This window comes from Caulobacter sp. 17J80-11 (genome assembly GCF_014349105.1).
Lineage (GTDB): Bacteria > Pseudomonadota > Alphaproteobacteria > Caulobacterales > Caulobacteraceae > 17J80-11.
This window is the reverse complement of the sequence record NZ_JACSJI010000016.1, coordinates 53,502-97,935: the sequence shown is the minus strand read 5'-3', so window position 1 is coordinate 97,935 and position 44,434 is coordinate 53,502. Positions and strand designations below refer to the sequence as shown.

43 protein-coding genes, 3 tRNA genes and 1 riboswitch (1 of these 47 running past the window's edge) are annotated in these 44,434 nt (G+C 70.3%); of the genes, 13 read left to right on the top strand and 33 right to left on the bottom strand.

Going from position 1 to position 44,434, the window contains the following annotated elements; translation table 11 throughout:
- Window positions 1–304: 304 nt before the first annotated feature.
- The 16 genes from H8B08_RS19635 to H8B08_RS15410 all read right to left on the bottom strand — a co-directional run bounded on the left by H8B08_RS19635 (window position 305) and on the right by H8B08_RS15410 (window position 9,761).
- Window positions 305–664: a hypothetical protein gene (locus H8B08_RS19635; protein ID WP_370545496.1), complete on the bottom strand. Its 360-nt coding sequence runs from the start codon at window positions 662–664 to the stop codon at window positions 305–307.
- A gap of 147 nt (window positions 665–811) precedes the next feature.
- Window positions 812–888: transfer RNA gene (locus H8B08_RS15480), tRNA-His, on the bottom strand.
- A gap of 67 nt (window positions 889–955) precedes the next feature.
- Window positions 956–1,732 (bottom strand): M48 family metallopeptidase, encoded by a 777-nt coding sequence (locus H8B08_RS15475; RefSeq protein ID WP_370545494.1) that lies wholly within the window; start codon window positions 1,730–1,732, stop codon window positions 956–958.
- Between the two features lie 179 nt (window positions 1,733–1,911).
- Window positions 1,912–2,640 carry an energy transducer TonB gene (locus H8B08_RS15470; RefSeq protein ID WP_187451089.1) on the bottom strand — a complete coding sequence of 243 codons (729 nt, stop codon included), beginning with the start codon at window positions 2,638–2,640 and terminating at the stop codon, window positions 1,912–1,914.
- Between the two features lie 14 nt (window positions 2,641–2,654).
- The gene (locus H8B08_RS15465) at window positions 2,655–3,089 is read right to left on the bottom strand and encodes a biopolymer transporter ExbD (protein WP_187451088.1); all 435 of its coding nucleotides are present in this window, start codon (window positions 3,087–3,089) and stop codon (window positions 2,655–2,657) included.
- Window positions 3,090–3,094: 5 nt separating this feature from the next.
- Window positions 3,095–3,994, bottom strand: a complete 900-nt coding sequence (locus H8B08_RS15460) for a MotA/TolQ/ExbB proton channel family protein (protein WP_187451087.1) — start codon at window positions 3,992–3,994, stop codon at window positions 3,095–3,097.
- A 479-nt stretch (window positions 3,995–4,473) separates the two neighbouring features.
- Window positions 4,474–4,549, bottom strand: a tRNA-Phe gene (locus H8B08_RS15455).
- A gap of 89 nt (window positions 4,550–4,638) precedes the next feature.
- Window positions 4,639–4,818 carry a DNA gyrase inhibitor YacG gene (locus H8B08_RS15450; RefSeq protein WP_187451086.1) on the bottom strand — a complete coding sequence of 60 codons (180 nt, stop codon included), beginning with the start codon at window positions 4,816–4,818 and terminating at the stop codon, window positions 4,639–4,641.
- Window positions 4,815–5,846 (bottom strand): ribonuclease E/G, encoded by a 1,032-nt coding sequence (locus tag H8B08_RS19630; protein WP_187451085.1) that lies wholly within the window; start codon window positions 5,844–5,846, stop codon window positions 4,815–4,817. The genes H8B08_RS15450 and H8B08_RS19630 overlap by 4 nt, the downstream gene beginning before the upstream one ends.
- Window positions 5,843–6,436, bottom strand: coding sequence for a Maf family nucleotide pyrophosphatase (locus H8B08_RS15440; protein ID WP_187451084.1), 594 nt, complete (start codon window positions 6,434–6,436; stop codon window positions 5,843–5,845). Before H8B08_RS15440 ends, H8B08_RS19630 begins: the two co-directional genes overlap by 4 nt.
- 47 nt (window positions 6,437–6,483) lie before the next feature.
- Window positions 6,484–6,702: a translation initiation factor IF-1 gene (infA, locus tag H8B08_RS15435; RefSeq protein ID WP_187451083.1), complete on the bottom strand. Its 219-nt coding sequence runs from the start codon at window positions 6,700–6,702 to the stop codon at window positions 6,484–6,486.
- Window positions 6,703–6,856: 154 nt separating this feature from the next.
- A complete protein-coding gene (locus tag H8B08_RS15430; protein WP_187451082.1) occupies window positions 6,857–7,321 on the bottom strand; it encodes a UPF0262 family protein in 465 nt (154 codons plus the stop codon).
- Window positions 7,322–7,329: 8 nt separating this feature from the next.
- Window positions 7,330–7,785 (bottom strand): DUF2948 family protein, encoded by a 456-nt coding sequence (locus tag H8B08_RS15425; protein WP_187451081.1) that lies wholly within the window; start codon window positions 7,783–7,785, stop codon window positions 7,330–7,332.
- Window positions 7,786–7,787: 2 nt separating this feature from the next.
- Window positions 7,788–9,074 carry a UDP-N-acetylglucosamine 1-carboxyvinyltransferase gene (gene murA, locus H8B08_RS15420; protein ID WP_187451080.1) on the bottom strand — a complete coding sequence of 429 codons (1,287 nt, stop codon included), beginning with the start codon at window positions 9,072–9,074 and terminating at the stop codon, window positions 7,788–7,790.
- Window positions 9,075–9,160: 86 nt separating this feature from the next.
- Window positions 9,161–9,322, bottom strand: a complete 162-nt coding sequence (locus H8B08_RS15415; RefSeq protein ID WP_187451079.1) for a hypothetical protein — start codon at window positions 9,320–9,322, stop codon at window positions 9,161–9,163.
- 4 nt (window positions 9,323–9,326) lie between these two features.
- Window positions 9,327–9,761: a hypothetical protein gene (locus H8B08_RS15410; protein ID WP_187451078.1), complete on the bottom strand. Its 435-nt coding sequence runs from the start codon at window positions 9,759–9,761 to the stop codon at window positions 9,327–9,329.
- A 72-nt stretch (window positions 9,762–9,833) separates the two neighbouring features.
- Between H8B08_RS15410 and H8B08_RS15405 the strand changes: the two genes are divergently transcribed.
- Window positions 9,834–9,908: transfer RNA gene (locus H8B08_RS15405), tRNA-Thr, on the top strand.
- Between the two features lie 131 nt (window positions 9,909–10,039).
- Window positions 10,040–10,861, top strand: a complete 822-nt coding sequence (locus tag H8B08_RS15400) for a UDP-2,3-diacylglucosamine diphosphatase (protein ID WP_187451077.1) — start codon at window positions 10,040–10,042, stop codon at window positions 10,859–10,861.
- A 13-nt stretch (window positions 10,862–10,874) separates the two neighbouring features.
- Here the strand turns inward: H8B08_RS15400 and H8B08_RS15395 are convergent, their stop codons facing one another.
- The 5 genes from H8B08_RS15395 to H8B08_RS15375 form a co-directional block, all read right to left on the bottom strand.
- Window positions 10,875–11,672 (bottom strand): MetQ/NlpA family ABC transporter substrate-binding protein, encoded by a 798-nt coding sequence (locus H8B08_RS15395; RefSeq protein ID WP_187451076.1) that lies wholly within the window; start codon window positions 11,670–11,672, stop codon window positions 10,875–10,877.
- A gap of 23 nt (window positions 11,673–11,695) precedes the next feature.
- On the bottom strand, window positions 11,696–12,361 hold the full coding sequence (locus tag H8B08_RS15390) for a methionine ABC transporter permease (protein WP_187451075.1): 666 nt from the start codon (window positions 12,359–12,361) through the stop codon (window positions 11,696–11,698).
- A complete protein-coding gene (locus tag H8B08_RS15385; protein WP_187451097.1) occupies window positions 12,358–13,356 on the bottom strand; it encodes a methionine ABC transporter ATP-binding protein in 999 nt (332 codons plus the stop codon). The genes H8B08_RS15390 and H8B08_RS15385 overlap by 4 nt, the downstream gene beginning before the upstream one ends.
- A 126-nt stretch (window positions 13,357–13,482) precedes the next feature.
- A riboswitch (SAM riboswitch) is annotated at window positions 13,483–13,590 on the bottom strand.
- A 113-nt stretch (window positions 13,591–13,703) separates the two neighbouring features.
- Window positions 13,704–16,475 (bottom strand): pitrilysin family protein, encoded by a 2,772-nt coding sequence (locus H8B08_RS15380; RefSeq protein ID WP_187451074.1) that lies wholly within the window; start codon window positions 16,473–16,475, stop codon window positions 13,704–13,706.
- Window positions 16,476–16,575: 100 nt separating this feature from the next.
- Window positions 16,576–16,779, bottom strand: a complete 204-nt coding sequence (locus tag H8B08_RS15375; protein WP_187451098.1) for a hypothetical protein — start codon at window positions 16,777–16,779, stop codon at window positions 16,576–16,578.
- Window positions 16,780–16,945: 166 nt separating this feature from the next.
- On the opposite strand from H8B08_RS15375, the gene H8B08_RS15370 reads away from it, so the two are divergent.
- The 5 genes from H8B08_RS15370 (at window position 16,946) to H8B08_RS15350 (ending at window position 22,439) form a co-directional block, all read left to right on the top strand.
- Window positions 16,946–18,793 (top strand): methylmalonyl-CoA mutase subunit beta, encoded by a 1,848-nt coding sequence (locus H8B08_RS15370; RefSeq protein WP_370545493.1) that lies wholly within the window; start codon window positions 16,946–16,948, stop codon window positions 18,791–18,793.
- The gene (locus H8B08_RS15365; protein WP_187451073.1) at window positions 18,783–19,229 is read left to right on the top strand and encodes a hypothetical protein; all 447 of its coding nucleotides are present in this window, start codon (window positions 18,783–18,785) and stop codon (window positions 19,227–19,229) included. The genes H8B08_RS15370 and H8B08_RS15365 overlap by 11 nt, the downstream gene beginning before the upstream one ends.
- Window positions 19,213–21,378, top strand: a complete 2,166-nt coding sequence (gene scpA, locus H8B08_RS15360; protein ID WP_187451072.1) for a methylmalonyl-CoA mutase — start codon at window positions 19,213–19,215, stop codon at window positions 21,376–21,378. The genes H8B08_RS15365 and scpA overlap by 17 nt, the downstream gene beginning before the upstream one ends.
- A complete protein-coding gene (locus tag H8B08_RS15355; protein WP_187451071.1) occupies window positions 21,378–21,896 on the top strand; it encodes an NADAR family protein in 519 nt (172 codons plus the stop codon). Before scpA ends, H8B08_RS15355 begins: the two co-directional genes overlap by 1 nt.
- 72 nt (window positions 21,897–21,968) lie before the next feature.
- Window positions 21,969–22,439, top strand: a complete 471-nt coding sequence (locus H8B08_RS15350) for a cytochrome c (RefSeq protein ID WP_187451070.1) — start codon at window positions 21,969–21,971, stop codon at window positions 22,437–22,439.
- A gap of 2 nt (window positions 22,440–22,441) precedes the next feature.
- On the opposite strand, the gene H8B08_RS15345 is transcribed toward H8B08_RS15350, so the two are convergent.
- From H8B08_RS15345 to H8B08_RS15325, 5 genes are all read right to left on the bottom strand, one after another.
- On the bottom strand, window positions 22,442–22,870 hold the full coding sequence (locus H8B08_RS15345) for a DUF488 family protein (protein ID WP_187451069.1): 429 nt from the start codon (window positions 22,868–22,870) through the stop codon (window positions 22,442–22,444).
- 73 nt (window positions 22,871–22,943) lie between these two features.
- Entirely contained in the window at window positions 22,944–25,820 is a 2,877-nt protein-coding gene (locus tag H8B08_RS15340; RefSeq protein ID WP_255500867.1) for a TonB-dependent receptor domain-containing protein, read from the bottom strand.
- Window positions 25,821–26,027: 207 nt separating this feature from the next.
- Complete coding sequence (locus H8B08_RS15335) at window positions 26,028–27,191, bottom strand: cystathionine gamma-synthase (protein ID WP_187451067.1); 1,164 nt, start codon at window positions 27,189–27,191, stop codon at window positions 26,028–26,030.
- A 96-nt stretch (window positions 27,192–27,287) separates the two neighbouring features.
- Window positions 27,288–28,694 (bottom strand): cystathionine beta-synthase, encoded by a 1,407-nt coding sequence (locus H8B08_RS15330; RefSeq protein WP_187451066.1) that lies wholly within the window; start codon window positions 28,692–28,694, stop codon window positions 27,288–27,290.
- Window positions 28,695–28,747: 53 nt separating this feature from the next.
- A complete protein-coding gene (locus tag H8B08_RS15325; protein ID WP_187451065.1) occupies window positions 28,748–29,212 on the bottom strand; it encodes an OsmC family protein in 465 nt (154 codons plus the stop codon).
- A gap of 117 nt (window positions 29,213–29,329) precedes the next feature.
- On the opposite strand from H8B08_RS15325, the gene H8B08_RS15320 reads away from it, so the two are divergent.
- The 3 genes from H8B08_RS15320 to pyk all read left to right on the top strand — a co-directional run bounded on the left by H8B08_RS15320 (window position 29,330) and on the right by pyk (window position 33,496).
- On the top strand, window positions 29,330–30,013 hold the full coding sequence (locus H8B08_RS15320; RefSeq protein WP_187451064.1) for an SDR family oxidoreductase: 684 nt from the start codon (window positions 29,330–29,332) through the stop codon (window positions 30,011–30,013).
- A 44-nt stretch (window positions 30,014–30,057) separates the two neighbouring features.
- Window positions 30,058–32,007 carry a M1 family metallopeptidase gene (locus tag H8B08_RS15315; protein WP_187451063.1) on the top strand — a complete coding sequence of 650 codons (1,950 nt, stop codon included), beginning with the start codon at window positions 30,058–30,060 and terminating at the stop codon, window positions 32,005–32,007.
- Window positions 32,008–32,071: 64 nt separating this feature from the next.
- Window positions 32,072–33,496, top strand: coding sequence for a pyruvate kinase (pyk, locus tag H8B08_RS15310; RefSeq protein ID WP_187451062.1), 1,425 nt, complete (start codon window positions 32,072–32,074; stop codon window positions 33,494–33,496).
- A 39-nt stretch (window positions 33,497–33,535) separates the two neighbouring features.
- Here pyk and H8B08_RS15305 read toward each other — a convergent pair whose 3' ends face one another.
- The 7 genes from H8B08_RS15305 to H8B08_RS15275 all read right to left on the bottom strand — a co-directional run bounded on the left by H8B08_RS15305 (window position 33,536) and on the right by H8B08_RS15275 (window position 43,338).
- Window positions 33,536–33,877, bottom strand: coding sequence for a DUF962 domain-containing protein (locus H8B08_RS15305; protein WP_187451061.1), 342 nt, complete (start codon window positions 33,875–33,877; stop codon window positions 33,536–33,538).
- A gap of 62 nt (window positions 33,878–33,939) precedes the next feature.
- A complete protein-coding gene (gene gltB / locus H8B08_RS15300) occupies window positions 33,940–38,436 on the bottom strand; it encodes a glutamate synthase large subunit (protein ID WP_187451060.1) in 4,497 nt (1,498 codons plus the stop codon).
- On the bottom strand, window positions 38,433–39,851 hold the full coding sequence (locus tag H8B08_RS15295) for an NAD(P)-dependent oxidoreductase (RefSeq protein WP_187451059.1): 1,419 nt from the start codon (window positions 39,849–39,851) through the stop codon (window positions 38,433–38,435). Before H8B08_RS15295 ends, gltB begins: the two co-directional genes overlap by 4 nt.
- Before the next feature lie 207 nt (window positions 39,852–40,058).
- The gene (glk, locus tag H8B08_RS15290; RefSeq protein ID WP_187451058.1) at window positions 40,059–41,054 is read right to left on the bottom strand and encodes a glucokinase; all 996 of its coding nucleotides are present in this window, start codon (window positions 41,052–41,054) and stop codon (window positions 40,059–40,061) included.
- Window positions 41,051–41,485 carry a host attachment protein gene (locus H8B08_RS15285; protein WP_187451057.1) on the bottom strand — a complete coding sequence of 145 codons (435 nt, stop codon included), beginning with the start codon at window positions 41,483–41,485 and terminating at the stop codon, window positions 41,051–41,053. Before H8B08_RS15285 ends, glk begins: the two co-directional genes overlap by 4 nt.
- An 81-nt stretch (window positions 41,486–41,566) precedes the next feature.
- Window positions 41,567–42,280: a hypothetical protein gene (locus H8B08_RS15280; protein WP_370545492.1), complete on the bottom strand. Its 714-nt coding sequence runs from the start codon at window positions 42,278–42,280 to the stop codon at window positions 41,567–41,569.
- Between the two features lie 56 nt (window positions 42,281–42,336).
- The gene (locus tag H8B08_RS15275) at window positions 42,337–43,338 is read right to left on the bottom strand and encodes a ligase-associated DNA damage response exonuclease (protein ID WP_187451055.1); all 1,002 of its coding nucleotides are present in this window, start codon (window positions 43,336–43,338) and stop codon (window positions 42,337–42,339) included.
- A 117-nt stretch (window positions 43,339–43,455) separates the two neighbouring features.
- On the opposite strand from H8B08_RS15275, the gene H8B08_RS15270 reads away from it, so the two are divergent.
- The 3 genes in view from H8B08_RS15270 to H8B08_RS15260 are tightly spaced (each overlapping or abutting the next) and all read left to right on the top strand, a layout consistent with a single transcriptional unit that may run on beyond the window.
- On the top strand, window positions 43,456–43,929 hold the full coding sequence (locus H8B08_RS15270) for a DUF2306 domain-containing protein (protein WP_187451054.1): 474 nt from the start codon (window positions 43,456–43,458) through the stop codon (window positions 43,927–43,929).
- Window positions 43,926–44,405: a PaaI family thioesterase gene (locus H8B08_RS15265; RefSeq protein ID WP_187451053.1), complete on the top strand. Its 480-nt coding sequence runs from the start codon at window positions 43,926–43,928 to the stop codon at window positions 44,403–44,405. The genes H8B08_RS15270 and H8B08_RS15265 overlap by 4 nt, the downstream gene beginning before the upstream one ends.
- Window positions 44,402–44,434 carry the 5' portion of a PaaI family thioesterase gene (locus H8B08_RS15260; protein WP_370545491.1) on the top strand. Its footprint extends 390 nt past the window's final position, so the window shows 33 of its 423 coding nt (coding positions 1–33); it begins with the start codon at window positions 44,402–44,404; its stop codon lies beyond the right edge, outside the window. The genes H8B08_RS15265 and H8B08_RS15260 overlap by 4 nt, the downstream gene beginning before the upstream one ends.

Here is a 44,434-nt window from a genome sequence, read left to right as displayed (position 1 = left end):
CCCGGTCGTAGACCTGCATCATGTACAGGGTCGGGGCCAGGTAGAGGATGTTGACCAGGGCGCTGAACCCGAAGGCGGAGGCCAGGTGCCGCCGCACCGCCCGCAGCGCCGCCTTCAACGGCTCAGGGACGGGCTTGTCGACGATGTCCAATTTACGACCCATGGAGCCCCCGCCCCGCACCGACGCGCTCCGCTTCCGGCTCAACCGGCGCGGGCGATTAAAATACGCCACTCGTCAGTAGCGGCTTACGGCCAAGCCCGCAAACGGTTGCGGAGCCCTCGCGAGCGTAGGCGTCGTTCTCCCTCACGAGGCGCTCGCCGCCCGTCGACCGTGAGGACGGCGGCCCCGTGCCCCCACCCAAGGCTCGGATCGATGGAAGTGCCTCTGGAGCGACAGGCGCTGGCAAGGCTCGACTGTAATTAGAACGGCCGCCCGTGTGCAGCTCCTCGGACCAACCCCGAGGGCGATCCACGCGCCGGGTCTGCACCGCGGCGGGGTGGTTCGAGCGTACAGGCGCTCGACCACGGTCTTAACAGCCTGGTCGGACGCCCTACGGGGACGCTCCTCCGCCCTGCCGCAACCAAGCCTCAAGCTCCAGAAAATCAGCAGGCGCCAGTACGGGAAATGAAGTGCGCGGAGACGCTCGCTCCGCGGAATGAACATGGCCGACGACGCCTCGGCGAAGATCGCGCAGCTACGCGAACACCACGCGAACGGCGTGGTGAAAACGAAGTGGAAAATCGGTGTAGAACGCCGAACCAGAACGAATAGGGAGCGCTCTGAAAGCGCAATCCGTTCAAAGGCTTGCGATGGTACCGCCTCCCCGGCTCGAACGGGGGACCTCTAGATCCACAATCTAGCGCTCTAACCAACTGAGCTAAGGCGGCACGCTTTCGCGAGGGGGGCGTAATAGCCTCCCCTCTTCGGCGGATCAAGCCAGCTTGAGGCGAAAGATCAGGACCAGCCGCGGCTCTTTATGTAGGCCTCGAGTTCGGCGATGCGCTGCGTGTCCGAGGGGTGGGTCGACATGAAGCTCGGCTGCGAGCCGCCGGTGCGCTGGGCGGCCATGTTGCGCCAGAGCGCGATCGCCTCGCTGGGCCGGTAGCCGGCCGCGTGCATGTAGTCGACGCCCAGCCGGTCGGCCTCCAGCTCGTGCTTGCGCGAGAACGGCAGCAGGACGCCCAGCTGCGCACCGACCCCGCCGTAGGCGCCGATGGCTTGACCCAGGTCGCCCTGCCCCGCGACGCCCTGGGCGACGCCGAGGCCGATCTGGGTCGCGGCGGTCTGCGAATAGCGCTCCGCCGCGTGGTTGGCGACGTTGTGGCCGATCTCATGGCCGATCACGGCGGCCAGCTGGTCGTCGTTCTTCACGACCTTGAACAGGCCGGTGTTGACCCCGACCTTGCCGCCCGGAAGCGCGAAGGCGTTCGGGGTCGGGTCTTCGAACACCACGTAGGTCCAGGTCTGATTGCCTAGCCCTGCGGCCTGCACCAGCCGCGAACTGACGCGCTGGACCCGCGCGTTCAGCTCGGGATCCTTGGAGACCTTTTCCTTGCGCAGCGTCTCCTGCCAAGCCTGGTCGGCGGCCTGGGCCAGGGCGGCGTTATCGACCAGCAGGAACTGGTTGCGGCCCAGCGCCTCGTTGTAGGCGCAGCCGGCGGTGGCGGCGGTCGCGGCCAGGGCCGCGGCGAGAAGGGCCGGTCTGATCAGGGCGCGCGAGCGCATACGCATTCCTCCGGAAACAGAACCGGCGCGGGGCCGGCGTTCGTGCCTAACGCCGCACTGTGACGATAGATGCGACGAGACAAGCGCGAAGCTCAAGTCCCCCCGCCGCCCCAGCCGCCCCGCACAAACAAAAACCGCCCCAGACGGAGGTCCGGGGCGGTTCTCGTTCTGTAGGCTCGTGGGCCTTAGCCGCCGAGGGTCCAGCGCAGGGTGATGTTCACCGTAGCGCCTTCCATCGGTTGGCCGTCGACCATCTGCGGCCGCATGCGGAACTTCGAGGAAGCCCGAATGGTGGCCTGGCCGAAGCCGGAGCCTTCCGGCTCTTCCGACACGACCGAGCAGTTGCTGACCGTGCCGTTGGCGTTGACCACGCAGCGGATCGTCGCCTTGCCCTCGATCTCCTGCTCCTGAGCACGCTGCGGGTAGAAGCGCAGCATGTCGTCGTTGTCCGGCTTACGAAGCCAATCCGGACGGGAGACCTGGCGGACCTTCGGCGCCGGCGGAGCCGGCGGCGGCGGCGGTCCGGGAACCACTTGCGGCGGCCCTTCGTATTCGACCCGATCCTCTTTCTTGGTCGGCTCGATCGGCAGGGTCACCGGCGGCGGCGGCGCGTTCGTCACCGGCACCGGCTCGCGCACCTGCAGCTTGGGCGGGGGCGGCTGATCCGGCGGCGGCGGCGGCGGCGGCGGCGGCGGCGGCGGGGGGATCGGGTTGACCAGATCCACCTTCACCGCCTCGTCCTCGTACTTGTACTCCTGAAGTTTGAACTTCGCGTAGTACAGGTAGGCGAACAGGCCGATGTGGAAGACCACCGAGACGACGATGCCGATCATGGCGCCGGTCGAAAGACCCTTCTTCTTCTTAGAAGGGCCCCAGTCCAGCAGCGGATCGCGGCGGTGAGTTTCTTCAGTCATTCGTCACCGCCCCCTTACGTACTCGTGTCCTGGCCGATGAGCGCGACGCTGTAGAACCCATTGTCCTGCAGCGTGTTCATCACCTCCATGAAGGCCCCGTAACGGGTCTTCTTGTCGGCGCGAATGAAGATGCGCTCGTTGGCCGGATCGCGGCGGCCGACTTGGGCCGTCAGGTTGGAACCGAGCTCGTCGATCCCGACCAGACGGTCACCGATGTAGACGTCGCCCGACTCCTGGATCGAAATGAAGATCGGCGTCGGCGGGTTCGGCGATGGCGGGGCCACCGCAGGCGGCAGATCGACCGGAACCGACACGGTGGCGAGCGGAGCCGCCACCATGAAGATAATCAGCAGGACCAGCATGACGTCCACGAAGGGCGTGACGTTGATCTCGGCATTTTGATCGGCCGCAAACTTCCCGCCGCTCGGGCCTGAAAGCTTGGCTCCCATCTAGATCAGGCCCCTTTGTCGAGCTGACGCGAGATGGCGTTCATCAGTTCCGCGACAAAGCCTTCCGAACGGGTGCCGTAGGAGGCGATCCGGGTCTGGAAGAAGTTGTAGAAGATAACCGCCGGGATAGCGGCGAACAGACCAATGCCGGTGGCGAGCAGCGCTTCGGCGATACCCGGGGCCACGACGGCCAGGTTGGTCGTGTTCGTGTTCGCGATGCCGATGAACGAGTTCATGATGCCGTAGACGGTGCCGAACAGGCCGATGAACGGGCCCGACGAACCGACCGAGGCCAGGAACTGCTGGCCGCCCGAGAGGCGCTTGGCCAGACCGGCTTGAACCGCGGCCACGGCCTGCGAGGCGCGGGCGACGGTCGAGTCGCGGTGGTCGCCGCCGACGGCCAGACCGGCCTGACGCGACAGTTCGACTTCTTCCGAAGCGGCGGCGGCCATGTCGGCCAGCGGGTTGCCGTCGAACTCTTCCGAGGTCGAGATGCGACGCATGTCGGCGACCGAGCGGGCGCCGCGGAAGGCTTCCAGGAAGCGGTCGGTGACGCGGTTCAGGCTGCTGAACTCGAAGATCTTGATGATCAGCAGGGTCCAGGTGAACACCGAGGCCAGCAGCAGGCCGATCATGACGACCTTCACGACCGGGGTGGCGCTCAGGAACATCTGAGCGACGGTCAGCTTGCCGGCGCCTTCCATTTCCAGCGGGGCGGCTTCAGCGGCCGGAGCGGCGGCCGGAGCGGCGGCGTCGCCAGCCGGAGCGGCGGCCGGAGCGGCGGCCGCTTCAGCGGCCGGAGCGGCCGTAGCGGCGGTGTCCTGCGCGAAGGCGGGGGCGGCGGTCAGGAGCGCAGCAGCGCCGACCATCGCGAGGAGAATGTTGGTCTTTTTCGTTTCGAGCATCGTTCGCCAGTTCCTGGTTGGTCTGACACGTTGGACCAAGGGTCGTCGCGCGGAAGCGTCTCCACCCTGAATAAATACGCTCGCCGCCTCCGCCGTTCCCTCGGAACAGCCTAGGCGACGCACGCTTTCGCTACGCCGACCCGGGGCTTCTGGCCGTCTTTCGACGGTCTCGGCCTCTTAGGCGCTGGGCGGCCCGCCCCGCCGGTGGCGATACGGACCCCCGCTTTTCTTGAAGAAGCGGTCACTCGCTCCTTTGTCGGACCCATAACAGAGCGTCAAGGGCCGAGGGCGGCATTTCCCCTTCGCGGGGAAACATAGGCGCCAAGTGTTATCGAATTACACCATGGCCTTGCGAGGGCATTGCGAGGAAATCGTCAAATCGTCGCAGGGGGCGTCCAGACCCCTGACTGTGCCGAAACGGCCGTCGTCCAGATCTGGCGACGAAGCTCTTTGCGAGGTTTCGGGACGTCTCGGGGGAATGGTGCCTGGGGCCGGAATCGAACCAGCGACACGCGGATTTTCAATCCGCTGCTCTACCAACTGAGCTACCCAGGCGCTCAAGGTCCCGCGAGGGAGCGAGGTCTATAGGCGAGCCGTTCGCGCCTGTCCAGCGGGGTTTTGAAGGAAACTTAGCCGCAGGTTTTTCAGGCCTCTGGAGGCGTTTCGTCATCCTCGCGGTCAGGCCCCTCGACGGCCGGCACGGCGTAGGATCCGGCGAACCAGCGCTGCAGGTCGACGTCGGCGCAGCGCTTGGAGCAGAACGGCCGGTAGCGGGCCTCTTCGGCCGCCTTGCGGCAGATCGGGCAGGTCTTCTTCGTGGTCATCGGGGGCGTATATCGGCCCGCGCCCGGTCCCGTCCAACCTCCGCCGCGACGGAAAATCGCGGCCCGAGCCGGGCGGCCAGGGGGCGCAGGCGCTCGGCCACGTCGGGCGGGCACACCGCCTCCAGCAGGACGCCGGGCTGCGCCGCGCCCTCGGCCTCGAACCGCCGCGCCAGACGGCAGGCGACGGTGAGGGCCGAAAGCCGGCCGTCGGGGTCGCAGAGCCGCTCGATCGTGGGCGTGCGCCGGTGCGGCTTGGCCAGCATCAGCACGCCCAGCCGATTCGGCGTCAGCACCGCCACGCCGGGTCCGTCGGGCGCGAAGGCGGCCTGGGCGGCCTCGGTCAGCACGGCGCGCGGCTCGGGAAAGCCCAGCAGGTCGATCGCCACCGTCCCGCCCAGCGACTTTAGGCGCAGCAGGCGCGCCGCCTGGCGCACGGCGGCCAGGTTGGCCTTCAGCCCCTTGCGGCCGGGCTCGGCCCCGCCGGCGGCGCGGTCGACGTCGACGGCCACGAGGGCGCGGGTGGGCTCGATGGTGACGGCGACGCCGTCCTTCAGGAGGCAGGTCGATTCGAGCGCGGCCTCCTCGGCCAGGTCGCACGCCTCGCGCGCGGCCTCGCCGGTCGTCACGGCGGCGTCCGGGGCGAAGGCGCGCAGCTGCTCGGCTACCGACGGCGCCGACTCGACCGGCCCCACGGCGTGACCGGCGGCGTCGGCCACGAACTCCACGACCGGCCCCTTGTCGGCGCGCGCCTCGGCGACGACCTCGACGCGCACGGCCGCGCCCTCCGCCAGGCCCGCGGCGGGGCCGGCGAGCTTCAGCACCGCCGGCGGGCCGACGCCGAGCTCGACGAAGGCCGAGCCGGCCCCGCGGGCGAGCGCGGTCACCCGTCCCACGAATCGTGCGCCGAGCTCGGCGCGCGGCTCGTCCGGCCGGTCGATCAGGAGGATTTCGGGCAGGCCGTCGAGCGTCACCAGGCCGCGGGTCTCGCCGGCCGAGACGTCGAGATAGAGGCGCCGGACCCCGGTCACGGCCGCCAGCCGAGGCCCTGCAGCAGGCACTGGGTCTCGTAAAGCGGCAGGCCCACCACGCCCGAATAGCTGCCGACCAGCTGGATGACGAAGCCGCCGGCTATGCCCTGCACGGCGTAGCCGCCCGCCTTGCCGCGCCACTCGCCTGAGGCGAGGTAGGCGGCCGTCTCCTGGTCGGTCAGGCGCTTGAAGGTGACTCGGGTCTCGGCCAGGCGAGAGGCTTCGCGGCCGTCGGGGCCGATCACCGCCACGGCGGTGCCGACCTTGTGGTTACGGCCCGACAGCAGGGCCAGGCAGGCGCGGGCCTCGGCCTCGGTTTCGGCCTTGGGCAGGACGCGCAGGCCCACGCTGACGACGGTGTCGGCGGCCAGGACGAAGCAGCCCGGCGCCGCGGCGGCGGCGGCCCTCGCCTTCTCGCGCGCCAGCCGCAGGGCCAGCAGGCGCGGCGTCTCCTTCTTCAGCGGCGTTTCGTCGAGGTCGGCCGGGGCGACCCGGTCGGGTTCGATCCCCACCTGGCGCAGCAGTTCGAGCCGGCGCGGGCTGGCGCTGGCGAGCACGAGCGGCGCGGAAGGCGAACCGGCTGGGGACATGGGCGACCTCGCGAACAGGCGCCGCGCGACGGCGCCGGCGCGAAAGCTTACTTGAAGCGGTAGGTGATGCGGCCCTTGGTCAGGTCGTAGGGCGTCATCTCGACCAGGACCTTGTCGCCGGCCAGCACGCGAATGCGGTGCTTGCGCATCTTGCCGGCGGCGTGGGCGATGATTTCGTGGGCGTTCTCGAGAGTCACGCGGAAGGTGGCGTTGGGCAGCAACTCGGAAATCGTGCCCGGAAACTCAAGCAGCTCTTCTTTCGGCATAAGGCCTCACGACTAATCGCAAAGCAGGCGCGCCGCGCCTCCCCTCTGCGTGCCGTCTAGCAGCCTTTTTTGTTTGGGGAAACTAGAGCGCGCGTTCCGCAAAAGCGGGTTCCGGTTTTGCGCTCAGAACGCGCTCAAGCTCTAAAGTCGGAGCTCAGCCGCGGCGCTGCAGGGCGCAGATCAGGGTGAACAGGCGCCGCGCCGTCTCGTGGTCCAGCTCGACCTTGCCGGCCAGCCGCTCGCGCAGGATGGCCGAGCCTTCGTTGTGCAGGCCGCGCCGGCCCATGTCGACGGCCTCGATCTGGGCCGGCGTCGCGTGGCGCACCGCCTCGTGGTAGCTCTCGCAGATCAGGAAGTAGTCCTTCATCACCCCCTTCAAGGGGGTGACGGACAGCAGGTGGCGCTTCTTGAAGTCCGGGCCCTCGATGTCGAGGACCAGGCGGTTCTCCTCGAAGGCCAGCTTCAGGTCGTAGGGGCCGCCTTCCGCGCCCTCGGGGCGGAAGCTGTTCTGCTCGATCAGGTCGAAGATGGCGACCTGGCGTTCGTGCTCGACGGCCGAGGACGCCGGCGCCACGGAGGCGGGGTCGAGCTCGACGCGGCGCAGGCGATGCTCCCCCATGATCGGCCTCAGGCGCTCAGGTCGTCGGCGTGGCGCGGCGTGCGCCGGGTCGGCCAGGGCTGGGACAGGTCGGCCAGGACCACGTCCAGGCACTCCACCTCGACGCGCAGGTCGGCGCCGCCGGCGAAGGCCAGGGTGACCACGCCGCCCGGCGGATCGCCCGGCGCGAAGTCGATGGCCAGAAGCTCGACCACCGCGCCCTTGGCGTCGCGGTTCATGCCCCGCGCCTTGACCGACTGGACGTCGCCCAGCTGCAGTCCGGCGCGCACCCGCTGGCAGGCGTCCGGTCCCTCCCGCTCCCAGCGGAAGCGGTTGAACTCCAGGGTCAGGCGGCGCGCCTTCCGCTCCCAGCGGATGTCGCCGACCTTGGCGACGGCGTCCTGCAGCGCCGCGGAGATGATGCGCAGGTCGTCGGCGTCCTCGGCCAGCAGCCGCAGGGGCGCGCCCGATTCCGCTTGGACCATGCTCACTCCTCCTCGGGGGCGCCTTTGATACGCCGGATCTGCGCGCCGCAGGCGCCGAGCTTTTCTTCCAAACGCTCGAACCCGCGATCCAGATGATAGACCCGATTCACCACCGTCTCGCCCTCGGCGACGAGGCCGGCGATCACCAGGCTGACCGAGGCCCGCAGGTCGGTGGCCATCACCTGGGCCCCGCGCAGGGTCGGCACGCCCTTCACCCGCGCCTCGCCGCCGTGGACGGTGATGTCCGCGCCCAGGCGCATCAGCTCCGGGGCGTGCATGAAGCGGTTCTCGAAGATGGTCTCGCGGATGACGCTCTCGCCCTCGGCGGTGGTCATCAGGGCCATGAACTGGGCCTGCAGGTCGGTGGCGAAGCCGGGATAGACCTCGGTGGTCACGTCCACCGCCTTCAGCCGCTTCACCGAGCGCTTGACGATCATGCCGTCGTCCGTCGGCGTCACCTCGGCCCCGGCCTCGACCAGCTTGTCCAGCAACGCCTGGACGAAGTCGGTGCGGGTCTTGGTCAGGCGCACCTCGCCGCCGGCCATGGCGGCGGCGACCGCGAAGGTGCCGGTCTCGATGCGGTCGGGAATCACCGACCAGGTCGCGCCGTTCAGGCGGGAGACGCCGGTGATGCGGATGGTGTCCGTGCCCGCGCCCGACACCTTGGCGCCCATGGCGTTCAGGCAGTCGGCCAGGTCGCCGATCTCCGGCTCGCGGGCGGCGTTCTTGATGACCGTCTCGCCCTGGGCCAGCACGGCGGCCAGCATGGCGTGCTCGGTCGCGCCGACCGAGACGATCGGGAAGTCGATGACCGCGCCCTTCAGGCCGCGCGGGGCCTGGGCGTAGACGTAGCCCTCGTGCAGGTCGATGCGCGCGCCCAGCGCCTCCAGCGCCTTCAGGTGCAGGTCGACCGGACGGGCGCCGATGGTGCAGCCGCCCGGCAGGCTGATCTTGGCGTGGCCGGTGCGGGCCAGCAGCGGCCCCAGCACGTTGAACGAGGCCCGCATCTGGCGGACCAGGTCGTAGGAGGCGAAGGCGCTGACGATCTCGGGCGCGTGCAGCACGGTCTCGGCGCCGTCCGCCCCGTCCTGCTCGACAACCTCGGTGCCCAGACGCTGCAGGAGCCGGCCCAGGAAGCGGGTGTCGGCCAGGCGCGGCATGTTGGTCAGGCGCAGCGGCTGGTCGGTGAGCAGGGCGGCGGCCATCAGCTTGAGCGCCGAGTTCTTGGCGCCGCTGATCGGGATCGACCCCTCCAGCCGGGCGCCGCCTTCGATGGCGATACGGTCCATGCGGATCCTTGGGCAGGCCCGGAGGAATCCGGGCCGCAAAAAATGAAGCGCGCTATCTAGCGCGGCGCCGCGTCGGCGCGAAGGGGTCAGGCGTCGCCGTCTTTCGTAGAACGCTCCGCGGGCGGGGCCGGCGGCTTGCGACGGCGCAGGTTGGCGCGCAGGGCTTGCGCGAGCTTTGCCTGTCGCTCGTCGCGGGCCTGCGCCTTGCCGGGCGTCAGCGCGCCGCTCTGTTTCTGCTCGTCGCTCATCCGCTCACGGGTCCACGAACCGCTGGTCCCAGCTCCTATGCGGCGCGCCGTTGCGCAAGTCGACGCCGAAATCGACCGCCGCCTTGAGGGTGAGCAGCCAGCTGACCCAGCCGGCGTGCCGGTCGCGCCAGTCCAGCAGCTCGCGCCCGTGGTCGCGCAGCTCCAGCACGCAGCCGGGATCGGCCGCGTCGAGCTCCAGCTCCACCTCCGCGCCGAAATAGCGCAGCACCAGCCTGGTCGGCGCACGCCGTTCCAGCACCTCCACCCTCGCCTCTCGCCCGTCGGCGAAGGTGAGGACGAAACCGTCGGCGGTCGCAGCCGAACGCGCGGCCCAGAACCGTTGGCGGCCCTCGTCGGTGTCCAGCAAGGCGAACACGCGCTCGGGCGGGCTGGCCAGCGCCACCCTCCAGACGATCGGAATTTCGGCCGCGATCTTCACAGGTGCATTTTATCGAAATTCCCGCTTGGCGCCCGCACAGGGCGCCGCTATATCCCCGGCTCCTCAGACGGGGCCGCCGTAGCTCAGTGGTAGAGCGCATCCTTGGTAAGGCTGAGGTCGGCAGTTCAATCCTGCCCGGCGGCACCATCTGAGATTTCCCGACAAGCTGAAGAAGTACGCGCCTAGCGCGGCCAGCCTGTCGCCCTTCGCCATCATCAAACCGTCATCGGCCGTCCGTACCGACAAGGCTCGCCAGCGCCGTTTCGGGGGATTCGCTGATGATCGCCGACATGCCGGTCCGACACTTCCGGACGGTCTTTCTCTCCGACATCCATCTGGGCACGCGCGGCTGTCAGGCCGACATGCTGCTCGACTTCATCCGGCACATGGAGTGCGAGACGCTCTATCTGGTCGGCGACATCGTCGACGGCTGGAAGATGAAGGGCGGCTGGTACTGGCCGCAGAGCCACAACGACGTGGTGCAGAAGATCCTGCGCCTGGCCCGCAAGGGCGCCCGGGTGATCTACGTCCCCGGCAACCACGACGACCGGGTGCGCGACTTCTGCGGGACCCACTTCGGCGGGGTGACGGTCGAGCGCGACGCGATCCACCAGACCGCCGACGGCCGCAGGTTTCTGGTCGTGCACGGCGACGAGTTCGACGGCGTGGTGCAGCACGCCAAGTGGCTGGCCTTCGCCGGCGACTGGGCCTACCGCACCATCCTGGCCATGAACACCTGGCTGAACCGAGCCCGCGCGCGGCTGGGCCTCGGCTACTGGAGCCTGTCGGCCTACCTGAAGGTCAAGGTGAAGAACGCCCTGCAGTTCATCGAGAACTTCGAGGAGGCGGTGGCCGCCGAGGCCCGCCGGCGCGGCGTCGACGGGGTGATCTGCGGCCACATCCACAAGGCCGAGATGCGCGACATCGGCGGGATCGCCTACGTCAACGACGGCGACTGGGTGGAAAGCTGCACCGCGCTGGTCGAGCACCCGGACGGCCGGCTGGAGATCCTGGACTGGGCCAGGCTGCGCGGCCGAGTGCACGCCAGGCGGACCAGCCGCGCGCCGCTCACGGCCGAGCCGGAGCCGGCGGCGGCTTAGGGCCTGGGCGGGATCAGAACGCCGGCAGCACCGCGCCCTGGTACTTGCCCTCGATGAAGGTCTTCACCTCGGGGCTGCGCAGGGCCGCGGCCAGCTTCTGGATCTTCGGGTCGTTCACGCGGTCGGCTCGGGCGACCAGGAAGTTCACGTAGGGGCTGTCGGCGCTCTCGATGGCCAAGGCGTCCTTACTCGGGTTCAGGCCGGCGTCCAGGGCGTAATTGGTGTTGATCAGCGCCAGGTCGACCTGGTCGAGCACCCGCGGCAGGGTCGCGGCCTCCAGCTCGCGGAACTTCACCTGCTTGGGATTCGACGCGATGTCCTTCAGCGTCGACAGCGGATTGGTCGGATCCTTCAGCTGGATCAGGCCGGCCTTGTGCAGCAGCAGAAGCGCGCGGCCGCCGTTGCTGGGCTCGTTGGGGATGGCCACGAGCGCGCCCTTGGGCAGATCGGCGATCGCCTTGTAGCGGCGCGAATAGGCCCCGAACGGCTCGACGTGCACGCCGGCCACGGTGACCAGGCGCGTGCCGCGTTCCTTGTTGAACTCGTCGAGGTAGGGCTTGGTCTGGAAGTAGTTGGCGTCGGCCTGGCCCTGGTCGACCAGCAGGTTCGGCTGGACGTAGTCGTTGAAGACGCGGACCTGCAGGTTCACGCCCTCGGCAGCCAGCTTCGGCTTCACGATCTCCAGGATCTCGGCGTGCGGCACGGCGGTGGCGGCCACCACCAGGGTGTCGCCGGCCGGCTTCTCAGCCCGGCCGCAGGCGGCCAGGAGGACGGCGGCGGCGGCCAGCGCGAACAGGCGTTTGCTCAACATGGGAGGCTCCGGAGGCAGGCGGCTCAGCGCCGACTGAAGTGCGCGACCAGCCGGTCGCCGACGGTTTGAAGGATCTGGACCAGCACCAGCAGCAGGGCGACGGTGACCACCATCACGTCGGTCTGGAAGCGCTGATAGCCGAAACGGACGGCCAGGTCGCCCAGGCCGCCGGCCCCGACCACGCCGGCCATGGCGGTGTAGGAGACCAGCGCCACCGCGGTGACGGTGACGCCGGCCAGGATGCCCGGGGTGGCCTCGGGCAGAAGCGTGCCGAACACCAGCTGGCGCGGAGTGGCGCCCATGGCCTGGGTCGCCTCGATCACCCCGCGGTCGACTTCGCGGAGCGCCGTCTCGACCAGGCGGGCGAAGAACGGCGCGGCGCCCACCACCAGCGGCGGAATGGCCCCGGCCACGCCCAGCGAGGTGCCGACCAGCAGCAAGGTCACCGGGATCATCACGATCAGCAGGATGATGAAGGGCACCGAGCGCAGCAGGTTGACCACCAGGGCCAGGGCCGCGTGCGCCGCCCGGTTGGCCAGCAGCTGTCCCCTGCCCGTCAGGAACAGCAGCACGCCCAGCGGCAGGCCGAACAGCACAGTGAGCGCCAACGACGCGCCCAGCATGGTCAGGGTGTCGCCGCAGGCGCGCGCGATCTCAGGCCAGTCCACATTCACGAAGAACGCGCTCATCGCACCGCCTCCACCTGCACGTCGGCGGCCCGGAAGCGCGCCAGCGCTCCGTCCACGTCGCCGCCCTCCAGCGACAGGGTCAGCTGGCCGTAGGGCGTGTCCTTGATGCGCGCCACTCGGCCCGAGAGGATCGAGAAATCGACGCCGGTCTCGCGCGCCACCTGGCCCAGCAGCGGCCGGTAGGCGGCCTCGCCGCGATAGGTCAGGCGCACGATCCGCCCCGAGGCGGCCGACAGGTCGGCGGCCTCGTCCTCCAGGTGCTCGGCCTCGGAGACCAGGGCGCGGGTGGTCGGGTGCTGCGGGGCCAGGAAGACGTCGGCGACCGGCCCGGTCTCGGCCAGCCGGCCGGCGTCGAGCACGGCGACCCTGTCGCAGACCTGGCGGACCACCTCCATCTCGTGGGTGATCAGCACGACGGTCAGGCCCAATTCGCGGTTGAGACCGGCGACCAGCTGCAGGATCTCGCGGGTGGTCTCCGGATCCAGCGCGCTGGTGGCCTCGTCGCAGAGCAGGATGTCGGGGCGGGTGGCGAGCGCCCGGGCGATGCCCACCCGCTGCTTCTGGCCGCCGGACAGCTGGGCCGGGTATTTGCGGGCGTGGTCTGAAAGGCCGACCCGGGCCAATAGCTCGGCCACGCGGCTACCGACCTCACGGCGCGAAAGCTTGCCTTCGAGCTTCAGCGGATAAGCGACGTTGTCGGCCACCGTCTTGGACGACAGCAGGCCGAAGTGCTGGAAGATCATGCCGATGCGACGGCGCAGGGTCCGCAGGCCGGCCGCGTCAAGCGCGCCGACGTCCTCTCCGCCGACCAGGACGCGGCCCCCGGTCGGCCGCTCCAGCCGGTTGATCAGGCGCACCAGGGTCGACTTGCCCGCCCCCGAGCGGCCGATGACGCCGAATACTTCGCCACGGCGCACGCTCAGGCTGACGCCGTCCAGGGCCGCGACCTCGCCGGCGCGCCCGGCGAACGCCTTGCGCACGTCTTCAAACGCGATCGCGTCGGGCGGGGATTTCAAACTGGCTTCGGTCACGGTGCTCGAGCTCTCCACGCACGCTCGCTCGCGAAAGCTCGTGCGGAGGCGAATAGACCCGTGAAGGACGCAAGCGGACCTGCGTCGCCTCACTCATCTGTCGCGGACGATCCGTCCCCGCAGGAGTTGGCACCTTGCGCCGTCGCGCAGGTTGCCCCGACGTCAAAGGGCCTGTCCCTCGGTCGGTCTCGATGAGCGGGGCTGATTTGAGCGGCGCAGGCGCCGTCGTCAAGCCAGGGCCCAAAAAGAAAGGGCGCGGCGGATCGCTCCGCCGCGCCCTCCCCGGCCCCAAAGGACCGGATTGCTTCAGGTCACTTCACCGGATTGCCGTCGGCGTCGATCACGCGGATTTCGCCAAGGTTCAGCTCGCGCAGGCCGGCCTCGATCTTGGCGCGGTCGCCGACCACAACCCAGGTCAGGTTGTCGTTGCGGACGATCTGGGCGGCGCGGCCCATGTCGTTGACCGTCGTCGCCTTGATGCGGGCGGCGTAGGTGTCGAACCAGTCGTCGGCCAGGCCGTACATGACCATTTCGCTGATCGCGCCGCCGACGCCGTTGCTGGTCTCCCACTGGCCCGGCATGGCGAGCGTCAGGTTGCTCTGGGCCATGGCCAGCTCGTCAGCGGTGACGATCCGGTCCTTGGTCACGTCGCGCAGCTCCTTGCGCATCTCGACGAGCGACTCCTTGGTCTTGTCGGTCTGCACCGGCGCGTAGGCGATGAACAGACGCGGGCCCTTGGCGTCGCGCACGAAGCTGCCGGCGCCGTAGGACCAGTGCTTGTCCTCGCGCAGGTTCATGTTCAGGCGCGAGGTGAAGGCGCCGCCGAGGACCGTGTTCATGGTCTCGATCGCGACTTCGTCAGGGTTGGCCTTGGGCGGCGCGACCACCGTGGCGGTGAGCACCGACTGCAGGGCGCCCGGCTTGTCGATCAGGTAGACGACCGGCTTGGCCGGCACGGCCGGCTGGCCGATGTTCTTCTGCGGCGCGGCGCCCTGCTTCCAGGCCCCGAACTCGGCCTCCAGCTTGGGCATGATCTCGGCCAGGCTGGTGTCGCCGACCACCACCAGGGTGGCGTTGTTCGGGTGCAGCCAGGCCTTGTGGAAGCCGACCATGTCGTCACGGCTCAGAGCCGCGACCGAGCTCTCCATGCCCGAACCGCTCCACGGCACCGAATAGGCGTGGCCCTGGCCGTAGGCGATCACCGGCAGCACCCGCAGGGCCGCGTTGAACGGCTGTTGCTTCTCGCGCTGGATCGAGGCGATCTGCAGCTTCTTCAGGCGGTCGAAGTCGGCCTGCGGGAAGGACGGGTTGAGGATGACGTCGGCGTAGAGGTCGAGCGACTTGTCGAGGTTCGCCTTCAGCGTCGAAAGCGACACCGTCGAATAGTCGAGGTTCGACCCGGTCCCCAGCGAGGCGCCCAGCAGGGCCAGCTCCTTGCTGATGGCCAGCGAGTCGCGGCTGGTGGTGCCTTCGTCCAGCATGTTCATGGCCAGCGAGGCGGTGCCCGGCTTGCCGCCCTGGTCGGCCGCGTAGCCGGCGTCGAACATCATGTTGAAGCGCACCAGCGGCACGTCATGGCGCGGCGCCACGACCACCTTCATGCCGTTCGACAGGGTTCCGCGCTCGAGCTGGGCGAACTTGGGCGCCTGCATCTCGCCCGGCTTGGGCATGGACTTGCGGTCCGCGCCGGTCGAAGCGGCCTGGTAGTTCGGGAAGGGCAGCACCTCGAGGGTGTAGCTGCCGTCCGACAGCCAGGCCTTGCCGGCCTTCTGCAGGTCGGCCGGCGTGGCCGACTGCACCCGCGCCATGCTCTCCTTCCAGGCGTCCGGCGAGCCCCGGTAGACCTGGCTCTGGGCCAGGATGTCGGACTTGCCGCCGAAGCCGCCGATCCGCTCCAGGCCGTTCACGAAGCCCGAGGTGTAGAGGGTGCGGACCTTCTGCACTTCTTCTGCGGTCGGGCCCGACGTCAGCAGGCGCGCCATCTCTTCGTCGAAGGCCTTCTCCACCGCCTTCAGGTCGTCGCCCGGACGGGCCGTCAGCTCGACCACGAACTGGCTGCCGATCTCGCGGCCGTCGATGTAGGCGCTGACGTTGGTGGCGATCTGCTCGTCGTAGACCATGCGCTTGTAGAGGCGCGAGGTCTTGTCCGAGACCAGGATGTCGGTCAGCAGGTTCAGGTAGTCGTAGTCGGCCGAGCCGATCTGCGGGACGTTCCAGACCTTGTACAGGCGCGCCTGGGCCACGCGGTCGGCGACCACCGCCCGCTGCTCGCCCGAGCGCTTGTTCACCCACGCCTTGGGGTGTGCGACCGGCGGGCCCGACGGGATGTCGCCGAAGTACTTCTCGACCTTGGCCTTGGCCTGCTCCGGGGTGATGTCGCCGGCCAGCACGATCACGGCGTTGGACGGGCCGTAGTAGGTCTTGAACCAGTCCTTCACGTCCTCGAGCTTGGCGGCGTCGAGGTCGGCCATCGAGCCGATGACGGTGTGGCCGTACGGGTGGTCGTCCGGATAGGTCGCCTTGGTGACCAGCTCCTCGGCCACGGCGTAGGGCTCGTTCTCGCCCTGGCGCTTCTCGTTCTGGACGACGCCGCGCTGCTCGTCGAGCTTGGCCCGGTCGATCGCGCCGACCAGGTGGCCCATGCGGTCCGACTCCATCCACAGCGTCATGTCGAGCGCGGCGGTCGGGACGTTCTGGAAGTAGTTGGTGCGGTCGTTGTTGGTGGTGCCGTTCAGGTCGGTGGCGCCCACCGCCTCCAGCTTCTTGAACCAGTCGTCGTTGAAGTTCTCGCTGCCGTTGAACATCAGGTGTTCGAACAGGTGCGCGAAGCCGCTGCGGCCGAACGGCTCGTCTTTCGAGCCCACGTGGTACCAGACGTTGACCGCCACGATCGGGGCCTTGTGGTCCTCATGCACGATCAGCGTCAGGCCGTTCGAGAGGACGTACTTGGTGTAGGCGATGTCCGGGACCGGAGCCTGGGCGGCGGCCGGGGCCGGCTTCGGCTTGGCGAGGGCCGGCGCGGCGACCATCGGCGACAGCGCCAGGGCGGCGGCGAAACTCAACACGGTGCGACTGGGCGTCATAACTTCCCCCGAGATTCTCTAATTCGCCCGCACTTGGGCGACCCTGGGTCGATCAAACCACAGGTCGGGGAAGCTTGACCTTACGGTTTCGTAATGAAGCTCAACCCTTTCGGCCGCCCGCCATGCCCGCCGCGCCGAGCGCCGTGCCGATGGCCACACCCAGGGCGACTCCCATCGCCACGTTGTGGAAGGCCGCGCCGAGCGCCGCCCCTAACGCCACGCCGATCCCGATCCAGGCGCCGAAGGAGCCGTTCGACCGCGGCTTCTCAGGCTTTTCCGGCGTCTCGGGAGCATCGGTCGACATGGCGTTCCTCCCATTCCCCTGTGGCCGAGCGTATCACGCCCGCGCCGAGCCTGCGGAGTTCGCATTCGGCGACCGGACTGTCGCCAACTGAGACGAGGCGGCGCTTGACGGGGCGCGGCGCCCGCCCCATCACCGGCGCGACCGTTTCAGACCGGAGGTTCGCCGCGTGCGCAATCCCGCGACCCCGCTCGCTCAAGAGTTCTCCCCGCCCACCCGCGAACAGTGGATGGCCCTGGTCGACAAGACCCTCAAGGGCGCGCCGTTCGACAAGCGTCTGGTCGCCAGGACCTACGACGGCCTGACCGTCCAGCCGCTCTACACCGCCGAGGACGGCGCCCCGGCCCTGGCCGCGCGCCCGCGCCCGCACGCCGACCCGGCCCGTCCGTGGGACCTGCGCACCGTCGTCGATCACGCCGATCCGGCGCGGGCCAACGCCGACCTTCTCAAGGACCTGCAGAACGGCGCGGCCTCCGTGCTGGTGCGCATCGACCCGACCGGCGTCGACGGCGTGGCGGTCGGCGGCCAGGACGAGCTGGCCCGCGTTCTGTCGGGCGTGCTGCTCGACCTCGCGCCGGTGGCGCTGGACGCCGGCCTGCTCGGCCCGCAGGCGGCCAACGCGCTGGCCGTGCTGGCCAAGGGCGCGCCGGAAGCGCCGCTGGCCTTCCACCTGGACCCGCTGTCGGCCTTCGCCGAGGCGGGCGCCACCGCCGGGCCGATCGAATCGCACGTCGTCTCTGCCGCCCAGACCGCCGCGCGCCACGCCCCGGCCTATCCGAAGGCCAGCCTGTTCCTGGCCTCGGGTCGGGTGGCGCACGAGGCCGGCGGCTCGGAAGTGCAGGAGCTGGGCTTCATGGCCGCCGCGGCGCTCGCCTACGCCAAGGCCATGACCCGCGCGGGCCTGTCCATGCAGGCCGCGTTCGAGCGCATGGTGCTGGGACTGTCAGCCGACGCCGAGTACTTCACCACCGTCGCCAAGCTGCGCGCGGCGCGCGCCATCTGGGCCCGCCTGACCGCCGCCTGCGAGGTCGAGGCGACCGCCCGCATCGAGGCCCGCTCGTCGCGGCGCATGCTGTCCAAGCTGGACCCGTGGGTGAACCTGCTGCGCCTGACCGCGGCCGGCTTCGGCGCGGGCGTCGGCGGCGCCGACGCGGCGGTGCTGGAGCCCTTCACCCGGCCGCTGGGCCGCGCCACCGAGTTCGCCCGTCGCCAGGCCCGCAACACCCAGCTGGTGCTGATGGAAGAGGCCGCGCTGGGCCGCGTGGCCGACCCGGCCGGCGGCGCCTGGTTCCTGGAGCGCCTGACCGACGACCTGGCCCGCGCCGGCTGGGCGGTCTTCCAGGCGATCGAGCGCCAGGGCGGCGTTGTCGCGGCGCTGGAGAACGGCTTCGTCGCCGAGGAGATCGCCAAGGTGCGCGCCGCGCGCGAAGCCGACGTGGCCAAGCGCAAGACCGGCCTGATCGGCACGTCGGAGTTCCCCAACCTGGGCGAGGCCTCCGTCGCCTCGGAAGAGGTCGACCCGGCCGCCTTCGCCAAGGCGGCGGACGTGCGCCTGCCGGGCCCCGACGGCCGCTGCCCGGCGCTCGCGCCCGTGCGCCTGTCCGAGCCGTTCGAGGCGCTTCGCGAGCGCGCCCTGCAGCTCGAACCCAAGCCGCAGGTGTTCATCGCCACGCTTGGCGGGGCTTCCGACTACACCGCGCGCCTCGGCTTCAGCCGCAACCTGTTCGCGGCCGGCGGGATCGCCGCCGTGGTCGGCGCGCCGGACGCCTATGACGCGGCCACAGCCCCCATCGCGGTGATCGCCTCCTCCGACGAGCGCTACGCCGCCGAGGCGGGCGCCGCCGCGGCCGAGCTGCAGCATCGCGGGGCCAAGCGCGTCTTCCTGGCCGGCCGGCCGGGCGACCTCGAAGCCGAGCTGAAATCGGCCGGCGTCGACGACTTCCTGTTCGCCGGCGGCGACATCACCGCGGTGCTGGACGCCGCCCTGAGCGCGCTGGAGCACGCCCGTGGAAACTAAGCCCTACGACGTCGACACCTGGCGCTTCCTGCTGAAGGCCTTCTCCGGCCGGGTGGCCAAGCCGGAGGACGTCGACAGCGACGCCGCCGTGTTCGCACTCGGCGACACCGAGAACGGTCGCGTCATCGACATGGAGCTGCCGCAGCCCGTGATCTGGTGGAACGACGACGAGGAAATCGGCGCCGTCGTGGTCCAGGCCGAGGCGCACGAGACCGACGACGGCGAGGTGCTGGAGGTGCTGGGCCTGGCCCTGCCCGACGGCGAGACCGCCGTGGCCTTCCTCGACGACGTGGACCTGGTGGACGACACCGACCCGGTCTGGCGCGGCCTGATCGACGAGGTCGTGGGCGAGGACGCCTACGACGACGAGGACGAAGATATCGACGACGAAGACAACGAGGTCTTCGACGAGGACGACGATGACCAAGTTTCCTGATTTCGCGTCCCTGGCCTTCGACGCCGTCCAGCCGCGCGCGCCCCAAACGGCCGCCGCCGGCGAAGACTGGCTGACGCCCGAGGGCATCCCGGTCGCGCCGATCTATGGCCCCGAGGACGCCGCGGGCCTGGACTTCACGGCCGGCTATCCGGGCCTGGCGCCGTTCGTGCGCGGGCCCTACCCGACCATGTACGCCACCAACCCGTGGACGGTGCGCCAGTACGCCGGCTTCTCCACGGCCGAGGACTCCAACGCCTTCTACCGCCGCAACCTGGCGGCGGGTCAGATGGGCCTGTCGGTGGCCTTCGACCTGGCCACCCACCGCGGCTACGACTCGGATCACCCGCGGGTGAAGGGCGACGTCGGCATGGCCGGCGTGGCCATCGACAGCATCTACGACATGCGCACCCTGTTCAGCGGCATCCCGCTCGATAAGATGAGCGTGTCGATGACCATGAACGGCGCGGTGCTGCCGATCATGGCGCTCTACATCGTCGCGGCCGAAGAACAGGGCGTGAAGCCCGAGCAGCTGTCGGGCACGATCCAGAACGACATCCTGAAGGAATTTATGGTGCGGAACACCTACGTGTATCCGCCCGCGCCTTCGATGCGGATCATTTCCGACATCTTTTCCTACACTTCGGCGCACATGCCGAAGTTCAACTCGATCTCGATCAGCGGCTATCACATGCAGGAGGCCGGCGCGACCGCCGACCTCGAGCTGGCCTACACCCTGGCCGACGGCGTGGAATACATCCGCGCCGGCGTGGCCGCGGGCCTGCCGGTCGACGCCTTCGCGCCGCGCCTGTCGTTCTTCTGGGCGATCGGCATGAACTACTTCATGGAAGTGGCGAAGATGCGGGCCGCGCGCCTGCTCTGGGCCAAGCTGCTGAAGCGCGAGTTCGAGCCGAAGGACGCCCGCTCGCTGTCCTTGCGCACCCACTGCCAGACGTCGGGCTGGAGCCTGGCGGCGCAGGACGTGTTCAACAACGTCTCGCGCACCTGCGTGGAGGCCATGGCGGCGGCCGGCGGCCAGACCCAGAGCCTGCACACCAACTCGCTGGACGAAGCGCTGGCCCTGCCGACCGACTTCTCGGCCCGGATCGCGCGCAACACCCAGCTGTTCCTGCAGACCGAGACGGGCCTGACCCGCGCGATCGACCCGTGGGGCGGCTCCTACTACGTCGAGCGCCTGACCCACGACCTGGCCGAACGCGCGCTGGCCCACATCGACGAGGTCGAGAAGCTGGGCGGCATGGCCAAGGCCATCGAGCAGGGCCTGCCGAAGCTGCGCATCGAAGAGGCCGCGGCCAAGACCCAGGCCCGCATCGACACCGGCCGCCAGACCGTGGTTGGCGTGAACAAGTATCGACCCGAAGTGGCTGACGACATTCCGGTTCTGAAGGTCGACAACTCCTCGGTGCTGAAGCAGCAGCTCGACAAGCTGGCCCGCCTGAAGGCCGAGCGCGACCCGGCCGCCGTCGAGGCCGCGCTGAACGCCCTGACCGAAGGCGCGCGGGGCGACGCCAACCTGCTGGCGCTCGCGGTCGAGGCCGCCCGCGCCAAGGCCACGGTCGGCGAGATCAGCGACGCGCTGGAGAGGGCGTTCGGCCGCCATCGGGCCGAGATCAAGGCGATCCAGGGGGTGTACTTGCGCGAAGCCGGATCCGACGCGACCACCGAGCGCGCCCGCGCCCTCGTCGACGCCTTCGCCGAAGCCGACGGCCGACGTCCCCGCATCCTGGTCGCCAAGATGGGCCAGGACGGCCACGACCGCGGCCAGAAGGTGATCGCCACCGCCTACGCCGACCTCGGCTTCGACGTCGACATCGGCCCGCTGTTCCAGACCCCGTCCGAGGCCGCCCGCCAGGCGGTGGAGAACGACGTGCACGTGGTGGGGGCCAGCTCGCTGGCCGCCGGCCACCTGACGCTGGTGCCCGAACTGAAGGCCGAGCTGGAGAAGCTGGGCCGGCCCGACATCATGATCGTGGTCGGCGGCGTCATCCCGCCCCAGGACTTCCAGGCCCTCTACGACGCCGGCGCCGCGGCCATCTACCCGCCGGGCACGGTGATCGCCGAGGCGGCCGTGGACCTGCTGACCAAGCTGAACCAGCAACTGGGTTACGCCCAGAAGGGCGAGGCGGCCTGATGTTTTCGGGGGCTCCCGTCGTTTCCGCGGCGGAGCTCCCGACACCCGCAGCGTTCTCGACCTTCCACCCCTTCATCAAAGGGGTGTTCAGCCAATGGCATGCCACGGCGTTCACGATTGACGGTCAGACGTTCGTCACGGCCGAACAGTGGATGATGTTCGCGAAGGCGGAGCTGTTCGGCGACGCCACGGCGGCCGAACGGATCCTGGCGACGGCGGATCCCGGCGAACAGAAGCGACTGGGCCAGACGGTGTCGGGCTTCGAGCACGCGCGCTGGGCCATTTGGAAAGTCGACGTCGTCTACCGCGGCAACCTCGCCAAGTTTGGTCAGAACGCGGGCGCGGGCCGCCAGCTTCTGGCGACAGGCGACACGATGCTGGTCGAAGCCAATCCCCGCGACTGGATTTGGGGCTGCGGCTGGGCGCTCGATGATCCGAGAGCCGTGGATCCCGCGGCTTGGCGAGGCGAAAACCTGCTCGGCCGCATCCTCACCAAGGTTCGCGCCGACCTCGCGTAGTGCGCGGCGTTTGCCTCGCCTACGCCCCCGGCATAGCCTGGCTGCAGGATCACGCCGTTCGGGGGAACGTCCATGTCGAACAAGTTTCTGGTGCTGGCCGCCGCCTGCGTGCTCGGGGCCACGGGTCTGGCCGCCGCGCAGGCCAGCGCGCCGATTTCGATGTCGGCGCAGGACGTCGTCGCCACCCGCCAGTCGGCGCTGGACCTGTCGGCCGCGGCCTTCAGCGGCATGAAGGGCGTCATCGACGCCGGCGGCGACGTGAAGGGCCAGGCGTTCGCGGCCAAGGGCCTGGCGCGCTGGGCCAAGCAGCTGCCGTCGATGTTCCCGGCGGGCACCGGCCCCGACGCCGGCGTGGCCACCAAGGCGAAGGCGGAGATCTGGACCGACCGGGCCGGCTTCGAGAAGGCCGCCGCCGACTACGCCGCCCAGACGCAGAAGCTGGCCGAACTGGCCGAGGCGAACGACAAGGCCGGCTTCGCCGCCCAGTGGGCGACTGTCCGTCAGTCCTGCGGGACCTGCCACGACGGCTATCGCGCCAAGTAGGCTCAAAGGTCGACGACTTCGTCCCCGCGCCCGGTGATCCGCTCGGCCACGATCGAGCGGTGACAGTTGGTGGCGTCCGCCTCGTAGCAGAGCAGCGCCGCCGGCCGCGCCTCGGCGATCTCGCGGGCGCGGGCCAGCTCCACCTGCGCGCCCGGCTCCTCCAGGTGCGCGTCGTAGATCTTGCGCATCTCCGCGACCCGCCCGGCCCGCACCGCCTCGCGCCCGGACTTGGGCGTGCCCAGCTGGCGCAGGTGGACGTAGTCGATGCCCGCCTCGGCCAGGCTCGAGGCCAGGATCGTCTTGGAGAACCCCGCCCGCCGCGAGGCCGCGACCGCGCGCACGTCGACCACCACCTTCACGCCGGCCGCGCGCAGCTTGTCCATCACGTGCGCCTGAGTGTCGTGCTCGTAGCCGATGGTGAAGACCTTCATGCCGGGACAACGCCTGAGGCAGAGAAAAAGGGCGGACGCTCACGCGCCCGCCCTCCTCGTCTAAGCCGCCAGATCAGCGGGCGTAGTTGAGCCGCAGGTAGAAGAACCGGCCCGGCGCGTCGTAGGCGTTCGGGTCGTAGTTGTTCAGGCCGCAGCTGACGCAGCCCGGCGGGTCCTTGTCGAACAGGTTGTTGACGCCGAAGGCCAGGCCGAACTGGTCGTCGAACATCTCCGGCCGCCAGCGGAACTGGGCGTCGAAGTAGGTTCGCGCGTCCAGCGTGTTGGCCGCCTGGCTCTCCTCCACCGCCGACAGGTAGCGCAGGCCCACGGTCGCGCCCCAGTCGGCCCGGTCCCAGTCCACCGTCAGGGTCGACTTGGTCTCCGGATAGGCCTGGTCGGGGCTGCCCCGCTCCGTGCCCTCGCGCTTGATCGCCGCCAGGCCGGCGCCGGTCGGCACCAGCTCGGTGAACTCGAGCAGGAAGGTGGTGTTGGAGCGCACGCTGAAGCGGCCGAAGTCGGTCTCAGGCCCGCGCCAGATCAGGTTCAGGTCGACCGTGCGGGTCTCGATGCCGCCGATGTTGATCAGCGGGTTGGAGACGCCGGCGACCGCGCCCGAGGCGGTGCGGGTGATGGTGGCGCAGGCCAGCGGGTCGTTGGTCTCGGCGCACAGGTTCAGCAGGCCCGCGGCGCTCTGGGCCTGGATGGCGTCGTCCAGCTGGATGTCGGAGTAGGCCACCTCGATCGAACCGCCGCTGGCCCAGCCGGACGACTTCAGGAACTCCGGCTCCCAAACGAAGCTGGCGTTCCAGCCCTCGCTGGTTTCCGGGACCAGGTCCGGGTTGCCGCTGGTGAACACCGGCAGTTGCGGATTCAGCTGCACGTAGCTGCCGTCGCCGGGCACGCCGTTGGCGATACAGTTGGCCTGGACCGCGGCGCTGGCCGGGGTGCCGCCGCCCAGCCCCAGCATGTCGGAGCACGGGTCGACCACTTCCTGGTCGAAGCGCGAGGCCGTGCCGTAGAGTTCGCCGATGGACGGGGCGCGGAAGCCCTGGCCCTTCGACAGGCGCACCAGCACGTTGTCGGTCGGCCGCCACAGGGCGCCCAGCTTGTAGGTCGAGTCAGACCCGGACGTGGAGTAGTCGAACCAGCGTCCGGCCACCGACAGCTCCAGCGACCGGAACATCGGCTGGTCGGCGATGACCGGGATCTGCAGTTCGCCGTAGACCTCGTTGACGCTGATCTCGCCGCTGGCCGGCTGGGCCGGGATGTCCGAGGACAGGCCCGCCGCGACGATGGCGTCGGGCTGGAAGTAGCCCTCGGTCTTGCGGTGCTCGGCCCCGACCGCGAAGGCCACGGCGCCGGCCGGCAGGTCGAACAGGTCGCCCGTCAGGTTGAAGCTGAAGTCCTGCAGCTTCTGCTCGGACGAGTCCTGCTGGGTGAAGCCGATGAAATCCAGCATGTCCGGGGTGATGCTGCCCTCGCCGCCGAAGATGTTCAGCGGCACGCAGGCGCCGGTGCACAGCGACGGGTCGCCCAGGGCTTCCTGCACCCGCTGGGCGTTGACGTTGCCGGTGAAGGTCTGCTCGGCGTGGTTGGTCGACACCACCGCGTTGGCGTCCCAGTACCAGGGCCGGCCGGCCACATCGAAGTCGCCGCTGAGGCTGGCGGTGACGTTCCAGGTGTTGACGTCCTGGGCGTAGTGGCGCGGCCCGCCCTCGACCAGACGGCGGCCGACGAAGGCGTAGGTGCCGGGCCCGAGGTCGAAGCCGAACGGGTTGTATGGGTTGTCGGCGTCGATGGTGACCGTGTCGAGCAGGTTGCCGTTGCCGGCGTCAGGTCCGACGAACAGCGGCAGCGGCGCGGCCTGGTTGGCCGACTTGCGGTTCACGTAGCTGGCCCGCACCCGCAGCTCGACCCGGTCGGTCAGGTCCTGGGTCACCTGGCCGAACAGGCTGACCCGCTCGGACGGCGTGACGATGTAGTTGTACGGCTGGAAGTTGAACCGATCGAGGGTGGCGAAGTCCTTGAAGTCGCTGCCCGGCCCGGTCGGATTCATCGGGTCGTAGAACGGCACGTTGCCAACGCCCATCGGCCCGCTGAGGGTCATGTCGAGGTCGTTGTTGGTGTTCGGGTCGTGGATGATGAAGCGACCCAGCGGCGTGCCGGAGCTGCAGCCGCCGCCCAGGCACGACGTCGCGTACGGGCTCGGGAACCGCGAGATGTCGCGGTCGGCGGCCATCACCGGATCCTGCTTGAAGTAGCCGCCGCCCAGCACGATGCGGGTGTTGTCCTGGGTCGCGCCCCACGACACGTCGTAGTTCTGGCTGAAGCCGTCGCCCTCGCCGTAGCCGCTGACCTGGGCCGAGGCCTGCAGGCCGTCCTGGCGGTTCTTGGTGATGATGTTGACCACGCCGGCGATGGCGTCCGACCCGTAGATCGGCGAGGCGCCCTCCTGCAGCACCTCCATGCGCTGGATCATCGAACTGGGAATGGTGTTCAGGTCGACCGCGCCCGGCACGCCCGAGGCCGAGGCCCCCGACACCCAGCGCAGGCCGTCGACCAGCACCAGCACCCGGCGCGAGCCAAGGTAGCGCAGGTCGATTTCGGCGGCGCCCGCGCCCACGCCGCCGCCGTCCGGCGGATTGCCGAAGTTGCCAGAGTTGTTGAACTTGGCGTTCAGGCCGCCGCCGGCGGACGGGATGCGCTGCAGCACGTCGGCGGTCGAGGTCAGGCCGGTCTTCTCGATAGTCTCGCGGTCGAGCTCGACGATCGCCTGGTCGCGCTCCAGCGGGCTGCGCCGGATGCGCGAGCCGGTGACGACGATCTCGTCTACGGCGGCGGCCTCCGGATCGTCGGAGGCTGGAGTGGTCTGGGCCTGGGCCGTCCCGGCGGCCCCGGTCAGCAACGCCAAAGCCGCAGTCGCGGCCAACAATTCCGTACGACGCTTCAACACACCCGCCCCCATTTCTGATTAGGGGCGCACGCTCTTGCGGAAAACCAACGCAATTCCACGAAGAGAATGCGCCAACTGCTCAGCTAGAGGAGAAGCGGGTCACGAAACTGTCAAGCTAACAACAAGGTGAAGCGCCATTGACCATGTGGCGCCGTGTAACGGAGCCACAGGGTACGTAACGTCAGCTTTCCTGACGCAAGACGATCAGGCCCCGAACGCCTGCTCCAGGTCGGCGATCAGGTCGTCGCCGTCCTCCACCCCGACCGAGAAACGGATCAGGTTGTCGGAGACCCCGCCGGCCTCGCGCACCGCCTTGGGCACGGAGGCGTGGGTCATGATCGCCGGGTGGTTCACCAGGCTCTCCACCCCGCCCAGGCTCTCGGCCAGGGTGAAGATGCGGAAGCGCTCCAGCACCCGCTTGGTGCGCTCCAGGTCGCCGTCGACCACGCACGAGATCATGCCGCCGAAGCCGCGCATCTGGCGCTTGGCCAGCTCGTGCTGCGGGTGGCTCTCCAGGCCCGGATAGTACACCTTGGCCACGCCCGGATGCGCCTCGAGCCAGCGCGCGACCCGCATGGCGTTCTCGCAGTGGCGCTGCATGCGAAGCGCCAGGGTCTTCACGCCCCGGTTGGCCAGGAAGGCGTCGAACGGGCCCATCACGCCGCCGATGGAGTTCTGGAGGAACTTCACCTCCTTCGCGAGCTCCTCGGTGCGGGCCACCACCACCCCGCCGACCATGTCGGAGTGGCCGTTCAGGTACTTGGTGACCGAGTGCATCACCAGGTCGAAGCCCAGCTCCAGCGGGCGCTGGGCCCACGGCGTGGCGAAGGTGTTGTCGGCCACGGTCAGCAGGCCGTGCTTCTTGGCGATGGCGGCCAGGGCTTCCAGGTCGGCCAACTTCATCAGCGGGTTGGTCGGCGTCTCGACCCACAGCAGCTTGGTCTGGCGGGTGATCGCCGCCTCGACCTTGGCCGGGTCGGAGAAGTCGACATAGTCGAACGACAACCCGGCCGAGCGGCGGCGCACGCGCTCGAACAGCCGGTAGGTGCCGCCGTAGAGGTCGTCGCCGGCCAGCACGTGCGCGCCGGCGTCCAGCAGTTCCAGGATGGTCGAGGTCGCCGCCATGCCCGAGCCGAAGCCGAAGCCCTGCACCCCGTTCTCCAGGTCGGCGACCACCCGCTCGAACGCCTCGCGGGTCGGGTTCTTGCCGCGCGCGTACTCGTAGCCCTTGTTCACGCCCGGGCTCTCCTGGGCGTAGGTCGAGGTGGCGTAGATCGGCGTCATCACCGCGCCCGTGGTCGGGTCAGGATGCTGGCCCGCGTGGATGGTGCGGGTGGCGAAGCCGAGGCGGTTGGGCAGGTCGGCCATGACTAAGCTCCTACTTCTCCATTCGCAGGAGAAGAGAATGATCAGGGTCTCTCAGGGAGACGGGAGGAGCGGATGTAAGTACCCGCTCCGCTTAAACTAGGCCGCCGCCTGCGGATGCAGGCGCAGGTGGTTGATCAGGTCCACGCGGGTGATCAGGCCGACGAACTCCTCGCCGTCCAGCACCAGGGCCACCTCGTCGCGCTCGAACACCGGGACCAGGGCGTCCAGCGGTTCGGACGCCTGCAGGGTGTTGAGCTTGGTGGTCATGGCCGAGCGGACCGGCTGCTTGAAGCGGCCGTTGCGGGCCACCTCCTCGTTCTCGACCCCTCGCAGGATGTCGCTCTCGTCGAGGATGCCGACCAGGCGGCTGTCCTGCATCACCGGCAGCTGCGAGACGTCGGACTGGCGCATGCGGTTGTAAGCGGTCAGCAGGGTGTCGTCGGGGCTGATGGTGACCGCGCCGCCCTCCGTGTACTTGCGGAAGATCAGGTCGCGCAGGTCGCCGTGCAGCTCGCGGTCGGTCAGGCCCTGCTCAGCCAGCCAGCTGTCGTTGTAGACCTTGGACAGGTACTTGGTGCCGGTGTCGCAGACGAAGGTCACCACCCGCTTGGGCGTGGTCTGTTCGCGGCAGTAGCGCAGCGCCGCCGAGATCAGCGTGCCCGAGGACGAGCCGGCCAGCACGCCCTCCTTCAGCAGCAGCTGGCGGGCGGTCTCCATGCTCTCGCGGTCGCTGATCGAGTAGGCCTTCTTGACCAGGCGCATCTCGGCGTTGGTCGGGATGAAGTCCTCGCCGATACCCTCCACGGTCCAGGAGCCGGCTTCGATCAGCTCGCCGGTCTCGTGGTAGTGGCACAGGATCGAGCCGACCGGATCGGCCAGCACCATCTCGGTCTTGGGCGACACCTTCTCGAAGAAGCGGCCCAGGCCCGTGAGCGTGCCGCCGGAGCCGACGCCGACCACCACCGCGTCCACGTCGTGGTCCATCTGCTCCCAGATCTCGGGACCGGTGGTGGCGGTGTGGGCGGCCGGGTTGGCCGGGTTGGCGAATTGGTTGACGTAGAAGCCGCCCGGGATCTGCTGGGCCAGGCGCTCGGCCATGTCCTGGTAGTATTCCGGGTGGCCCTTGCCCACGTCGGAGCGGGTCACCCGCACGTCGGCGCCCAGCGCGCGCAGGTGCTGGACCTTCTCGCGGGCCATCTTGTCGGGCACCACCAGGATGGTCTTGTAGCCCTTCAGCACGCCCACCTGGGCGAGCGCCAGGCCGGTGTTGCCGGCGGTGGCCTCGATGATGGTGCCGCCGGGCTTGAGGTAGCCCTCGCGCTCGGCTGCGGCGATCATCGACAGCGCGATGCGGTCCTTGATGGAGCCGCCGGGATTCTGGCTCTCCAGCTTCACGAACAGCCGGCAGGGGCCGGTGTCGATGTTCTTCACCTCGACCATCGGCGTGTGGCCGATCATGTCGAGCAGGGTCCCGAAGGGCTTGGGCGCGGCGGCTTGGGTCATGCGCCTGACTTCACCCAACGGCAGCCCGATCGCAAGCCCCCCGATATCACCGGTCATTCCTTGCAGAGCGCGTCCATGGCCCGGAAATGCTCGTCGCGGTCGGCTTCGCCCGCGATCGCGAGGGGCCGCGTCTCGATCCGTGAGCCGTTCGCCAGCGTGTTGTGGACCGGGCATTTCTCGACGATCTCGAACAGGCGGATGGTCTGCTCCGGCGTCAGGTCGCCGTCGAAGGCCACCTCGCGGATGAACCGGTCGCGCGGCGGGCCCTCGCCAGTTTCGTGGCGGACCTCGACGCGCACCCGCTCCAGCGCGATGCCCTTGTAGTCGGCGTACATCCGCGCGGTCATGGCCGTGCAGGCGCCCAGCGCCGCGGCCAGCAACTCGTATGGATCGGGGCCCGATCCGAGGCCGCCGACCTCCACCGGCTCGTCGGCCAGGATGGTGTGGCCGCGCACGTCGATCTCGACCTGAAACTTGCCGGCGCGGGTTTCCGTGACTTCGACGGCTCTGGTTCTCATCGAGCTCTCCTAACGGCGCGCCAACCCCGGCGCGATCAGCCCCGTTCCGGCGCGGCCGGTTGACCTCGCGGCGCGGGTGACCCAAGCAGGGCCGCGTCGAAGGTGGAGAGGCGAAGCATGAGCGGCAAGAGCGTGGTGGTCACCGGCGGGTTCGGCGCCCTTGGACGCGCGACGGTCCGCGCCTTCCTGGAGGCGGGCTGGCGGGTGGCCGCAATCGACCTGGGCGAGGCCCCGGAAGGCACGCCGGACGGCGTTCTGGCCATCGGCGGCGTCGACCTCGCCGACCTCGACTCGGCCCGCGCCGCGATGGACAAGGTCGCCGGCGCCCACGGCGGCCTGCACGCCCTGGTCAACGTCGCCGGCGGCTTCCGCTGGCAGACGCTGGAGGACGGCGACCTCTCGGGCTGGGCCGCCCTGCACCGCATGAACGTCACCACCGCCGCGACCGCGTCGAAGGCCGCCCTGCCCGCCCTTAAGGCGTCGGGCTCGGGCGCCATCGTCAACGTGGCGGCCGCCGCGGCCCGGCGCGCCGCCGCCGGCATGGGCGCCTACGCCGCCTCCAAGGCCGGCGTGCTGCGCCTGACCGAGAGCCTGGCCGAAGAGCTGAAGGATCAGGGCGTCCGGGTGAACGCCGTGCTGCCCACCATTATCGACACGCCCGCCAACCGCGCCGACATGCCCGGCGCCGATTTCAGCCGCTGGGTGCAGCCCGCCGACCTCGCCGCCACCCTGCTGTTCCTCGCTTCCGACGCCTCGCGCGCGATCACCGGCGCCGAACTTCTGGTCGCCGGCCGCGTCTAGGGCCTACAAACGCGCAAACACGTTCTCCGGGGAGGAGACCTGAGATGACCCGTTCCACCCGCCTGCCCGCGCTGGCCGCCGTCTCGGCCTTCGCCCTGCTGGGGGCCTGCGCCCACGCGCCGAGCGCCGCCGCCCCGGCTCAGCCGGCCGCGCCCGCCCAACCCGCCACGCCCGCAACCGCACCGGCCGCCGTCATGGCTCACGACATCCACTCCTACGCCCGCCCGGACGAGGCGCGGGTGACCCACGTCGGCCTCGACCTGACCACCGACTTCGCCGCCAAGCGGCTGTCGGGCACCGCGACCCTGGACGTCGACGCCAAGCCGGACGCCCGGATGATCGTGCTCGACACCAAGGATCTGGAGATCCAGTCGGTGACGGACGCGTCGGGCAAACCGCTGCAGTGGCGGCTCGGGACCGCGCCGGCGGGCACGCCGGAGGTCATGGGCGTGCCTCTGGAAGTCACTCTGCCGGCCGGGACCAAGCGCATCGTCGTGCGCTACGCCACCTCGCCGAACGCGGCGGCCCTGCAGTGGCTGACCCCCGCCCAGACCGCCGGCAAGAAGTACCCGTACCTGTTCAGCCAGGGCGAGGCGATCCTGACCCGCACCTGGATCCCGACCCAGGACAGCCCGGGCATCCGCCAGACGTACGACGCGCGCATCGTCGTGCCCTCGGAGCTGAAGGCGGTGATGAGCGCCGAGATGCTCACCCCGAACGGCGAGCCGGCCGAGGGCGGTCACGCCTTCCGCTTCCACATGGACAAGCCGATCGCGCCCTACCTGATCGCCATCGCGGTCGGCGATATCGCCTTCAAGCCGCTGGGTTCGCGCACCGGCGTCTACACCGAGCCGTCCATGCTGGATAAGTCCGCCTGGGAGCTGGCCGACGTCGAGAAGATGGTCGAGGCGGCCGAGAGCCTCTACGGCCCCTATCGCTGGGGCCGCTACGACCTGCTGGTCCTGCCCCCGTCCTTCCCGTTCGGCGGCATGGAGAACCCGCGCCTGACCTTCGCCACGCCGACCATCCTGGCCGGCGACCGCTCGCTGGTGTCGCTGGTCGCCCACGAGCTGGCGCACAGCTGGTCCGGCAACCTGGTGACCAACGCGACCTGGGCCGACTTCTGGCTCAACGAGGGCTTCACCACCTACTTCGAGAACCGGATCATGGAGAAGCTCTACGGTCCGGAGCGCGCGGCCATGCTGGCCAACCTCGGCTGGCAGGACCTGCAGAACGCCGTGGCCGAGGCCGGCGGCCCGAACGCGCCGGACACCCGCCTGCACCTCGACCTGACCGGGCGCGACCCCGACGAGGGCATGACCGACATCGCCTACGAGAAGGGCGCGACCTTCCTGCGCACCATAGAGGAAGCGGTCGGCCGCGAGCGGTTCGACGCCTGGCTGCGCTCGTACTTCGACCGCCACGCCTTCCAGCCGATGACGGCCGAGGTGTTCCTGGCCGACCTGCGCGCCAACCTGATCAAGGGCGACGCCGCCCTGGAGCAGAAGCTACAGCTGGACCGCTGGGTCTACGAGCCCGGCATTCCCGAGAACGCCGTGGTCCGCCAGTCCGGCGCCTTCGCCCGCGTCGACGCCCAGGTCCAGGCCTTCGCCGCCGGCGGCCCCGCCTCGAAGGTGAACACCGCCGGCTGGACCACCCAGGAGTGGCAGCACTTCCTGGGCTCCCTGCCCGCCAAGATGACCCCGGCGCAGCTGGCCGACCTGGACAAGACCTTCAACCTGTCCAACCAGGGCAACAGCGAAATCCTGTTCGCTTGGCTGAAGATCGTCGTGAACAACCGCTACCAGCCCGGCGTGCCGGCGCTGGAGAAGTTCCTGACCAGCCAGGGCCGGCGCAAGTTCGTCCTGCCGCTGTTCACCGCCCTGATGAAGCAGGGCGACTGGGGTCAGAACCTGGCGCGAAAGATCTACGCCGAGGCCCGCCCCGGTTACCATCCGGTCACCAGCCAGTCTGTAGATGCGGTGGTGAAGTAACGCCCACGCTGGATCACCCGGCCGCGGGCTGGGTTTCCATCCGGTTCAAAGGAGTCCGCGTCCAGTGACTGTCCGCGCTCGCCGCGCCCGTATCGTGGCCACCCTCGGCCCCGCCAGCCGCGCCCCCGACATGGTGGTGCGCCTGGCCCAGGCCGGGGCCGACGTGTTCCGCCTCAACTTCAGCCACGGGACCCACGAGGACCACGCGGCCAATTACGAGGCGGTGCGCGCGGCCGAGGCGCAGGTCGGCCGGCCGCTCGGCATCCTCGCCGACCTGCAGGGCCCGAAGCTGCGGCTGGGCCGGTTCGCCGACGGGTCTGTGGCGCTGGAGCGCGGCCAGACCCTGCGGCTCGACCTGGATCCGACGCCGGGCGACAAGACCCGGGTCTCGGTCCCGCATCCGGAGATCTTCGCCGCGCTCAAGCCAGGCCTGTGCCTGCTGCTCGACGACGGCAAGGTGCGCCTGGAGGTGGTCAGCTGCGGCAAGGACTTCGCCGAGACCCGCGTGGTCGCCGGCGACAAGCTGTCCGACCGCAAGGGCGTGGCGGTGCCGGGCGCGGTCATCCCGCTGTCGGCGCTCACCGACAAGGACCGCGCCGACCTGGCCTTCGCGCTGCGCCTCGGCGTCGACTGGATCGCCCTGTCCTTCGTGCAGCGGGCCGACGACATGGCCGAGCTGCGCCGGCTCGTCGAGGGCCGCGCCGCCGTTCTGGCCAAGATCGAGAAGCCGGCCGCGCTGGAGCGTCTGGACGAGATCCTCGACCTCTGCGACGGCGTCATGGTCGCCCGCGGCGACCTGGGCGTGGAGGTGGATCCGGAAGAAGTCCCGATCGCCCAGAAGGTGATCCTGCGCGCGGCCCGCCAGCGCGGCGTGCCGGCCATCGTCGCCACCCAGATGCTGGAGTCGATGACCAACTCACCGACCCCGACCCGGGCCGAGGCCTCGGACGTCGCCAACGCTGTCTACGAAGGCGCCGACGCGGTCATGCTGTCGGCCGAAACCGCCTCGGGCCAGTACCCGCTGGAGTCGGTCGCGATGATGGATCGCATCATCGCCCGGGTCGAAGCCGACCCGCTGTGGCCCGGCCTGATGGACGCCGAGCACGCCGGCATGCAGGAGGCCGAAGTCGACGCTCTGGTCGCCGCCGCCCGCAAGGCCGCGGAGTCAGGTCGCACCGCCTGCCTGGTCGTCTTCACCACCCTGGGCGGCACGGCGCGGCGGTTGTCGCGCGAACGCCCTCTGCAGCCGGCGCTCGCCCTGACCCCGCGGCCGGAGATCGCCCGACGCCTCGCCCTGGTCTGGGGCCTGGAGCCCCGCGTCGGCCCGCAGCCGACCGGCCTGAAGGACCTGACCGAACAGGCGATCGAGACTTCGATGAAGCTGGGGATCGCTCCTCCGGGCCGGCGGATCCTGATCCTCGCCGGCACGCCTTTCGGGGCCCCCGGCGCGGCCAACCTGCTCAGGCTGGCGCACACGCCGAACCGGTGACGCAAAGGCGGGCCCTTCGGGTCCGCCTTTTTTCTTGGATCAGTTGCTGACGCCGTGGCGGCGCAGCTCGTCGTCCAGCCGGCCGGTCAGGGCCAGGCCGAACATGCGGAAGTCGCTAACGAACGACCAGGCGAAGTACTGCCAGGACGCCGGCTTGTTGCGTTCGATCAGCGCGTGGGAAATCCAGGCCGCGCCGTAGGAGGCGATCAGGCCGGCCAGGAGCCACCAGGGCTGGCGCGTTACGATTGCGACCACGAGACAGGCCAGCCCCGTGGACGTGCCCGCGTAATGGATCAGACGGGTCTCCGCCCTGCGGTGCTCCCGCAGATAGATCGGCCAGAACTCGGCGTAGCGGTCGACCTTGGGCAAGCCGATGTCCATGAACCCCTCCGGACGCTGACGAACTCACGCTAACCGGCGCGAGGTTTCCAGAAGGCGCCGATTCAGCCCGTCTTCGCCAGCGCCTCGCCCTGCAACGCCGCCAACTCGGTCGGGACCACCTCGACGAAGGCCGCGCGCGCCGCCGGCCAGTCCTCCAGCAGATCGCGCGCCAGGGTCGAGCCGGTCTCGCGCGCGTGCGCCTCGACCAGCGCCTTCAGCCGGGCCTCGGCCTCGCCCTCGGGCGCGCGCAGGAACACGCTCTGCGGATTGAGTCGGCGCGGCAACTCGCCCTGCGGATCGTGCACGAACACCGCCCCGCCGGTCATGCCGGCGGCGAAGTTCCAGCCGACCGGCCCCAGCACCACCACCGTGCCGCCGGTCATGTACTCGCAGCCGTGCGCGCCGAGGCCCTCGACCACCGCCGTCGCGCCGGAATTGCGCACGGCGAAGCGCTCGCCCGCCGCGCCGGCCACGAACAGCCGGCCGGACGTCGCGCCGTACAGGGTGGTGTTGCCGATCAAGGCCTGGCGCTCGCCCGACGGGCCGGTCGGGCGGATCACCAGGGTCGCGCCGGACAGGCCCTTGCCGACGTAGTCGTTGGCCTCGCCGATCAGCTCGATGCGCAGGCCCTGAACGGCGAAGGCGCCCAGGCTCTGGCCCGCCGCGCCGCGCAGCTGCAGGGTCAGGTGGCCGGCCGGCAAGCCGCTCAGGCCCCACTTGCGTACGATGGCCGAGGAGGTCCGCGTGCCGACCGCGCGCAGGGTGTTCCGGACCGTGTAGGTCAGTTGCATCTTCTCGCCGCGCTCGATCAGCGGGGCGGCGTCGCGCAGGATTTGGGCGTCGAGACCGTCCGGCACCTCGTTGCGCCCGGTGCGCTCGCGCCAGGACTTCAGAGGCTGGGACGCCACCCGCACCAGGAGCGGGTTGAGATCGAGGTCGTCCAGGTGCGCGCCGCCGCGGCTGACCTGGCGCAACAGGTCGGTGCGGCCGACAATCTCGTCCAGCGAGCGGTACCCCAGGGAGGCCAGGATCTCGCGCACCTCCTCGGCGATGAAGGTGAACAGGTTCACGACCTTGTCGGCCGTGCCGGTGAACTTCTCGCGCAGGCGCTCGTCCTGGCTGCAGACGCCGACCGGACAAGTGTTGGACTGGCACTGGCGCACCAGGATGCAGCCCATGGCGATCAGCGAAGCAGTGCCGATGCCGAACTCCTCGGCCCCCAGCAGGGCGGCGATCACCACGTCGCGCCCGGTGCGCACGCCGCCGTCCGTGCGAAGGCGCACGCCTTCGCGCAGGTTGTTCAGGGTCAGCACCTGGTGGGCCTCGGCCAGGCCGATCTCCCAGGGACAGCCGGCGTGCTTGATCGAGCTCTGCGGCGAGGCTCCGGTGCCGCCGACGTGGCCGGCGACCAGGATCACGTCGGCCTTGGCCTTGGCCACGCCGGCCGCGATCGGGCCGATGCCGGACATGGACACCAGCTTCACGCAGACCCGGGCGTCCGGGTTGATCTGCTTCAGGTCGTAGATGAGCTGGGCCAGGTCCTCGATCGAGTAGATGTCGTGGTGGGGCGGCGGCGAGATCAGGCTGACGCCCGGCGTCGCGTGGCGCATGCGGGCGATGAACTCGGTGACTTTGAAGCCCGGCAACTGGCCGCCCTCGCCGGGCTTGGCGCCCTGGGCGATCTTGATCTCGATCTCGCGGCACTGGTTCAGGTACTCGGCCGTCACGCCGAAGCGGCCGGAGGCGACCTGCTTCACCGCCGAGTTCGGGTTGTCGCCGTTGGCGTGCGGCCGGTAGCGCTCAGGGTCCTCGCCGCCCTCCCCCGACACCGAGCGGGCGCCGATGCGGTTCATGGCGACGTTCAGCACCTCGTGCGCCTCGGGCGACAGGGCGCCCAGCGACATACCGGGGGTGACGAAGCGCTTGCGGATCTCGTTGACGCTCTCGACCTCGTCCAGCGGCGCAGGCCCCCGGTCGGGATCGAGGTCCAGCAGGTCACGCAGCGACACCGCCGGCACCTCGCGCGCGGCCTGGGAGAACTGCTTGAAACGGCGGTAATCGCCGCGGTTGCAGGCGTCCTGCAGCAGGTGGATCAGCCTTGCGTCCAGCGCATGGGTCTCGCCCGAGGCGCGGGCCTTGAAGAAGCCGCCGACCGGCAGGGCCACGCGCCCCTCGGCCCAGGCCGCGCGGTGCAGCTCCAGCGCCCGCGTCTCCAGGCCGGCCAGGCCGATGCCCGACACGCGCGACGGCATGCCCGGGAAGAACTCGGCGACCAGGGCGCGCGACAGGCCCACCGCCTCGAACTCGCGCCCGCCGCGGTAGGACGAGACGACCGAGATGCCCTTCTTGGCCAGGATCTTGAGCAGGCCGGCCTCGATCGCGCCCTTGTAGTTCAGGCAGGCGTCGCGCAGGGACAAGGCGCCGTAGGTCCCGCGCTCGCGCCGATCCAGGAACACCTCCTGGGCCAGGTAGGCGTTCACCGCCGTCGCGCCGACGCCGATCAGCACGGCGAAGTAGTGGGCGTCCACGCACTCGGCCGAGCGGACGATGATCGACACGAAGGAACGCAGGCCCTCGTCGACCAGGCGCGTCTGCACGCCGCCGACGGCCAGGATCATCGGGGAGGGCACGCGTCCGGGCCCGGTCCCCTCGTCGCTCAGCACGATCTGGCTGCAGCCGGCGCGAACGGCCGCGGCCGCCTCGTCGCGGATCCGGTCCAGGGCGGCGCGCAGGGCGGCGCCCGCGGGCGCGCCCTCTGCCGGTTCGTCGAAGGTGCAGTCGATCACCGCGACGGAGTCGAGCCCGACCACGTCCAGCATGCGCTCGTACATGCCCGTGGTCAGGACCGGGCTGTCCAGCACGAAGACGTCGGCCTGGGTACGGTCCTGGGCGAGGATGTTGCCGAGGTTCTTGAAGCGGGTCTTCAGGCTCATCACCCCCGCTTCGCGCAGGGAGTCGATCGGCGGGTTGGTGACCTGGCTGAAGTTCTGGCGGAAGTAGTGGCTGAGCGGCCGGTAGCGGTCCGACAGCACGGCGAGCGGCGTGTCGTCTCCCATCGAGCCGACCGCCTCCTTGCCCTCGCTCACCATCGGATCGAGCAGGACATCCAGGGTCTCCAGGCTCATGCCGGCGGCCAGCTGCCGGCGCAGCAGGGCCTCGCCGTCCAGAAAGCGCGGCTCGGGGCCCGGACCGATGCGCGGCTCGAGCTCGACCACCGCGCGGAGCCAGTCGGCGTAGGGGTGGCGCGACGCCAGCTCCTCGACGATGCCCGTCTCGTCGTAGAAGCGGCCCTGCTCCAGGTCGACGGCGATCATGCCGCCGGGACCGATGTTGCGGCGGCGGGCGATGCGCTCCTCCGACACGCCGGTCATGCCGGCCTCGGAACCGACGATCAGCAGGCCGTCGACCGTCTCGGCCGCGCGCAGCGGGCGCAGGCCGTTGCGGTCCTTGCCGGCCACCACCCAGCGGCCGTCCGAAGCGCAGATCGCGGCGGGGCCGTCCCACGGCTCCATCACCGCGTTGCAGTAGGCGTAGAGCGCCCGACGGGCCTCCGAGGCCTCCTCGTCGACCGCCTCGGGGATCAGCAGGGCCTTGGCCATGGGGGCCGAACGGCCGGCCCGGACCAGCACCTCAAAGACGTTGTCCAGGGCCGCGGAGTCGGAGCCGCCGGGCTGGACCACGGGCTTCACCGAGGCCTCATGGTCGCCGAAGGCGTCGGCGGCCATGCGGATCTCGTGGCTCCGCATCCAGTTCACGTTGCCCTTCAGCGTGTTGATCTCGCCGTTGTGGGCCAGCATGCGGAACGGCTGGGCCAGCCGCCATTCCGGGAAGGTGTTGGTCGAGTAGCGCTGGTGGAAGATGGCGAAGGCCGAGGCGAAGCGCGCATCACCTAAGTCCGGGTAGAAGGCGTCGATCTGCTCGGCCCGGTACATGCCCTTGTAGATCAGCGAGCGGGCCGACAGGGACGGCATGTAGAAGCCCGGCAGGCGGGCCTGCTCGACCCGGGCCTCGATGCGCTTGCGGCACAGGAACAGGGCCCGTTCCAGCGCCTCGCCCTCCAGCCCCGGCGGGGGGGCCAGCATGATCTGCTCGATCTCCGGCCGGGTGGCGGCGGCGCGCTCGCCCAGCGCGGTCACATCCACGGGCACCTGACGCCAGCCGTAGAGGTAGAAGCCGAAGCGCAGGACCTCGCTCTCGACCAGGGTGCGGGCGGTCTCCTGGGCGGCCAGGTCGGTGCGGGGCAGGAACACCACGCCGACGCAGATCGGCCCCTCGCGCGGGGTGTGGCCGATGCGGCGGACCTGGTCGGCGAAGAAGGCCTGGGGCACGCCCAGCATGATCCCCGCCCCGTCGCCCGTCTTGCCGTCGGCGTCGACGGCGCCGCGGTGCCAGACGGCCTTCAGGGCGCGCAGGGCCAGCTCCACCACCTCGCGGCGGGGTTGGGCGTCGACCGCGCAGACCAGGCCCACACCGCAGGCGTCGTGCTCGCTGTCGGGGTCGTAGGCGCCGGCCTCGACCAGGCGGGCGCGCTCGCGAATGTAGTGCTCGATCGTGCTCACGCCGCCTGCTCCTGAACCCGCGCCTGCAGCCAGCGGTGGATCGCCGCCGCCGCGTCCTGGCCGTCGCGCACCGCCCAGGCGACCAGCGAGGGCCCGCGCACGACGTCCCCGGCCGCGAAGACGCCCTCCAGGCCGGTCATGAAGCTCTTCGGATCGACCCGCAGCTCGCCGCCCTTGCGCACCGCGAGCTCGGGCGCGCCAAAGCGCTCGGGCAGGTCTTCCGGCGAATAGCCCAGCGCCTCGATCACCAGGGTCGCGGGCAGGTCGAACTCGCCGCCCGGGACTTCCTCGACGCCCCGCCGGCCAGCCGCATCCGGAGCCGACAGGCGCATGCGCGCGCAGCGCACGCCGTCGCCCAGCAGGGCCTTGGGCGCGCCCAGCCACTCGAAGCGCACGCCCTCCTCTTCGGCGTGCTCCACCTCGCGACGCGAGCCCGGCATGTTCTCGCGGTCGCGGCGGTAGAGGCAGGTGACCGAGGCCGCGCCCTGGCGCACGGCGGTGCGCACGCAGTCCATGGCGGTGTCGCCGCCGCCGACCACGACGACGTGCTCGCCCTCCGCGTCGAGCCGTCCGCTGTCGTAGTCGGGCACCGTGTCGCCCAGGCCCACGCGGTTGGAGGCGATCAGGTACTCCAGGGCCGGGACGGTCGTAGTCGGGCCGAAGCCGGGTCCCGCGAGCGCCCGCGCCTGATAGGTCCCGACCGCCACCAGCACGGCGTCGTGGCGGGCCCGAAGCTCCTCCAGACTCACGTCGGCGCCGACGTCGCAGCTGAGCTCGAACACCACGCCGCCGTCGGCCAGCCGGCGTGTGCGCCGGTCGACCACGTCCTTTTCCAGCTTGAAGCCGGGAATGCCGTAGATCAGCAGGCCGCCGGGCCGGTCGTGGCGGTCGTAGATCGTCACCGCCCAGCCTTCAGAGCGCAGCCGGTCGGCCGCGGCCAGGCCCGCGGGCCCGGCCCCGATGATGCCGATGGAGGCGTCGCGTTCGCGCGTGGGCCGGATCGGCTCGATCCAGCCGTTGGTCCAGGCCAGGTCGCCCAGGTGGCGTTCGACCGACCCGATCGTGACCGCGCCCCAGCCGGACTGCTCCAGCACGCACAGCCCCTCGCACAGCCGGTCCTGCGGGCAGATGCGGCCGCAGATCTCGGGCATGGCGCTGGTGGCCGCGGCGAGCTCCCAGGCCTCGCGCAGCCGGCCCTCGCCGGTCAGGCGCAGCCAGTCGGGGATGTCGTTGTGCAGGGGACAGGCCGATTGGCAGAACGGCACGCCGCAGTCCGAGCAGCGCGACGCCTGCTCGCCCGCCGCACCGCCGGCGAAGTCGGCGACGATCTCGGTGAAGGCGCGCACGCGCTTGCCCGCCGCGGTCTTGGCCGGCGGCCGGCGGATGGTTCGAACGAAGCTGGGCGAGCGGCTCATGGACGCGTCCGGACTTTTCGGAGGCGGCATTTCGACCAGCCAAAAACGCAGCGGCAAGGGCGATTTTTACCTAAGGACGCGGAACGTGCCGCGCCTTGGGGTGAAAAATTGCAAGATGAACAAGCAGGGGAGAACGCCTCGCATCCGCGACTGCGGCCGGACGCGATCCCACGCCTGCAAACGCCGTTCTTCGAGGCCGGAAATTTTTTAGCGCCCGCGGGCCAGTTCGCTCAGGGCTTCGGCCGCACCGAGCAGGGTGGCCAGCGGATGGACGATCAGCCAGGTCGGGATCGCGCGCATGTAGTCGACGAATCGGCCCTTGGATTCGAAGCGGGCGCGGAAGTCGCTGCGCTCCAGGACCGGCAGGATGCGCGGCGCGATGCCCCCGCCGATATAGACCCCGCCTTCGGCCCCGACGGCCAGGGCGTAGTCGCCCAGCACGTCGCCGAGGATGGCGCAGAACCGCTCGACCGTGGCCAAGCAGGGGGCGTCGCCCTCCAGCGCTTTGTCGGTGATGGCCGCCGGCGACAGGTCGCCCGGATCGCGCCCGTCGATCCGGGCCAGGGCGGCGTGCAGGTTGACCAGTCCCTGCCCGGACAGGATACGCTCGACCGACACGCGCCCGAAGCGCGCCTTCAGGATGCGCAGAACCTCAAGCTCGACCTCGTCCTGCGGGGCGAAGCTGGTGTGGCCGGCCTCGCCGGACAGCGGCACGGCCTGGCCGTTCCGGCGCACCAGGGCCGAGGCGCCGAAACCGGTGCCCGGCCCGGCGACGGCGACGGTGCGCCCGGGCGGCGCCTCGGACGGCCCGCCGATCTGGCGCAGGTCCCCGCCCCCCAGGCACAGGGCGGCCATGGCCAGGGCGGCGTAGTCGTTGAGCAGCCGCGCTTCGCGGAAGCCGTGGCCCCGCAGGTCCGCTTCCGAGAGCGTCTTGTCGAGGTTGGTGAAGTGGATCACCCCGTCGCGCACCGGTCCGGCCACCGCCAGGGCGACCATCGACGGACGCCGCACCCGTACGGTGGCGAGGTAGGTGTCGATCGCCTGCTCGACCGAAGCGAAGTCGCGGCCCACGTAGGCGCGCGGCCGCATCACTTCGGGCGGCTCCTCACCCACGCGCACCAGGCCGAAGCGCGCGTTGGTGCCGCCGATGTCGCCGACCAGGCCGAGCCCGGCGGGATCGAGGGAGCCGCCGTCGTCGGTCAAAAGTGCCCCGAGAGCGCCTGCTCCAGTTGCTTCACCGGTGTGTGGACGTGGTCCTTGTCGACCTCGACCACGATCTTGTCTTTCAGCGGCTCGGAGGCGTGCTTGCGGAACATGCCCAGCGCGCGCGGGCCGGCGGCGACGATCAGCCGATCGAAGGCGCCCTTCTGGGCCCGGTCGGCCAACTGGTCGGCGACCTTCTGGATGAAGGTGCTCTCCAGCATCATTTCCGGGGTGACGGCCGGCTCGACGGCGCTGCGGCCCGGACCGACGCGGGCGTAGGTGATGGTGCGTTCGCGCTCGATGTCAGGCCGGTGCGGCCCGGACAGGCCCTCGGTCTCCAGCGCCTGGAGATAGCCGGTCTCACGATCGCGGGTGAACACGCGGGCTTCCGCGCCGTCGAAGGTCGCGACCCAAGTGGTCTTGCTTCCCATGTACTTACTCCTGACGCCTACGCCGGCAGACAACGCGGGAGGCGGTCGGGGAGTTCGCGGCTCCGCCGGACGGAAACGGGCTTAAGCCGCCCCGTCCTGCTCGAGGACGCTGAGCACGGTGATCTTCTGCCAGATCTTGCGGGCCAGGTCGGTGCTCAGCGCCTCGACGTCGTTGACCGCCGCCACCAGCCGCGCGTCGCGGGTGTGCTCGGCGTAGAGCGCCGCCAGCTTGCCGATCAGCGACAGCATCTCGGCGCAGTAGTCGAGATACCGGTTCAGTTCGAAGCCGGTCATGGTCCGCTTGGGCGAGGCGGCGGTCGGCGTCCCCTCGCCGGTGGTGATGGTCGGATCCTTGGTCAGCTGGTGCATGTCCACGACGTGGGCGAACGAGCGCAGCTCGTGCAGGTCGGCCAGCGCGCGCCGGCGCTTCAACCGCTCCTCGATGCCCAACAGGAACCACACCGCCGCCCCGCCCAGGATCAGCAGGTTCACGGCCGACTCCAGCGCCTGGGTCAGGTCGGCCACGTCGTCGCCGACCTTGAACCGGTCCCACTGCACGAAGCCGAAGGCCCAGACCTGCAAGGCCACCGCCCCCACCGCGACGGCCAGCACGCCGGCGCGCAGCAACAGGTAGGGACGCCCGATCCGCCGGGCGCGGCGCGATACCGTGCGGGCCACCTCGTTCAGGTCCTTGCAGACCGCGGTCAGGCCCGCGTTCGGAAACCGCTCCGCCATCCGCGCATGCAGGCGTTCCAGGGTGGCGACCACGTCGGCCGATTCAAGATTGCGCCGCACCGGTACCCCCAACGCGCCCGATACCGACGTTAGCAGAGCCGTAAGCGCCCGGCCAATCAGTCGTCCTCGTCCTCGTAGCCGACCAGGGCCAGGGCGCGGGCTCGCACGCCGTTCAGCTCGGACCAGCGCAGCAGGCCTTCCTCGCGCCCGTGGGTGATCCAGAGCTCGCCCGGCGCGACGTCGCGGACGGTCGCGGTCAGCTCGTCCCAGTCGGCGTGGTCGGAGACCACGAGCGGCAGCTCCACCCCGCGCTGACGCGCCCGCGCCCGCACGCCCATCCAGCCGGAGGCGAAGGCGCCCACCGGATCGGCGAAGCGCCGGGCCCAGCGGTCGTTCAGGGCCGAGGGCGGGGCGATGATGATCTCGCCGCCCAGTCCGCCTTTGGCGCCAGTCGCCGGGGCCAGCGGCCCCAGATCGACCCCGTGCGCCTGGTACAGAGCGTTCAGCCGCTCCATCGCCCCGTGGACGTAGATGGTCCGCGTCCAGCCCGCCTCGCGCAGCAGGCAGATCAGCCGCTGCGCCTTACCCAGCGCATAGGCGCCGACCAGGTGGGCGCGGTCGGGAAACTGCTCGGTCGAGCGGATCAGCTTGTAGATCTCGTGCCGGTCGTCGGGATGGCGGAACACCGGCAGGCCGAAGGTCGCCTCGGTGACGAAGACGTCGCAGGGCACCGGCTCGAACGGCGGACAGGTCGGGTCGCGCCGGCGCTTGTAATCGCCCGAAACCACCAGGGTCAGGCCGGCGTGGCGCACCACCGCCTGGGCCGAGCCCAGCACGTGGCCCGCCGGGGCCAGGCTGACCTCGACCCCGTCGCGCGAAACGACCTCGCCGTAGGCCAGGGCTTGGGTCGAGCCGGCGAAGTCCGCCCCGTAACGCTCGGCCATGATCGCCAGGGTCTCGCGCGTGGCCAGCACCACGCCGTGACCGGCGCGGGCGTGGTCGGCGTGGCCGTGGGTGATCACGGCCCGCTCCACCGGGCGGACCGGATCGACGTAGAAGCTCCCCGGCGCGCACCACAGCCCCTCGGGCCGGGGGCACAGGATCTTCTCGGGCCTCACCGCTCGCCTCCGGCGCTATGCCGCAGCCGCCGCACCACGCGGGGCTCCGGGTTTTCATATAGGACCGAGACGAGGGCGAGGTTTCAGAAATTCCGTCGCCGACGAAGGGATCGAGCGGTGAACCTGGAAGCCGTCCACGACGCGCCCTGGCTGGTGGAGGCGCATCTCGCGTCCGCCGCCGCGGCGGTCGCGCTGGGCGCGGTCCAGCTGGCGGCGCCCAAGGGCGCCCTGCCCCATCGCGTGCTCGGCTGGCTGTGGGCCGGCGTGTTCGGCCTCGCCGTCGCGACCTCGGCCCTGCTGCAAGACCAGGTCGCCGGCGTGCCGCGGCTGGGACCGTTCTCCTCCCTGCACCTGTTCACCCTGCTGGCCGTGGTCGGCCTGCCGCTGGGCCTGTGGGCCGCGCGCACGCGCCGCGTGCTGCTGCACCGGGCGGTGATGGTGGGGGTGTTCGCCGGCGTCCTGCTGACCGCGGGCCTGTTCGCCCTCACCCCGGGGCGCCTGCTGAGCCGCATAATGGCCGCGCCGGTGGCCGGCCCCGTCTTGGCCATCGCTTTCCCGGGCGAAGCGCCCGCGGCTATAAGCGGCTCATGAGCCAGCCTCCCATCGCCGACCTGCTCGACCGCCTCGTCAGCAGCAGCCCGCACACCCACGCGCTGGGCCTGTCCCTGGTTTCGGTGGAGGGCGACTTGGTCACCCTGAGGGCGCCCTACCGCGAAGACTTGGTGGGCGATCCCGACACCAAGGTGCTGGCCGGCGGCGTGGTGACGGCCGTGCTCGACCACGCCTGCGGCATGGCGGTGTGGGCGGCGATGAACCGGTTCACCTCGATCGCCACGCTCGACCTGCGCATCGACTACATGCGCCCGGCCAAGCCGGGCCTGGCCCTGATGGCCCAGGCGCGCTGCTACAAGCTCACCCGCTCGGTCGCCTTCGTGCGGGCCTGGGCCTACGACGAGGATCCGGAGGACCCGGTGGCGGCCGCCCAGTCGGCCTTCATGCTGGACTCCGACGCCGGCCGGAAGCCGGGCGCGAATCTGCGGCCCTCTTCCACGGAGGCGGGCGCGTGAACGAAGCGGCGGAAACCCTCGAAGCGATT

Coding starts and splice junctions, on each gene's coding strand:
- H8B08_RS19635 (WP_370545496.1), bottom strand. CDS start 664: ATGTTCATTCCGCGGAGCGAGCGTCTCCGCGCACTTCATTTCCCGTAC.
- H8B08_RS15475 (WP_370545494.1), bottom strand. CDS start 1,732: ATGCGTATGCGCTCGCGCGCCCTGATCAGACCGGCCCTTCTCGCCGCG.
- H8B08_RS15470 (WP_187451089.1), bottom strand. CDS start 2,640: ATGACTGAAGAAACTCACCGCCGCGATCCGCTGCTGGACTGGGGCCCT.
- H8B08_RS15465 (WP_187451088.1), bottom strand. CDS start 3,089: ATGGGAGCCAAGCTTTCAGGCCCGAGCGGCGGGAAGTTTGCGGCCGAT.
- H8B08_RS15460 (WP_187451087.1), bottom strand. CDS start 3,994: ATGCTCGAAACGAAAAAGACCAACATTCTCCTCGCGATGGTCGGCGCT.
- H8B08_RS15450 (WP_187451086.1), bottom strand. CDS start 4,818: ATGACCACGAAGAAGACCTGCCCGATCTGCCGCAAGGCGGCCGAAGAG.
- H8B08_RS15440 (WP_187451084.1), bottom strand. CDS start 6,436: ATGTCCCCAGCCGGTTCGCCTTCCGCGCCGCTCGTGCTCGCCAGCGCC.
- infA (WP_187451083.1), bottom strand. CDS start 6,702: ATGCCGAAAGAAGAGCTGCTTGAGTTTCCGGGCACGATTTCCGAGTTG.
- H8B08_RS15430 (WP_187451082.1), bottom strand. CDS start 7,321: ATGGGGGAGCATCGCCTGCGCCGCGTCGAGCTCGACCCCGCCTCCGTG.
- H8B08_RS15425 (WP_187451081.1), bottom strand. CDS start 7,785: ATGGTCCAAGCGGAATCGGGCGCGCCCCTGCGGCTGCTGGCCGAGGAC.
- murA (WP_187451080.1), bottom strand. CDS start 9,074: ATGGACCGTATCGCCATCGAAGGCGGCGCCCGGCTGGAGGGGTCGATC.
- H8B08_RS15415 (WP_187451079.1), bottom strand. CDS start 9,322: ATGAGCGACGAGCAGAAACAGAGCGGCGCGCTGACGCCCGGCAAGGCG.
- H8B08_RS15400 (WP_187451077.1), top strand. CDS start 10,040: ATGATCGCCGACATGCCGGTCCGACACTTCCGGACGGTCTTTCTCTCC.
- H8B08_RS15395 (WP_187451076.1), bottom strand. CDS start 11,672: ATGTTGAGCAAACGCCTGTTCGCGCTGGCCGCCGCCGCCGTCCTCCTG.
- H8B08_RS15390 (WP_187451075.1), bottom strand. CDS start 12,361: ATGAGCGCGTTCTTCGTGAATGTGGACTGGCCTGAGATCGCGCGCGCC.
- H8B08_RS15380 (WP_187451074.1), bottom strand. CDS start 16,475: ATGACGCCCAGTCGCACCGTGTTGAGTTTCGCCGCCGCCCTGGCGCTG.
- H8B08_RS15375 (WP_187451098.1), bottom strand. CDS start 16,779: ATGTCGACCGATGCTCCCGAGACGCCGGAAAAGCCTGAGAAGCCGCGG.
- scpA (WP_187451072.1), top strand. CDS start 19,213: ATGACCAAGTTTCCTGATTTCGCGTCCCTGGCCTTCGACGCCGTCCAG.
- H8B08_RS15355 (WP_187451071.1), top strand. CDS start 21,378: ATGTTTTCGGGGGCTCCCGTCGTTTCCGCGGCGGAGCTCCCGACACCC.
- H8B08_RS15350 (WP_187451070.1), top strand. CDS start 21,969: ATGTCGAACAAGTTTCTGGTGCTGGCCGCCGCCTGCGTGCTCGGGGCC.
- H8B08_RS15345 (WP_187451069.1), bottom strand. CDS start 22,870: ATGAAGGTCTTCACCATCGGCTACGAGCACGACACTCAGGCGCACGTG.
- H8B08_RS15335 (WP_187451067.1), bottom strand. CDS start 27,191: ATGGCCGACCTGCCCAACCGCCTCGGCTTCGCCACCCGCACCATCCAC.
- H8B08_RS15330 (WP_187451066.1), bottom strand. CDS start 28,694: ATGACCCAAGCCGCCGCGCCCAAGCCCTTCGGGACCCTGCTCGACATG.
- H8B08_RS15325 (WP_187451065.1), bottom strand. CDS start 29,212: ATGAGAACCAGAGCCGTCGAAGTCACGGAAACCCGCGCCGGCAAGTTT.
- H8B08_RS15320 (WP_187451064.1), top strand. CDS start 29,330: ATGAGCGGCAAGAGCGTGGTGGTCACCGGCGGGTTCGGCGCCCTTGGA.
- H8B08_RS15315 (WP_187451063.1), top strand. CDS start 30,058: ATGACCCGTTCCACCCGCCTGCCCGCGCTGGCCGCCGTCTCGGCCTTC.
- H8B08_RS15305 (WP_187451061.1), bottom strand. CDS start 33,877: ATGGACATCGGCTTGCCCAAGGTCGACCGCTACGCCGAGTTCTGGCCG.
- H8B08_RS15295 (WP_187451059.1), bottom strand. CDS start 39,851: ATGAGCCGCTCGCCCAGCTTCGTTCGAACCATCCGCCGGCCGCCGGCC.
- H8B08_RS15285 (WP_187451057.1), bottom strand. CDS start 41,485: ATGGGAAGCAAGACCACTTGGGTCGCGACCTTCGACGGCGCGGAAGCC.
- H8B08_RS15265 (WP_187451053.1), top strand. CDS start 43,926: ATGAGCCAGCCTCCCATCGCCGACCTGCTCGACCGCCTCGTCAGCAGC.